This is a genomic window from Microbacterium sp. P2_F9 (genome assembly GCF_056403635.1).
The window spans coordinates 1-44,144 of the sequence record NZ_JBFUFC010000006.1; the positions used below are offsets into that span (position 1 = coordinate 1).

The following is a 44,144-nucleotide window of genomic DNA, read 5'->3' on the forward strand; positions in this document are numbered from 1 at the left end:
TGATCGCGCGTACGCACACACCTGCGACGGTCCGGCCGGTAACGTCAGCACCTCGGAGAAACCATGATTCGGTCCCGCCGCGGGATATTGCGAACCCACATCCGGCCGAGGCTTGTCCGCGGTGAACACCGCACCCACACTTCCGACGTACAGGTGCACCTTGATCGGCGAYGACGTGTCGGGGTCGATCGCCCACCCCGAAGCCGTCGCGGTCGCCCCGYTGACCGTCAGCGCCTCGAAGCTGCCGAAAGGCGGTCGCCCCAGATCCGGCTGAACCGACGCAACAGTCACCGTCTTGCAGCCGAGCTGCGTGTGGCCGCCGGCACCGTTGTTGATCGCGTACGCACACACCTGCGACGGTCCGGCCGGYAACGTCAGCACCTCGGAGAAACCATGATTCGGTCCCGCCGCGGGATATTGCGAACCCACATCCGGCCGAGGCTTGTCCGCGGTGAACACCGCACCCACATTTCCGACGTACAGGTGCACCTTGATCGGCGACGACGTGTCGGGGTCGATCGCCCACCCCGAAGCCGTCGCGGTCGCCCCGCTGACCGTCAGCGCCTCGAAGCTGCCGAAAGGCGGTCGCCCCAGATCCGACTGGCCTGGGACGACGACGGTCGCGCATCCCAACAGCACATTGCCGCCCGGACCGGCATTAATGGCATATGCGCACACATCATGCGATCCGGGTGAAGCCGAGACCTTTGCATTGAAGCCATGCTTCGCGCCGTACGCCGGGTGCGCTGCGAGCGCTTCGGAGGAGTCGGCACCTGCACTGACGGCAGTCCCTGCATCGTCGACGTAGACATGCACCGGGATGGGGCTCGTCGTATCGGGATCGATCGCCCACCCCGAAACTGCTATGCCTGCGTCGACGGCGGTGGCCGAACCCATTACACCGAGCGGCGGTCCGCTCATCGCCGCACGGTCGTTGCAGGCCAGGAGGACATTGCCCCCCATCCCTGAATTGATCGCGTAGACGCACACGCGCGTCGGTCCGCCACCGCTAGCCGCTACTTCGACGTCGAACCCGTGAGCGCTCCCGAGTTGGGGATACAGACCACCGACGTCAGGACGCTCGACATTCGCGGTGAACGCGGTGCCCGCTGCGCCGACGTAGACATGAACCGAAATCGGCAGACTGGTCTCAGGGTCAGCCGCCCACCCGGCCACCCGGAATTTTCCCGGCAGCGCTTCGACGAGTTCGACATTGCCGAAGGGGTTGACCGCCACCGTCGATCCGAACCAGTCCGTGAAGCGCTGGTAGAAGTTCCGGTTGCCATACGCCGAGCAGCCGTCCCCTTCGCCGTAGCCGGCGCGCAGCGCGGCGGCGTTCGGCTGGTACGGCGTGTAGTAGTAGAGGTTGGCCGTCGCCTGGTTCTGGATGAGGACCGGGGACGATCCACATGCGGCATCCGGGTTGTAGCGCACATTCCAGGTCTTGCCCGGTGCATACCAGGTGAAGTACTGGCTCGTGCCCGGCGGATTGCCGTACCGCTTCAGCTGCCATGCCGCGCCGTAGACCTGGTTGAAGAAGCCGTAGTACTTCGTGTCGCATCCCGCGGTGTCCGGGCAGCCTTGGCCCATCGCGATCGTGTAGCGCCAGTCGCTCGGCCAAGTGTGGGTGACGAGGCCCTGTTCCTTCTCGAGCATCACGACCAGCACGCGCGGGTTGATACCGCAGGCCTGGGCGACCTTGTAGATGATCGTCGACGCGCGTTCGCGGACGCCACCTGAATACGCCCCGCACATCGCATCCGCAGACGTCGTGCGCGAGGTGTCGTACCAGTCCTTGAGGCAGGTGTACCCCGACTGACAGGTCGACACCTTGGACTGGAGGAACGCCTGGATCTGATCGGCCGTCATGGTGGACTTGTCGAAGAACACCGCGTCGCTGATGATGTTGCCCGCTTGGAACTGCGAGAGGTCCGCGGTTTTGACGACCGAGTCAGCCGCCTGGCCCGACTGCACGGACTCGACGTGATCCGCCGAGCCGTCCCGAACCGCTGCCTGTGCCGTGCCGCCCGCCAGCAGCCCGAGCGCGACGATGACCGTTGTCAGCCAGGCCAAGGGCGCCGCGACGCGAGCGTGCGGACGCCGGGCTCGCATCGTCGCCATGGGACCAGTGTGGTCGAAGGGGCGGATGATCTCGATGTGATCTCGGGCGACACGCCGCGCCGCGCCCTCAAAGGTCGGCGTGCAGTCCCCACACGCGGTCGGCGGCCGCCCGCCACGAGAATGCCCGCCCCCGATCCCCCGCGAGCACCGCGAGGCGGTCCGCAGCGGCCGTCGAGCCGAGCGCCTGCACCAGCGCATCACCGAGGGCCGCGGCATCTTCTTCGATGAGCAGACCGCCCTCGAAGATGACCTCCGCGTGCACCGCGGACTGAGCGGCGATCACGGGGACGCCGGCGGAGAGCGCCTCGACCACCCGCCAGGGAAAGGCCGAACGCACCGACGGCGCGAGCAGCGCCACGGCCGCGCCGAGCACCGCCCCGCGGTCGGGCCAGTCCAGGGCACCGCGTACGTGCAGACTGCGCTGCGGGATGCCGGCGGCAGAGGCGAGGTCGGCGATCGCGGGCTCCTCGCCCTCCTGCGCGTCGATCACGACGACCGGGACCTCGAGCCCTGACCGCGCGATCGCGGCGAAGCCGAGTGCCAGACCGTCGGATGGAGCGGTCCCGCCGGAGAGCAGCACGAATCCTTCCGGGACGTCGAGCACCCGCCGGCGTCCCACCTCATCGGACGGCACGGCGAACCCGGTCGGCGCCGCGCCCGCGATGACCCGCACCCRGTCACCCAGCTTGGCGAACTCAGCGAGCCGTTCAGCCATCGAATGAGTCGGAGCCACGACGGCGTCGGCGAACTTCGCGGCGCGCTTGAGCATGGCGCGGTGCCAGCCGACGACCGACCGCGGCAGCTCTGCGGGCGCCTCCCAGGGGCGCAGGTCCCAGACGGTGACGACGGTCTGGTCGTGGTCGTGGACGCGGTCGTGCTTGATCAACGGCGCGAACAGCGACGGGGAGTGGATCATGCCGCCGCCGATTCCGGTGGCGACCCCGAGCTGCAGGGCCGCCGACAGCTCGCGTCTTTGCAGAGCGACCTTGTGCAGGCGTGCGATTCCGGAGAGCTCCGCCGCCACCTCGTCGACCCGACCCGATGAGACGCCCGGGATCACGCCCTCGACCTCGCAGCCTTGCGGCGCACTGAGGATGAGGGCGCGGGTGAGCTCGCGCGAAACCATCTCGAGATCGGGCTCGACAGGCGCGGCCAGCTGGTCGAGCACGACGCGCAGTGTCGCGACCACGTCAGCCCTCCGGCGTGGGGGTGGGTGGGTGCAGCGCCTGCTGCACGAGCTGCTGGACGTACGCGAAGTCCGGGTCCTGGTCGTCGACGCCGCCTTCGGGTGTCAGCTCGATGGTGGTGACCGGCTGCTCTTTCGCCTTCAGCGCGAGCTCCGCGAAGTACGGGAGCATCGACTGCGGCAGGTCTGTCCTGACCAGGTCGGCGCCCGCCGCTGCGACCTGGTTGAAGTGGGTGAGGACGTTCGTCGGGGTGAACTGCTTCAGGATCGCCTCCTGAAGCTGTCGCTGCCGCTTCATACGGTCCCAGTCGCTCGTGGTGTATCGCGACCGCGCGAACCACTGGGCGGTGTCGCCGTCCATGTGCTGCGCCCCGGCCTCGATCCAGCCGCTCGCCCAGTCCTCGACCGGCTGGCCCTCGTACGCGGGGCCGCCGCCTTCGGGGAGCCGCTGCTCGACCGTGACATCGACGCCGCCGAGCGCATCGACGAGGTCGGCGAAGCCCTTCATGTCGAGGAACACGTAATACGGGATCTGGATGCCGAGCACGCCCTCTGCGGCATCCTTGGTCGCCTCGACACCGGGTGTCGAGCCGGTGGCCTCGGCATCCGGGTAGAACTCGGATCCGTCGCGGCAGACCTCCAGCTCGGTGTTGAGCTGGTTGATCGCGCTCGTCCACCCGCAGGTCGCGCTGGACGTGCCGGTGTGACCGTCGGGATAAAGAGAGAGCATGGGGCTGTCCGCGGAGAACGGCACGTGCGGCATGTCGCGGGGGATGCCGGTGATCGTGACGGAGCCGGTCTCGGCGTTGACCGAGACCACCGAGATGCTGTCGAACCGCATCGAATCGCGGCCGGCGCCGCTGTCGGCCCCCAGCAGCAGGATGTTGTAGTAGCCGTCGGAAGGCTCGACCGCCGGACCGCTCGCGCCGAAGATCGAGCCCAGCGTGTCGCGCGTGGTGCCGGCCAGCTGCGCCGCGTAGGCGGCGCCCCCGCTCGCCACCACGAGCAGCGCCACGGCGAGCCCGGCGATGCCGACTCGAGCCCCCGGTCCGGTGCGCACGAGCCGGACGAGTCGGAGCGTGTCGACGGTGAGGACGATCCACAGCACGGCATAGGCGATCAGGACACCTTGGGCCACCAGCAGGAAGAACCAGTTGGTCGCGAGCGTCACGAGCGCCGGTCGCCACAGCACCGCGGTCAGGATGCCGAGGACGATCATGAGCCACATCGCGAGCGTGGCGCCGAGGCCGAACCGTCCGAGCCGGCGATTGCCCGCGAGCACCTGCGCGGAGCCCGGGAGCAGGAAGTTGAGGCCGACCAGCCACCATCCGCGTGCGGTCATCACGGCTCGCGAGGACTTGTCGGGATAGCGCAGCGGCTGCTCCTCGACGAGGCCGCGCGGTGCGGGTGCCGGCGTCGCCCGTGGCGGGCTCAGGACGCTCACAGCGATTCCTTCAGCCGTTGGTTCTTCGCCTCCACCTGCTGCTCGAGCTCTCGAGCGTAGGCCTCGACGAGATCGCCGATCGCGGCATCCGTCGTCCCGAGAATCCGCGCGGCAAGCAGGCCCGCGTTCTTCGCGCCGTTGATCGAGACGGTCGCCACCGGGATGCCTGCGGGCATCTGCACGATGCTCAGCAGCGAATCGAGGCCGTCGAGCGTCGCAAGCTGCACCGGAACCCCGATGATCGGCAACGCGGTGACCGAGGCGAGCATGCCGGGCAGGTGCGCCGCGCCGCCGGCTCCGGCGATGATGACCTGCAGGCCACGACCCCGCGCTTCGCGTCCGTAGCGGATCAGCTTGTCAGGCGTGCGGTGGGCCGAGACGACCTCGACCTCATGCGCGATCCCGAAGTCGGTGAGGACCTGCGAGGCGTCGCTCATGACGCGCCAATCCGAGTCGGAGCCCATGACGACGCCGACCAGGGGCGCGTCTGAAGAATGCAGCGGCCGGGTCACCCGTCAAGGCTAGAGGTCGTGCCTGGAAGAACCCCGCAACGGCGCGGATCAGTCCAGGAAGAAGGATGCCGCGGCCCGGGCCTGGTAGGTCACGTCGTCGAGGTCGCTGCCGACGCTGTTGACGTGCCCGACCTTGCGACCGGGGCGGGGCGCCTTGCCGTACGTGTGCACCTTGGCGGACGGGTGCGCGGCCATCGCCGCGGTGAAGCGCTGGTCGAGCGATCCCTCGGCCGGTCCACCGAGGATGTTGACCATGACCGACCACGGCGCGAGCGGTGCGGGGTCGCCGAGGGGCAGATCGAGCACGGCCCGGACGTGCTGCTCGAACTGGCTGGTGACGGCGCCGTCCTGGCTCCAGTGCCCGCTGTTGTGCGGGCGCATCGCGAGTTCGTTGACGAGTAGCCGCTCGTCGGTGGTCTCGAAGAGCTCGACAGCCAGCATCCCGGTCACGCCCAGACCCTCCGCGATCGCCGTGCCGATTTCGGCGGCGACCCGCACCAGCCGCTCACTCGAGTGCGGCGCGGGCGCGATGACCTCGGCGCAGACGCCGTCGCGCTGGACCGTCTCGACGACCGGGTAGACCCGCATCTCACCGGAGGGGCGACGGGCGACCTGCTGGGCGAGTTCGCGGGAGAAGTCCACGAGCTCCTCGACGAGGAGGGCTCCCCCGCGGGCGTCTTCCGCCAGGGCGGCGAACCAGTCGTCGGCCTCGGTCGCGGCCGAGACCACGCGCACACCCTTGCCGTCATAGCCACCACGCGGCGTCTTCACGACAGCGCGCCCGCCGTGGGCATCGAGGAAGCGCTGCAGCTCATCCGGCGCGGACACGGCCGCCCAGTCGGGCTGCGGCATCCCGAGCTCCTGCAGGCGCGCGCGCATGACGAGCTTGTCCTGCGCGAAGCGCAGCGCGTCCGGTCCGGGGTGCACCGCGATTCCCGCGTCGACGAGGGCTGTGAGCACCGCCTGCGGCACGTGCTCGTGGTCGAAGGTGACGACGTCCACCTCGCGGGCGAACGCCAGCACCGTGGCGAGGTCGCGGTAGTCGCCGACGGCCGATGCGGCGAGGGATGCCGACATCCCCGGCTCCTCGGCGAGCACCTGCACCTCGACGCCGAGCTCCACCGCCGGAGCGATCATCATCCGGGCCAGCTGTCCTCCGCCGACCACTCCGACACGCAGCGCCATGGCGCTCCTTCCCTCGACTCCATCATCCCATCGCGCTGACGCGCCCCACCCCGGCCACCGCGGACGCGACGGGTCAGGGCTCGGTGGAAGGAGGGGGAAGAAGGGGCTGGGCGTCTCGGTGGGCGAGGATCTGGTTCACCTCGACCTGGTCGACGAGGCACTCGTGGACGAGATCCACGCTCGGGATGTTCGCGAGCCGCATGGGCTCGTCGACCCCGTTGGAGAGGGTCAGGGTCCCGGTACGCCACATCCGCTGCACCGGGCCGCGCTTGACATCGATCGAGTAGCCGCGCACATGGGTGAGCTCGCGCCGCCGCGCGGAGAGGATCCCGGAGCGCTCGATGACACGGCGGGTCGTGATCGTGTACGTGCGCGACCACCAGGAGAGGAATGGCAGCAGCACCAGCAGGAAGACCACGAGCGCCGCCGCGGCGAACAGCATCCAGTTCTCCAGCGGCTCCGGCAGGTTCCCGTAGAAGTACCCGGCGGCACCGGCGATCACCACGAGGACCGCGGCCGACCAGCCGAGACGTCGAGCGTGGCTGCGGAAGCGGGCGACGCTCAGCTCGGGCGTGGGCGCGCCGGGGGCCGGAGTCAGGGGGCGTCCCCCGAACGTCGTCGGCTGGGTCACATCACCATTGTGGTGCGCTGACGAACCTGGCGGGCTCGCCACGCGCGAGGTCAGCGCACGTGGACGACATCTCCGGCCGAGACGAAGGTCACCACGTCGGCGGATCGCACCACCAGGCGTCCATCCGTATCGATCCGCTCGGCGCGCCCGGCGAGCCGCGTTCCGTCTGGGAGCGACACCGTCACATCGCTTCCGATGGTCGTGCAGAGGGCCTCGACAGTCTTCAGCAGACCTGCGGCTGCGGCATCCCCGTCCGCCTCGGCGAGCGCCGCCAGCAGCTCGACGAGCGCGGTGAGGTAGTCGGCCAGCAGCCGGTCCTCGTCGCATTCGAGTCCGACGGCCGGGAACGAGACCGCCGTCTCGACCGGCAGGTCCGCGGCCGTCATCCGCGTGTTCACACCGGCGCCGATGACGACGGTGTCGGGTCGCCCGGGCACGACCTCGGCGAGGATCCCGCACACCTTGCCTGCGTCCAGCAGCACGTCGTTCGGCCACTTCAGCCCGGCTGAGTGTCCGGTGGCCCTTACCTGCTCCCCCACCGCCCTCGTCATGGCGGCGCCCGCCAGCAGGGGGATCCATCCGCGTGCCGCAGCCGGAATCCCTCCGACCTCGACCAGCACCGACACCGCGAGCGCGGTCCCTGGGGGCGCCGTCCAGGTGCGGTCCAGCCGCCCCCGGCCCGCACGCTGGTCGTGGGTCAGCAGCGCGGACATGTGCGGCCAGGCCGCGGCATCCGTCGTCACCGCGGCAACGAGGTCGGCGTTCGTGGAGCCGGTCGTCTCCACGATCTGCAAGCGCGGGGCGACCGCGGCGGCGAGCGGATAGCCCTCGTCCGGAGTGGCGGGAGTAGACATGGCCACACGCTACCGCCGCCCCGGCCGTGACACATCAGCACCCAGAAGCGACAGCGGATCCCGCGAGCCCTTGTGCGAACCCTCTAAGCGCCACCGAACCCCCGCCGATAAGGTTGAACGCGTGACCGATCAGCCCGACCTCTTCACGACCGCCGGCAAGATCGCCGACCTGCGTGCGCGCTACCAGGAAGCCGTCGTCGACGCCGAGGCCGCGGCCCGGCAGAAGCAGGGCGCGAAAGGCAAGCTCACCGCCCGCCAGCGCATCGACCTGCTGGTCGACACCGGGTCGTTCACCGAGATCGACGAGTACGTCCGCCACCGCACGACGGCGTTCGGCATGGACAAATCCCGCCCGTACGGCGACTCCGTCGTCACCGGCGTCGGCACGATCCACGGCCGCACGGTGGCCGTRTACGCGCAGGACTTCTCGACCTTCGGCGGATCGCTCGGCGAAGTGGCCGGCGAGAAGATCATCAAGATCATGGAGCATGCACTCCGCAACGGCATGCCGTGCGTGGGCATGCTCGACTCCGGCGGCGCGCGCATCCAGGAGGGCGTGGTAGCCCTCGGCAAGTACGGCGAGATCTTCCGCCTGAACACCGCGGCATCCGGAGTCATCCCGCAGATCTCGATCATCATGGGCCCTGCCGCCGGCGGTGCGGTCTACTCCCCGGCGCTCACCGACTTCGTGGTGATGGTCGACAAGACCAGCCAGATGTTCGTCACCGGCCCCGACGTGATCAAGACCGTGACCGGCGAAGACGTCGGCATGGAGGAGCTCGGCGGCGCCTACACGCACAACACCCGCTCCGGCGTCGCGCATTACCTGGCCGACGACGAGGACGATGCGATCGACTACGTCCGCACGATGCTCGGCTTCCTCCCCGACAACAACATGGCAGAGCTTCCGGTCTACGAGACCGAGTTCGAGTGGGAGACGACGGATGCCGATCGCACGCTGAACACGATCATCCCGGATTCCGCGAATCAGCCGTACGACATCCATACCGTGATCGGGCACATCGTCGATTCCGGCGAGTTCCTCGAGGTGCAGCCGCTGTTCGCGCCCAACATCGTGATCGGATTCGGCCGCGTCGAGGGCCGCACGGTGGGGATCATCGCCAACCAGCCGTCGCAGATGGCGGGCACGCTGAACATCGAGGCCGGCGAGAAGGCCAGCCGCTTCGTCCGCTTCTGCGATGCGTTCTCCATCCCGATCGTGACTCTCGTGGACGTGCCCGGCTACCTCCCCGGCACCGACCAGGAGTGGACCGGGGTCATCCGCCGCGGCGCGAAGCTCCTCTACGCGTACGCGGAGGCGACCGTCCCGCTCGTGACCGTCATCCTGCGGAAGGCCTACGGCGGCGCCTACATCGTCATGGGCTCCAAGCAGCTCGGCGCCGACATCAACCTCGCGTGGCCGACTGCCGAGATCGCCGTGATGGGCGGGCAGGGCGCGGTGAACATCCTCTACCGCGGCGAGCTCAAGCGTGCCGAGGAGGCCGGCGAAGACGTCGCGGCCGTGCGCACCCGGCTCGCGAACGAATACACCTACAACGTCGCCTCGCCCTTCCTCGCGGCCGAGCGCGGCGAGCTGGACGGGATCATCGAACCGGCGCAGACCCGGGTGGCGATCGCGAAGGCCCTGCGTGCGCTGCGCGGCAAGCGCGCCAGCATGCCGCCGAAGAAGCACGGGAACATCCCGCTGTGAGCACGCCGGCGGACCCCATCGACGGTGCGACCGAGGCGGAGCACGTCCGGATCGATGTGCTCCGCGGCGCCCCCACCGAGCACGAGCTCGCGGCGCTCATCGCCGTGATGACCGAGGCGTACGACACCGAAGCCGCATCCGCCGTCGCCGAGGATGCGCCGGGCCGATCCGCGTGGGCCGTGTCGCAGCGCGGGATGCGCAGCCCGTTCGACCGCGAAGTCGGCTGGAGCCGCTTCGGCGCCTGACCGTTTGCACCGGCGCCGAGATAAGTTCGCCCCGGGGCCGAAATCGGCCCTCTTGTCCCCCGAAATACCTACAGACGCGCTCGCGCCTTGCTTGGATACTGGGACTGCTGGAACGCTTTGCGTTCGGCTGACTCGTCCGCTTCATGCGGAGCCGGGTTCGGCCATGCGGACGGTTTTCGGGTAACTGTCCGCTCAGGCGGGGGGCCAGCGATATCGCGGCTCCCCGCCTCTTCTGTTTCCGCTCCCCGCCCCGGTTCCCCTCCCCCACCGGGACGGGGGGCGAGATGCTCGTGGCGCGTCGAGGTCAGCCGCTGCCTTCCGCGAGAGACTCCGCAGCGCGGGGGATCTCGCGCCAGAGCTCCACGGCATCCTCATCCGACAGGCCGGGCCCTTCGGCGGATCGCCCGACCACCGTCACCGCCACGCGGTCATGGGGCGAGGTCCTGATGTAGAGCCGATCGGAGCGCGCCTCGCGCAGGGTCGTGGCGAGCTGGGCGCGGATGTGGTCGAGGGATGCCTCGTCCACGTCTTCCAGACCCCCCTCGTCGAGCACCGTGACGGTCGCGCCGCGTCCGCGGGCGGCCGCCAGCTCGGCGCGCACAGCGTCATCGAGCAGCCGAGGTCCGCGCATCTCGTCGCGCAGGCCGCCTTCCGCGACGCGCGCTTCGAGCCTTCCGGCCGGGTCGAGATCTGCGCCCGTCACGACGGCGCGGGTGAGGATCGGGCCAGCGATCACCAGCGCACGCTGGATCTGAACCCGGCGCTCCCGCTGCCGGACCGCCTGCGACGCCTGCCATGCCGACGCCGCCCGCTGCAGCTGCGCCAGCCGGCCCGTGTCCCGGGCGGCGCGATCCATCGAGAGCACGAGCAGCTGTGCCACCGCGACCCACATGATCGACCCCACCAGCCCGAGCGCCATCGCCGCGGGCGCTCCCATCCAGACGAACGAGGCAACAGTGAGGATCGCGATGCCCGACCAGGCCACCCAGATGCGGCGCCGCGCCATGACGATCGCCATCAGCGCGCCGATCCCCCCGAGATACCAGGTCGCATACGGCGCCGTGCGGGCATCATCGCCGACACCGAGCGCCACGCTGGTCGGCACGAGAACCGCGGCGGCCAGCGCCAGCACGCACGCCCAGACCGGGAGCACCGTCGGGCCGTGCACTCCGGTCGGCGGCGGATCGGCGCGTGACCCGGATGCCCCGAGTCCCGGCTCCCAGAAGATGCAGAGCCAGGTGGTCAGGAGGTACAGCACCAGCGCGGTGATGAGCACGAGCGGATAGGGCACCGGTTCGGTCCACCAAAGGCCCCGCGCGGCGAGATAGGCGGTGAACGCGACCGCGAGGCCGACCAGCACACCACGAACGCTGATCATGCGACCGGCTCCCGCCACTCCAGGCGGACCAGGGTGCCCCGCTCGCCGGACGCGATCCTGGTGGTGCCGCCGACGGCGGCGACGCGCGCCACGATCGAGGCACGGATGCCGAGCCGGTCGTCGGGCATGCCTTCGAGGTTGAAGCCGCTGCCGGTGTCGCGCACTTCGATCCGCACCCGGGTGGGTCTGACGTCCGCGCGCAGCACGACGGCGAGACCGCGCCCATCGGCGTGCTGGACGGCGTTCGCGATCGCCTGCAGGGAAGCGAGCGTGAGCGCCCGCACGACACGGCCGGGGACGAGCGGCGTCGAGCGGTCGATCGTGCGCTCCACCTGGATCTCCACCCCGAGCTCCCGCGCGCCGGCCTCGATCGCGTCGGGGATCGACCCCGCCTCGCGTGGCTCGTCGGAGCCTTCCGCGGCCTCCATCTCGGTGTTCGCGAGCCGCGTGAGCGCCTCTCGCGCCATTCCGACGGCGAGCGTGCGTTCCCGGGGCGTGTGCGATCGCTCCGCTGCGATGAGGGCGGCGAGCACGCTGTCGTGCATGAGCGCGGCGACGGCGATCCGCTCCTGCTCGGCCGCATCCGCAGCCGCCGCCGCGGCGTAGGAGTCGACCGCCCGGGCCCGCGTCTCATCCACGTTCGCCGCGATCCCCCGGAACAGCCACGCGAGGGTCAGCAGCAGGCCGCCGAGGATCAGCGCGAACGACACATCCAGCGAGACGGGGATCCAGAACTCCGGGGCGAAGCCGCCCTGCACCAGCCGGACCACGCCGAACAGGAGCGGGATGAGCACCGTCCACGCGACCTGGAGCGCGAGCGGGAACGCCAGCACGGCGGCGACCGTCGCGACGTTCACGAGGTACCAGATCCACGGCTCGGTGGTGGGGTCGGGCGTCGAGCCGGCCGTTGCGATCGGCCAAAGGATCAGGGTGATCGGGTAGATCATTGCGAACAGCCCCGCGAACACGTGCACACCGCGGCCGATGGCGCACGCGAGCAGCATCAGCGTGAGCGGCACGAAGGTCGCGATCATCAGGGCGAGGTGCCAGCCCGGGGTCGCCTCGGTGGAACCCAGCGACGCCACGAAGGCCTGAACGCCGAGGACGAGCGATCCGAGGCCGGCCGCCAGTCCGATCGTCCGCTCGATGCGGCGGCGGGTGAACGACCCGAGACCCAGCGTCCTCTCGCGCGCKGGAGCGATGTGTCCCCACGCCGCATCGAGCACCGCGGCGTCGGCGTCAGAGGTCACCGGGGCTCCCGCTCGTCGGCGTCTGCGACAGGAGGCCGTCCTCCATCGCGCGGCGGAGCAGGTCGACCTTGGTCGGGGCGGGTCGTCCGACGTCGATGTATTTGACGCGGACGCGCGTGATGTTCTCCTTGGCCGTGGAGTAGGCGATGCCGAGCCGTTCGGCGACGACCTTGAGCGGGAGTCCCGCGGCGTACAGCCGCAGCACATCGCGCTCCCGCGCGGACAGCGCCGCGTTCGCGAAGGCGCGGTCGCCCTCCACCGCACTCGCCCACTCGACGTTGTTGAGCGGCTCGCCCCTTGCCACGGTGTGGATCGCCGCGATGACGTCGCCAATCGGCGACGCCTTGCTGATCACCCCCGCCGCCCCGGCCGCGAGGGCCTCCCGGACGGCCGCCGGCCGGTCGGCGACGCTGTAGATGATGACGCTCGAGCCGTCGGCGGTGAGCCGGTGAACGTTCTCGGTGACGGTCGTGCCGTCACCGAGGGTCAGGTCGAGCACCACGACATCCGCAGGAGACGTCGACCGGAACGCCCGCCAGTCCAGGTATGCGGGTACGGAGGCACCCGAGAACACGACCACGAGGGAGCCGTCGCGCTGGCACGCCGCCTGCAGCCCGAGCCTCACCGACTCATGGTCGTCGATGAATGCGACGCGCGTCATGGTGCTCAGGTTAGCGGTGCGGCACCGTTCGGGTGAGGGTTGCGATCGCCTCGATGTGATGCGAGTTGGGGAAGAGGTCGACCGCGTCGATCCGCGTCGTGTCGTACCCGAACGCCTGGAACACGGCCAGGTCGCGCGCGAGGGCCACCGGGTCGCACGCGACGTACACGACAGTCTGCGGCCCGAGCCCCGCGACCGACTCGACGACCTCGCGGCCGGCGCCCGATCGCGGCGGGTCCAGCACGATGGCACCGCGCGAGAGTCGCTCTCGGTCCACGGCGGATATTTCGGTGGAAAGTGCCGCGAGCCAGCGATCCACGCGCGCGGTCACCGCACGCGCGCCGACCCATTCGGCGAGGTTCTCCCCCGCGTGCTCGGTCGCGCGCGGATCCGACTCGACACTCGTGACGCGGGTCGCAGAGCCGCCGAGATCTCCGAGGGCCGCCGCGAACAGGCCGACCCCCCCATAGAGGTCGAGATGCCAGGCATCCGGATCGATTCCGCCCTCGCCGCCTGGTGCATGGGTGAGCGCCGTCGTGACGAGCGAGCTGAGGGACTGCGCGGCCAGCCGGTGCACCTGCCAGAAGCCGCCCGCGTCGACGCGGAAGGAGCGGTCGCCGACACGCTCGAGGATGACTTCACGGGCGGGCCCGGTTTCGGCAGGGCCGGGCCGCTGGTGCCGATCGCCGCGGCGGGGCCGATGGCGGGCATCCGGGCGCGGGATCGCGCGCACGCGTCCGTCGGATGGCTCRACGAGGTCGACGCGGCCCGGCCGTCCGCCGGCCAACTGCAGGGCAGCCCGTTCGACGGCGGGCGTCGCGAGGGGGTGCTCGGTGACCKGGATGACGCGGTGGCTGCGCGCGGCGTAGGGCCCGATCCGGCCCTCGTCGTCGACGTGCAGGCTGAGCCGGGTGCGCCAGGCGGTGCCGTCCGTCGTCTCGGCGGCGTAGTCGGCGGCGAACCCGAGCGGGCGGGCCGGCTGGACCTCGACCGGCAGATCGATGCCGCCCATGCGCTGCAGGGCGTCGGCGACGACCTTCTCCTTGAGTGCGCGCTGATGCGCGAGCTCGATGTGCCCGAAGTCGGCGCCACCCGGTCGGAGCCCCGGGGGCGTTCCGATGTCGGCTTCACGCCAGACGTGCGGGCGACGGTGCGGTGAGGCATCCAGGATCTCGAGCGCCTCGCCGCGCAGGAAGCGGCGCGTATCGGCGGCCGCCCCGCTCGCGGGCTCGGTCAGGCGCACGCGCACCGTCTCGCCCGGAATGGCGTCGGGCACGAAGACGACCCGCCCCTCGTGCCGGCCCACAAACACGCCGCCATGGGCGACATCGGTGATCTCGAGATCGATCAGTGCTCCGGCATCCACTCCCCGACTCTGCCACACCCCGCCGCCCGCTACCGTGGTGGTCATGCGCGTGATGCTCGCCTCGACCTCGCCCGCCCGGCTCATGCTGCTGCGACAGGCCGGCATCGAGCCCGAGACGAGCGCCCCCGACGTCGACGAGGACGCCGTCATCGCGGCGGTCGAAGCGGCCGAGGGCCGCACCCTCGAGCCCACGGAGCACGTGCTGCTCCTCGCCCGCCGCAAGGCTGCGGACGTCGCCGCGCGGATCGCCGCAGAACAGCCGGACTTCGACGGGCTCGTCATCGGCGGCGACTCGATGTTCGAGCTCGATGGCCAGATCCTCGGCAAGCCGCACACCCCCGAGGTCGCGATCGCCCGCTGGCGGGCGATGCGCGGGCGCACCGGGGTGCTCCATTCCGGGCATGCGCTGTACCGGCTCGGTCCGACAGCCGACCCGCAGGAGGCGCATGCGGTGGCCGAGGCATCCGTCTCCTTCGCCGCGGACGTGACGGATGCCGAGATCGACGCGTACGTCGCGTCCGGCGAGCCGCTGCACGTCGCGGGGGCGTTCACGATCGACAGCCTCGGCGGGCCCTTCATCGATCGCGTCGAGGGAGACCCGTCCACAGTGGTCGGGATGTCGCTCTCGACCGTGCGCCGGCTCGCCGCGGAGCTCGGTGTGGACTGGCCCACCTTGTGGACGCGCTCGTAGACTCCCCCACACGTTTGCGTACGTTTCTTGTGTCAGTCGCCCAAATTGGGGCCCCAAGCGCTGGGTAGGCTGGCACTCATGCCACAGATCGCCAAGGTGCTCGTAGCCAACCGAGGCGAGATCGCCGTCCGGGTCATCCGCGCCGCCCGCGACAGCGGAAGGGCCTCGGTCGCCGTCTACGCCGACCAGGACCGCGACGCCCTGCACGCCCGGCTCGCCGACGAGGCGTACGCCCTCGAGGGCAGCACGAGCGCGGAAACCTACCTGTCGATCGAGAAGATCCTCTCGATCGCCCGGCGCTCCGGCGCGGACGCCGTGCACCCCGGCTATGGATTCCTCGCCGAGAACGCCGCCTTCGCGCGCGCGGTGATCGGTGCGGGACTCGTCTGGATCGGCCCGACCCCCGAAGCCATCGAGGCCCTCGGCGACAAGGTCACCGCCCGTCACGTCGCCGAGAAGGTCGGCGCGCCGCTCGCGCCGGGCACGCCAGGTCCGGTGTCAGGAGCCGAGGACGTGCTCGCCTTCGTCGCCGAGCACGGGCTGCCGATCGCGATCAAGGCCGCCTACGGCGGCGGCGGGCGTGGCCTCAAGGTCGCCAGGACCGCCGAGGAGATCCCCGAGCTGTTCGAGTCCGCCACTCGCGAGGCGGTCACCGCATTCGGCCGCGGCGAGTGCTTCGTCGAGAAGTACCTCGACAAGCCGCGACACGTCGAGACGCAGTGCCTCGCGGATGCCGCGGGCAACGTCGTCGTCATCTCGACGCGCGACTGCTCGCTGCAGCGCCGCCACCAGAAGCTCGTCGAGGAGGCGCCGGCGCCGTTCCTCACGGAGGCGCAGAACGACATCCTCTATTCGGCCTCCAAGGCGATCCTGCGCGAAGTGGGCTACGTCGGAGCGGGCACCTGCGAGTTCCTGATCGGAGCCGACGGGACGATCTCGTTCCTCGAGGTGAACACCCGCCTGCAGGTCGAGCACCCCGTGTCCGAAGAGGTCACCGGAATCGACCTCGTGCGCGAGCAGTTCCGCCTCGCCGAAGGCGAGGAGATCGGCTACGGCGATCCCGAACCGGTCGGCCACTCCATCGAGTTCCGCATCAACGGCGAGGACCCTGGGCGTGGCTTCCTGCCCCAGCCCGGTCCGATCAAGGTCTTCAAGACCTTCGGCGGACCAGGCATCCGCCTCGACTCCGGCGTCACCGCCGGCGACAGCGTCAGCGGCGCCTTCGACTCGCTGCTGGGCAAGATCATCGTCACCGGCCGCGACCGCGCCGAGGCACTCGAGCGTGCGCGGCGCGCCCTCGACGAGTTCGAGGTCGGCGGCCTTCCGACCGTGCTCCCGTTCCACCGCAAGGTGGTGCGCGACCCGGCCTTCACCGCCGAGAACGGCACCTTCGGAATCTTCACCCGGTGGATCGAGACCGAGTTCGTCAACGACATCCCGCCGTGGGACGGCGAGCTCGACGGTCCCAAGCACCCTGAGGCGCGGCACACCGTCGTCGTCGAGGTCGGTGGCAAGCGCCTCGAGGTGAGCCTCCCCGACCGGGTGGTCGTCGGCTCCGCCACGGCCGGGCGTCCCGCCGCGGTGCCGCCGTCACGCCGCTCGCACTCGCCGAGCGTCGTCGCCGGGGCATCCGGAGACGCGGTCAAGTCGCCGATGCAGGCGACGATCGTGAAGGTCGCCGTCGAGGACGGCCAGCAGGTCGTCAAGGGCGACCTCGTGGTGGTGCTCGAGGCGATGAAGATGGAGCAGCCCATCCAGGCGCACAAGGACGGCGTGATCGGGTCGATCAACGCGAGCCCCGGCACCACGGTGCCGTCAGGTCACCAGCTGCTGACGATCTCCTGACGCTGCGGGGCGGATGCCGCGGCATCCGCTCGCCGCCTTCGCGGTATGCGACTCGAGCCTCAGGCTCCGGGGTCGGCGGTGCGATCGACCACGTGCATCGCCTTGGCCGCGTCTGAGATGCTGCCGGAGACCGACGGGTAGACCGTGAACACCCGGGAGAACTGGTCGACGGTCAGCCGGCGCTCGACGGCGATCGCGATGGGGTAGATGAGCTCCGAGGCGCGGGGCGCGACGATGACGCCGCCGATCACCGTGCCATCGCCCTCGCGGGCGAGCAGCTTCACGAAGCCGTCCTTTACCCCCATCATCTTCGCGCGCGGGTTCGCGGCGAGCGGGAGCTTGTGGACCACTCCGTTGATGAGCCCGGCGGCGATGTCGGTCTCCTGCCAGCCGACCGTCGCGATCTCGGGGGCCGTGAAGATGTTCGCGGTGATGCGCCGGTGGTCGATCGGGATCACGACATCGCCGAGAGCGTGGAAGATCGCCGTGCGGCCCTGCATCGAGGCGACCGACGCGAGCGGCACGAACGTCGTGCAGTCCCCCGCCGCATAGATGTTCGGCACCGACGTGCGCGCGACGCGATTGACCTGAATATGGCCGGATTCGGTCATCTGCACGTCCGCCTCCGCGAGGCCGATGCCCGCGGTGTTGGGAACCGAGCCGACGGCCATCAGGCAGTGGCTGCCCTCGACGGTGCGCCCATCGGCGAGGGTGACGAGCACCCCGTCGCCGATGCGCTCCACCTTGTCGGCGCGCGACTTGGAGAGCACCGTCATCCCGCCGCGCTTGAAGACCTTCTCGAGCACGGCCGCGGCATCCGCGTCCTCGCCGGGGAGCACGCGCTCGCGGCTCGAGACCAGCGTCACCTTCGCGCCGAGGTTCATATAGGCAGAGGCGAACTCGGCTCCGGTGACTCCCGAGCCCACGACGATCAGGTGCTCRGGCAGCGCGGGCATGTCGTAGAGCTGGGTCCAGGTGAGGATCCGCTTGCCGTCGGGCTTGGCGCTCGGCAGCTCGCGCGGCGAAGCGCCCACCGACACGACGAGCGTGTCGGCCTCGATGCGATCGAAGTCGGTGCCGCCGGGACCGGTGGAGACGACGACCGCGCCCGGTCCCTCGAGCCGGCCGTGCCCGGAGATGATCCGCACGCCGGCCTCGACCAGCGACGCGCGCATGTCGTCGGACTGCTGGCGGGCCAGCGACAGCAGCCGCTTGTTGACCGCCGCGAGGTTGATCGCGATCTCGGGGGTGAGCGGCTTGCCGTCGTGGCTGTGCGCGAACAGCTGAACGCCGAGCTCGCTCGCTCCGGCGATCGCGACAGCGGCGTCCGCGGTCGCGATCAGCGACTTGGACGGCACGACATCGGTGATCACGGCGGACCCGCCGACGCCGGCGCGCTCCACGAGAGTGACTTCGGCACCCAGCTGAGCGGCGGCCAGGGCCGCTTCATATCCGCCGGGCCCGCCGCCGATGATCGCGACACTCTGCGTGCGTTCGAAGCTCAGGGACATGCGTCCCATTCTCACAGTCGCAGACGCCGGCCGCGGCATCCGGCACCCGCCCGGCTAGCCCCGCACGCTCGGGATTCCTAGAGTGGGGTCATGTCAGCGAGCAACGACCACCCTCTCGACGACCCGACCGCAGACCCGTTCGCCGTCGCCGCGGATGCCGCCGCCGACATCGCGCGGATCACCGGCGTCGACCGTCACGACATCGCACTCACGCTCGGCAGCGGATGGGCTCAGTCCGCTGAGCTCATCGGCGAGACGACCGCGACGATCGACGCGAGCGAGGTGACGGGCTTCAGCCGTCCCGCCCTGGAGGGACACGGCGGGACGCTGCGCAGTGTGCTGACCCCCCGTGGCAAGCGGGTCCTCATCATCGGCGCGCGCACTCACTACTACGAGGGCCACGGGGTGCGCCGGGTCGTGCACAGCGTGCGCACCGCGGCGGCGACCGGCGTCCGCACGATGGTGCTCACCAACGGAGCGGGCGGCATCCGCCATACCTGGCGTCCCGGTCAGCCGGTGCTCATCAGCGACCACATCAACTTCACCGGCGCCTCGCCGCTCGAGGGCGCGACCTTCATCGACCTGACCGACCTGTATTCGCTGCGGCTGCGCGATCTCGCCCGCTCGATCGACCCGACGCTCGACGAGGGGGTGTACTGCCAGTTCAGCGGGCCGCAGTACGAGACCCCGGCCGAAGTGCAGATGGCCAAGGTCGTCGGCGGCCACATCTGCGGCATGTCGACGGCGCTGGAGGCGATCGCGGCCAGGCAGGCCGGCATGGAGATCCTCGGCTTCTCGCTCATCACGAACATGGCCGCGGGCATCCAGAAGACCCCGCTCAGCCACCAGGAGGTCATCGAGGCCGGCCGCGAGGCCGAGCCGGTCATCTCCTCCCTCCTGGCGAAAGTGATCGGAGCACTGTGAGCGAGCTCATCGAACGAGCCCAGGCCTGGCTCGCCCAGGACCCCGACGGTGAGACGCGGGCGGAGCTCGGAGAGCTCATCGAGCGCGCGCAGGAGGAGGATGCCGAGGCCACCGCAGACCTCGAAGACCGCTTCGCCGGTCGCCTCGCCTTCGGCACCGCCGGGCTCCGCGGACGATTGGGCGCCGGCAGCAACCGGATGAACCGCGTGCTGGTCGCGCAGGCTGCCGCCGGGCTCGCCGCGTACCTGCTCGAGCGGCACCGGGGCGGGGAGGCCGACGAGGACGAGGTCCTGGGCGGCGGCCCGAGCGTGGTCATCGGCTACGACGGCCGCCGCAACTCCCGCGTCTTCGCGCAGGACTCCGCCGAACTCTTCGCAGGCGCGGGAGTGCGCGCCATCCTGCTTCCGCGCCTGCTGCCGACACCCGTGCTCGCCTTCGCGGTGCGCCACCTCGGCGCCGATGCGGGAGTGATGGTCACCGCCAGCCACAACCCGCCCGACGACAACGGCTACAAGGTCTATCTCGGCGGCCACGACGACGGCGCCCAGATCGTGCCGCCCGCCGACGGCGAGATCGCCGCGCACATCCAGCGCATCGCGGACGACGGCGATGTCTCGCGGCTGCCGCGATCGCTCGGATTCGTGACCGCGCCGGAGTCCGTCGTCGATGCGTACGTCGACGCGACCGCAGCGGTGGCGCCCGCGCCGCCGGGCGCCGAAGGCCTGCACTGGATCTATACGGCGATGCACGGCGTCGGCTGGGAGACGCTGGCGCGGATCGTCGAGGTGGCGGGCTACCCCGCCCCGGTGGTCGTCGACGAGCAGATCGAGCCCGACGGCGGGTTCCCGACGGTCGCGTTCCCGAACCCGGAAGAGCCCGGCGCGATGGACCTGGCGTTCGAGGCGGCGCGCTCCGCGGGTGCCGAACTGGTCATCGCCAACGACCCCGATGCTGACCGGCTCGCCGTTGCGCTCCCCGACGACCAGGTCGAAGGGGGCTGGCGCCGGCTCACCGGCAACGAGATCGGCCTCCTGCTCGGCTGGCGCGCCGCACGCCTGGCACACGCCCTTGGACAGGCTCAGGAACCGGATTCCGAAGGCCCCGGCGCGTCGCTGGCCTGCTCGCTCGTCTCGTCCCCGGGCCTGCAGACCGTCGCGGAGCACTATGGCCTGGACTTCCACGCGACGCTCACGGGGTTCAAGTGGATCTCCCGCGCCCCTGGCTTGGTCTTCGGATTCGAGGAGGCCCTGGGCTACCTCGTGAATCCGGAGACGGTCCGCGACAAGGACGGGCTGTCCGCGACGGTCGCGATGCTCGGCATGGTCGCCGAGGCCCGCGGCCGCGGGGCCACCCTCCGCGACCTGCTGCGCGAGTTCGACGAGACGTTCGGCTCATTCGCGAGCGACCAGATCTCGATCCGGGTCGATGATCTCGCCGTCATCGGGCAGATGATGTCCGCTCTGCGCGCCCACCGCCCGGCCGAGGTCGGAGGGGTCGAGGTCACCCAGATCGACGATCTGCTCGAAGGCGACTCGGAGTTCCCGCCGAGCGATGTGCTGCGCCTCTGGCTGGCCGACGGGTCGAGGCTCATCGTGCGCCCGAGCGGCACCGAACCGAAGCTGAAGCTGTACCTCGACGTCCGCGGCGATTCCGCCGAGCACGCACGGGCCAAGATCGAATCGCTCGGCGCCGGCGCGAGGGCAATGCTCGACGCCGCCTCCTGAGCAGATCCAACTCGAGATATATCGCGAAACACGCGGCTCCGGTGCTAAAGTCCGAATTCACGATATATCGCGAGTTTGGACGAGGGTGTGCACAGAATGATCGACGAAACAGGGAATGCCGCGGCTGAGGCATCCGATCGCCCGCGCTGGCTGCGGGACACTGTGCTGTTCCTGGGCGGGCAGACCGTCAGCCTGCTCGGGTCGATGCTCGTGCAGTACGCGGTCTTCTGGTACCTCACGATCGAATACAAGTCCGGCAGCATCATGGCGCTGGCCGCGATCTTCGGGTTCCTCCCCCAGGCGCTGGTCTCGGTCTTCGGCGGAGTCTGGGCCGACCGGCACAACCGCAAACTGCTGATCATCGGCGCGGATGCCGCGATCGCCGTCTCGACCCTCGCCCTCGCGCTCGCGATGATGTCGGGCTACGACGCCGTGTGGCTCATCTTCCTCACGATGGCGGTGCGCTCGGCGGGGGCGGGGATCCAGATGCCCGCGGTCTCGGCGATCATCCCCCAGATCGTGCCCACCCGGCATCTCATCCGGGTGAACGGCCTCAACGGATCCATCCAGTCGACGATGGCCCTCGTCGCCCCCGCAGCAGCCGGAGCGATCTACGCCTGGGCATCGGCGACCCTCAGCAGCGCTGTCGGCGCCCTCATCCCCATCTTCTTCATCGATGTCGTGACCGCGGCGATCGGGATCGGGCTCATCGCGCTCATTCCGGTCACCGCCGTGCGGCGCACCGGCGACGTCCAGCCCGGCTACTTCGCCGATCTCGCCGACGGGGTGCGCTATGTCGCGCACCACGCCTTCGTGCGCTGGCTGCTTCTGCTGTTCGCGATCGTCTTCCTGCTCACGGTTGCGCCATCGAACCTCACGCCGCTCATGGCGGTGCGCTCGTTCGACGCCGGCGCGCAGCAGAACGTCGTCAACCTCGCCGTGCTGGAGATCATGTTCAGCGTCGGGATGATCCTGGGCGGCGTGCTCGTCGCGACCGTCTTCGCGAAGCGCAGCCGGATCGGGCTGATCATCACGTCCTCCCTCCTGTTCGGCGCCCTCTCGATCGGGCTCGGGCTGTCCCCGAACATCTGGGTGTTCTTCGGCTTCATGTTCCTCGTCGGCATCATGGTGCCGTTCTTCTCGACCTCGTCGATGACGCTCCTCCAGGAGACGGTCGAGCCTGAGCGCCAAGGCCGGGTCTTCGGCTTCGTCGGCATCGTCATGGCCGTGGCGATGCCGCTCGGGATGGCGATCCTGGGCCCACTCGCCGACCAGGTGCCCATCGAGTGGCTCCTCGTCGGAGCCGGCGTGCTCACCTTCGTCGTGGTCGGCGCCGCGGTGGGCCTCCCCGCCGGGCGAAGGGCGGTCGCGGCGGCGCAGGCGGCCTCCCAGATCACCGGCCAAGACGCCGCCGCCGCGGCAGCGGTCGTCGAAGCCACCATGCATCGCCCGGATTCGCCCTAGGCTCGGATCGTGCTGCTGACCGTCCCGCTCACCCTCGAGAACGCCTGGGTGCGGCTCGAGCCCCTCGACGCCGAGCATGCTCCCGAACTCGCCGAAGCAGCGCAGGGACTCGAGCACGCCTGGTATACCTCCGTCCCGACCCCCGAGGGCGTGCCCGACGAGATCGAACGCCGGCTGACGTGGCAGTCCGAGGGCCACATGAACGCCTGGGTCATCCGGCGGCTCGACACCGGTCGCCTGGCCGGCATGACGACGTTCTGCAACATCGACCAGGCCAACCGCCATGTCGAGATCGGCCACACCTGGATCTCGCCGACCGCGCAGCGCACCGCCGTGAACTCCGCAGCCAAGCTCCTGCTGCTCACCCATGCATTCGAGACGTGCGACGCGATCGCCGTCGAGCTGCGCACGCACTGGCACAACCGGCAGTCCCGCGCCGCCATCGCGCGTCTCGGCGCCAAGCAGGACGGCGTGCTGCGCAATCACCGGCTCGGTCCGGACGGGACGATCCGCGACACCGTGGTGTTCTCGATCCTCCCCGGCGAGTGGCCCGCTGCCAAGCTCGGACTCGAAGAGCGGCTCGCCCAGGGCTGACGCCCTCGTGACTCCACTCCGCGCCGCGCCTCCGCCAACAGTTCCGCGGCGCGCGGGACAGTGGTCCTTGTCCGCCTCCAGGCTTTTCACAAGAATGAGCACAAGGGCGCGGCCGACGCGACGCGTCGATGACGCCAGACAGCGGATGCCGCGCAGCGACGCACGTTCCCGAGAGGAATCGAACAATGGCCCCACTCACCCGCACGGTGCGGATCGGCTCGGCTCATGGTCTGCATGCCCGCCCAGCGAAGCTGTTCGCGCAGGCTGCGAAAGATGCCGGCATCCCGATCACCGTCGCCAAGGCTTCGGGCACCCCGGTCAACGCGGCGAGCATCCTGGGGGTCATCTCGCTCGGCGCGGAGAAGGGCGACTACGTGGTCCTCTCCGCCGACGGCGAAGGCGCCGAGGCGGCGCTCGACACCCTGGCAGACCTCCTTTCCACCGACCACGACGCGGAGTAGAACATGGCTGAATTGCGAGGAGTCGGGATCGGTCTCGGCGTCGCCCAGGGGCCGGTGGCCCGGATGTCCGAACCCCTGCCGGCACCCGACGACGCGGCGAGCGCGCTGAGCATCGCTGACGAGACCGCACGCGTACGCGAGGCTGTCGGCGCCGTGGCGCGCGAACTCGAGCAGCGCGGCGCGCAGGCCGGCGGGGCGGCGCAGGACGTGCTCGAAGCGCAGGCGATGATGGCCGAGGACCCCTCACTCGAGTCCGAGATCGACAGCAGGATCGCGCAGGGAAGCACTGCCGAGTACGCCGTGTTCGACGCCTTCGCCTCCTTCCGCGACCAGCTCGTCGCCATGGGCGGCTACCTCGGCGAGCGCGCTGCCGACCTGGACGACGTCGCCCAGCGCGTGATCGCCCGACTGCGCGGCGTGCCGGCTCCTGGCGTGCCCGATCCGGGGTATCCCTTCGTCCTCGTCGCCAAGGATCTGGCTCCCGCCGACACGGCGCTGCTCGACCTCGACAAGGTGCTCGCGCTCATCACGACCGACGGCGGTCCCACCTCGCACACCGCGATCCTCGCCAGGGAGAAGTCGATCGTCGCGATCGTCGGGGCGGTGGACGCGAAGGGCCTGATCGACGGCGAGACCGTGATCGTGGATGCCGCGGCCGGCGTCGTCACGACGCAGCCCACCGGCGAGGAGCTCGAGCGGGCGCAGACCCGCGCCGAGGAGCGCGCGCACGCCGCGGCAGCCCCCATCACCGACGGCGCACTCGCCGACGGCACCCCGATCCCGCTGCTGGCCAACCTCGGAAAGCCGGAAGGCGCCGCCGACGCGGTGTCGCTCGGGGCTGAGGGCGTTGGTCTGTTCCGGACCGAGTTCCTCTTCCTGAGCTCCACACAGGCGCCGACCGTCGAGCAGCAGCGCGAGTCGTACCGGCAGCTGCTCTCGGCGTTCCCCGGCAAGAAAGTCGTCGTGCGCGTGCTCGACGCCGGCGCCGACAAGCCGCTCGCGTTCCTCAACGACGCGCACGAGGAGAATCCGGCCCTCGGGCTCCGCGGCATCCGTGCCCTGCAGGCGAGCGAGGACATCCTCCGCGAGCAGCTGACCGCGCTTGCCGAGGCGGATGCCCTGACTCGGAAGAGCCCGGAAGGCGGGGCGGACCTCTGGGTGATGGCGCCGATGGTCGCGACGGTCGAGGAGACCGAGTACTTCGTCGCCATCGCCAAGGACTATGGCATCAAAACCGCCGGCGTCATGGTGGAGGTGCCGTCGTCCGCGCTGCTGGCCGATCGGATTCTCGGCATCGCCGACTTCGCTTCGATCGGCACGAACGACCTCACCCAGTACACGCTCGCCGCCGACCGGCTGCTCGGGTCGGTGGCGGCCTTCCAGGATCCGTGGCATCCCGCCGTGCTCCGGCTCATCGGGGAGGTCGGCGCCGCCGGCGAGGCGAATGGCAAGCCGGTGGGGATCTGCGGTGAAGCCGCAGCCGATCCGCTCCTGGCCGTCGTCCTGGTGGGCCTCGGCGCGAAGAGCCTGTCGATGGCGCCGACCGCGCTGGCCGACGTGCGTGCGTCGCTTCTGCAGTACTCCCTCGACGATGCGCGAGTCATCGCCGAGGCTGCCCTCGCCGCGAACAGCGCGGCAACCGCCCGAAGTGCGGCTCAATCGGCCGCGGCCCGATTGTAAGGAGACCCAGTCATGACAACGGCGTCGACACCCACCACAGGAGCCAAGCAGGCGCAGGTTCACGTTCAGCGCTTCGGCACGTTCCTCTCCGGCATGATCATGCCGAACATCCCCGCGCTCATCGCGTGGGGCATCTTCACGGCGTTCTTCATCGACGTCGGGTGGACCCCGAACGAGGCCCTGGCGACGATCGTCGGGCCGTTCATCCACTACCTGCTCCCGCTGATCATCGCCTACACGGGCGGCAGCATGGTCTACAACATCCGCGGTGGCGTCGTGGGGTCGATCGCGACCATGGGCGCGATCGCGGGGTCGGACTACATCGTCAAGCAGTTCAACGACGGGCTCGCGGAAGGCGCCGCCCAGCTGCCGCAGGTGCATATGTTCATCGGCGCCATGATCCTCGGCCCCCTCGCCGCCTACACGATGAAGTGGCTCGACTCGCTCTGGGAGGGCAAGATCAAGGCGGGCTTCGAGATGCTCGTCAACATGTTCTCCGCCGGCATCTGGGGCTTCGTGATGGCGATCGTCGGGTTCTACCCGGTGGCGCTGATCGTCAACTGGATCATGGCGGCGCTCGGTCGCGGGGTCGAGTGGCTGGTCGACATGAACCTGCTGCCGCTGACCAGCATCCTGATCGAGCCGGCGAAGGTGTTCTTCCTCAACAACGCCATCAACCACGGTGTGCTGACACCGCTCGGTCTCGCGCAGGCCGCGGAAGAAGGCTCCTCGATCCTGTTCCTCCTCGAGGCCAACCCCGGCCCCGGCGTGGGGCTGCTCTTGGCGTTCACCTTCTTCGGAATCGGTGCGGCGCGCGCCTCCGCCCCCGGTGCGGCGATCATCCAGTTCTTCGGCGGCATCCACGAGGTGTACTTCCCGTACGCGCTGATGAAGCCGATCCTGATCCTCGCCCTCATCGCGGGCGGTGCGACCGGAGTCACGACGAACATGCTGCTGGGCGGCGCGCTGCGTGCACCGGCTGCGCCGGGAAGCATCTTCGCGATCCTCCTGCAGACGGCGAACGGGTCGTACTTCGCGGTGATTCTGTCGGTGATCCTGTCGGCGACGGTCACCTTCCTCATCGCCGGACTCATCCTCCGCGCCTCGCGGAAGCGCGACCTCGAGTCGATGGCGATCACGGATGACGCCTTCGGCGCGGCCATCACGCAGACCGAGGCGGCCAAGGGCAAGAGCTCGGACGCCCTGTCGAACCTGCGCGGCGGAGCCGCGACCCAGGCCGACGGTGCCGGTGGGCCGGCGACCGCGACGGAGCGCGAGATCAAGAGCATCGTGTTCGCCTGCGACGCCGGCATGGGGTCGTCCGCGATGGGTGCGAGCGTGCTGCGCAACAAGATCAAGAAGGCGGGCGTCGAGGGCGTCACCGTGGTCAACAAGGCCATCGCGAACCTCGATGGCACGGCCGACCTGGTCATCACGCAGAACCAGCTCACCGAGCGGGCTCGGCAGCAGTCGCCGAACTCGGTCCACGTGTCCGTCGACAACTTCATGAACTCGCCTCGGTACGACGAAGTCGTAGAACTCGTCGTCGACCAGCACAAGGACGGTGCGTAGGCGTTGAAACGGCTGCGGGGCCGGGACGGCGCGACGCCCCCGGTCCCGTGGCTTCTGCTGAAGTTCCACTGGATCCCTGTTCCACTGACGTCCGCGGCACCCCGTGGACGCGAAAGGCGGCAAGCATGACACGCGAGGTTCTGACGATCGGTCAGATTCGAATCCACCCCGGTGGCTCGACGAAGCTCGACGCGATGAAGGAGGCCGCCGACATCCTCGAGGCGGCCGGCGCAGTCACGAACGAATACTTCGACGCGATGCAGCAGCGCGAACTGACCGTGTCGACCTATATGGGCGCCGAACTCGCGATCCCGCACGGGACGAATGAGATGAAGGCGACGATCCTGGATTCTGCGCTCTCGTTCGTCCGCTACGACGGCGGAGTGGACTGGGACGGTGAGCCGGTGACGTTCGTCGTCGGGATCGCGGGGAAGGGTGACGAGCATCTCGAGATCCTGTCGCAGATCGCCATCCTCTTCTCGGATGAAGACGACGTGGCCCGGCTCAAGGCCGCTTCGACCGCCGAGGAGCTCTTCGGCATCCTGAGCGCCGTCAACGAGTCATGAAGGCCGTCCACTTCGGCGCGGGCAACATCGGGCGGGGGTTCGTCGGCCTCCTCCTGCATGAGGGCGGCTACGACCTCGTGTTCTCGGATGTCGCGGCCCCGCTCGTCGATGCGATCAACGCGGTCGACTCGTACACCGTGCACGAGGTGGGCGCCGGCGGCACCGACAAGGTGGTCACGGGCTTCCGCGCCGTCAACAGCGCCACCCACCCAGAGGTCGTCGTCGACGAGATCGCGACCGCGAACATCGTCACGACCGCCGTGGGCCCCACGATCCTGAAGTTCGTCGCCCCGCACATCGTGGCGGGTCTGGCCCTCCGCGACCCGGCGTCCCCACCGCTGCAGATCATGGCCTGCGAGAACGCAATCAACGCCACCGACCTGCTCCGCGACGAGGTCGTCGCCCTCGCCGGCGATGCGTGGATCGCCCTGGAGTCGCGTGCGGTCTTCGCCAACACCGCGGTGGATCGGATCGTGCCCGGTCAGCCCGAAGGCGGCGGCGTGGACGTGACGGTGGAGCCGTTCTTCGAGTGGGCGATCGAGCGTCCGCCGTTCGGCGACGACCCGCCGGCCATCCCCGGTGCGCATTTCGTGGACGACCTCGCCCCCTACATCGAGCGCAAGCTCTTCACCGTCAACACCGGTCACGCCACGACCGCGTACTTCGGCGCGCAGGCCGGCGTCGAGCGCATCTCGGATGCCCTCGCCGACCCGGCAATCGCCGCGCGCGTCGCCGCGGCGCTGGAGGAGACCTCCGCCCTGCTCGCGGTCAAGCACGGCCTCGACCCTGACGATCTCGCGACCTACCGCGCGACCATCGTGAACCGGTTCCGCAATCCCGCCCTCCCCGACACGGTGTGGCGGGTCGGTCGACAGCCGCTGCGCAAGCTCTCCCGTCACGAGCGGTTCGTCGGCCCCGCTGCTGAAGCGGCCGAGCGGGGTCTCGGGACGACCGGCCTCGTCGCCGCGATGGGCGCGGCGCTCGCCTTCGACGACGCCGAGGACGAGCAGTCGGTGCAGCTGCAATCACTGCTGCGGCAACAGGATGCCGCCGCCTTCACCGCCTCGGTCACCGGCCTCGAGCCGGGGCATCCGCTCTTCGCGCAGATCCAGGAGGTCGTCGCGGCTCGCCAGGCCGCGCTGTAACGCCCTGCGGCGGTTGCTCAGGGTGGGTCGACCTAGACTGATCGACGATGAACACGCCTGCCGAAACCAAGCGCCCTCGCCGCCGTCTCCGCCGCATCCTGGCCTGGATCTTCGGGGTCATCGGCGGGCTCATCCTGATCGCCATCGTCGGCATCGTGATCTGGAGCCAGGTCGGTGTGTCTCAGGCGGAGCCCGAGCCGCTGGCCGCGGTCAAGGCCGACGACCGCATCGTCATCACCGATGACTCGGCCGGCATCGTGCTCGCTCCCGCCGAAGGTGCCGGCGACGTCGGACTGGTGTTCGTCCCGGGCGGCAAGGTCGACTCATGGGCCTACGCCGCGAAGCTGTCCGACCTCGTGGCCGAGGACGGCATCACCGTCGTCATCACCAAACCCTGGCTGAACCTCGCGTTCTTCGACCTGCGGCCCCTCGACGCCTTCACCAGCCTCGCCCCCGACATCGACACGTGGATGATCGGCGGCCACTCCCTCGGCGGCGTCCGCTCGTGCATGCTCGCCTCGGATGCCGACGCCCTGGTGCTGTTCGGCTCGTACTGCTCGACTGATCTGACCGCCTCAGGGCTGCCGGTGCTGAGCATCGGCGGCAGCGAGGACGGCCTCTCCACCCCGGACAAGATCGCCGATGCCAGTGACCTCCTCCCCCAAGACGCCGAGCTCGACCAGATCGAGGGCGCCAGCCACTCCTCCTTCGGCGACTACGGTCCGCAGGCCGGCGACGGCACCCCGACGATCTCCGACGCGGACATGACGGCGCAGCTGACCGAGTTGGTCGGCTCCCTCGCGGCATCCCTCCCGTGAGTCGGCACCGCTACGCGATCATCGGTGCGGGTCCCTCCGGCCTCGCCGCGGCGCGGGCGCTGCAGCAGGCCGGTATCGCCTTCGACGGCTTCGAAGCCGCGCAGGGTGTCGGCGGGCTCTGGGACATCGACAATCCCCGCTCCACCATGTACGAATCGGCGCACCTCATCTCGTCGCGCACGACGACCGAGTTCACCGAGTTCCCGATGGTCTCCACGGTCGACTACCCGGGCCACCGCACCCTCCTGCAGTACTTCCATGACTTCGCCGAGCGCTTCGGGCTGACCGACGCCTACCGCTTCGAGACCCGGGTCACGGGCGTGGAGAAGACCGACGACGGCGGATGGATGCTGCGCGCCGACGCGCCCGATGGTCCGATCGAGGCGCGCTACGACGGCGTGATCCTCGCCAACGGCACACTCGCCGAGCCGAACATCCCCACGTTCCAGGGCGACTTCACCGGCGAACTGCTGCACACGAGCGCGTACAAGCGCCCGTCGCAGCTCACCGGCAAGCGGGTGCTCATCATCGGGGCGGGCAACTCGGGCTGCGACATCGCCGTGGATGCCGTGCACCACGCGGCATCCGTCGACATGAGCGTGCGACGCGGGTACTACTTCGTTCCCAGGTATCTGTTCGGACGCCCCTCTGACACCCTCAACCAGGGCAAGCCCCTGCCCGCACGGATCAAGCAGTTCATCGACACCCGGGTGCTGCGGGCATTCACCGGCGACCCCGTGCGGTTCGGGTTCCCGAAGCCCGACTACAAGATCTACGAGTCCCACCCGATCGTGAACACGCTGATCCTGAACCATCTCGGCCAGGGCGACCTCCAGGTGCGGCCAGACGTCGACCGGTTCGACGGCACGACCGTGCACTTCCGCGACGGGTCTGCGAGCGAGTACGACCTGGTGCTGCTGGCCACCGGCTACACGCTGGACTACCCGTTCGTCGAGCGCGGCGAGCTCAACTGGTCGGGGATGGCACCCGAGCTCTTCCTCAACATCTTTCCCCCGTCGTTCAACGGGCTCTATGTGATGGGCATGCTCGAAGCGTCCGGAATCGGCTGGCAGGGCCGGTACGAGCAGGCCGATCTGCTCGCGGCCTATCTCGCGCGGCTCGAGCGTGACCCGCAGGGCGCCGCCGCCTTCCGTGCTCGGGTGACCGGTGAGCCCTGGCCCGACCTCACCGGGGGCTACAAGTACCTCGGACTCGAACGCATGGCGTACTACGTCAACAAGGACGCCTACCGCGGCGCCGTTCGCGCGGAGGCCAAGGCGCTGCGGAGCCCAGCCGTCGCGAGCCCGGTGGCTGCGCAGGGCTGAGCCGCGGCATCCGCTCCTACCGCTCGAAGCCCTCGCTGATGAGGTCGATGAGCTCCTCGCGCTCCTCGACCGGGAGGAACGAGCCGGCGGCGGCGTTGAGCTGGAAGGTCTCGAGATCATCGAGGTCGTACTCGAAGGTCTCGGCCAGCAGGGCGAGCTCGCGGGTGAGCGAGGTGCGGCTCATGGTGCGGTTGTCGACATTCACCGTCACGCAGAAGCCGAGCTGGTAGAGCAGATCGAACGGGTGGTCTTCGAGCGTGGTCCCCCAGCGGTCGATCGCTCCGGTCTGCAGGTTCGACGACGGTGAGAGCTCGAGCGGGATCTCGCGGTCGCGCACCCAGCGGGCCAGATCGCCGAACTTCACGAGCACCTCTTCGCCGGAACGCTGGACGACCTCGAGGTCTTCGGCGATGCGCACCCCGTGGCCGAGACGCAGCGCGTGGCCGTCCAGCAGCGCGGAGCGGATCGACTCCAGCCCGGCTGCCTCGCCGGCGTGCACCGTGACCGGGAAGAACTCCGAGGCGAGATAGTCGAACGCGGCACGATGGTTCGACGGCGGGAACCCGTCTTCCGGACCCGCGATGTCGAACCCGACGGCGCCGCGATTGCGGTACTCGACCGCGAGGCGGGCGATCTCGAGGGATCGGTCGGTGTGTCGCATCGCTGTGATGAGCTGGCCGACACGGATGTCGCGACCCGCGCGGTCCGCGGCATCCTCGCCCTCGTCGATGCCGGCCTGCACCGCCTCGACGGCTTCCTCGAGGGACAGGCCGCGAGTCAGGTGCTGCTCGGGGGCCCAGCGCACCTCGCCATAGACCACGCCATCGGTCGCGAGGTCCTCAACGAACTCCCGCGCGACCCGGCGGAGACCATCGGCGGTCTGCATGACCGCGGTCGTCAGATCGAAGGTCTTGAGGTATTCCACGAGCGACCCGGAGTCGCTCTTCTCCGCGAACCAGCCCGCGAGGCCCTCAGGGTCGGTGTCGGGCACATCGAGGCCGATCTCGCCGCCGAGCTCGATGATGGTCGCCGGGCGCACACCCCCGTCGAGGTGGTCGTGCAGTGACACCTTCGGCAGGCTCCGGATCGAGACTCCCTCGATAACGGCATCGCCGTGCTGGTCGATGGGCATGTCGGACTCCTCAGTGGCGGGGGTGGTGATCAGGCGGAGATGCGCTCGAGCACAAGCGGGGCGGATGCCGGAGCTTCGGCACCGATCGCCCAGGCATCCGTCAGGGCGTCCAGGGCGCGTTCGAACCTGGTTCCATCATGCCCGAGCAAAGTGAACAGCGGCTGACCCGCGGTGACGGCGTCCCCCGGCTTCACGTGCAGATCGATGCCCGCTTCGTGGATCACCGGATCCTGCGCCCGTGCCCGGCCGGCGCCGAGCCGCCAGGCGGCGACGCCGAACGGCAGCGCGTCCATCCTGGTCACGACACCCGCGACGTCGGCCGTGACGGTGTGGGTCTCGCGCGGCGTCAGGAGCGCGGCATCCGGATCCCCGTCCTGCGCGCKGATCATCGCCCGCCAGACGTCCATCGCACGGCCGTCGCGCAGCGCCGCCTCGACGTCCGCGTCGGGCTGCCCGGCAAGCGTGAGCATCTCGCGCGCGAGGGCCACCGTGAGTTCGACGATGTCGGCCGGCCCGCCACCCGCCAGCACCTCGACGGACTCGCGCACCTCGTTGGCATTGCCGATCGCGAGCCCCAGCGGGGTGTTCATGTCGGTGAGCAGAGCCGTCGTCGCGACGCCCGAATCGGTGCCGAGCGCGACCATCGTGCGGGCGAGCTCGCGGGCTCGATCCACGTCGCGCATGAACGCGCCGGAGCCGAACTTGACGTCCAGCACGAGCGAGTCGGTGCCCTCGGCGATCTTCTTCGACATGATGCTGGATGCGATGAGGGGAATCGCCTCGACGGTTCCGGTGACGTCGCGCAGGGCGTAGAGCTTCTTGTCGGCAGGGGCGAGGCCCGAGCCGGCCGCACACACGACCGCGCCGACATCGCGCAGCTGCGCGAACATCTCGTCGTTGGAGATGGCTGCGCGCCAGCCCGGGATGGACTCCAGCTTGTCGAGCGTTCCGCCGGTGTGCCCGAGACCGCGGCCGGAGAGCTGCGGCACGGCGACCCCGAAGGCCGCCACGAGCGGCGCCAGCGGGAGGGTGATCTTGTCGCCGACCCCGCCGGTGGAGTGCTTGTCGACGGTCGGCTTGCCGAGGCCGGCGAAGCTCATCCGCTCGCCCGAGGCGATCATGGCGTCGGTCATCACGCGGATCTCATCGCGCCCCATGCCGTTCAGGAGCACCGCCATGGCGAAGGCGGCCATCTGCGCATCGGCGACGTAGCCCCGGGTGTAGGCATCCACCATCCAGCGCAGCTCCGCCTCGGGAACCGCTCCCCCGTCGCGCTTGGCCCGGATCACATCGACGGCGTCGAAGGCCTCCACAGCATCCGGTCCCTGAGCCTGTCGAAGGGTCATCGGGAGCCCTCTTCGAGATCGCGCGGTCCGAAGGCGTCCGGCAGCACCTCATCGATGGTGCGGATGCCGGACACGGTCTCCAGGAGCATTCCAGGCAGCGCGTGCTCGTACAGGAGCTGCCTGCAGCGTCCGCACGGCATGATCGTCTCGCCGTCGTTGTTCACGCAGACGAAGGCGACCAAGCGCCCCCCGCCGGATATGTGCAGGTCGGAGACGAGCCCGCACTCGGCGCAGAGGGTGACGCCGTACGAGGCGTTCTCCACATTGCAGCCACGGACGATCCGTCCGTCCGACACCAGCGCCGCCGCACCCACCCGGTAGCGCGAGTACGGCGCGTACGCCCGCTGCATCGCTTCGGTGGCGACCGCTCTCAGTTCGTCCCAGTCGATGTCGGTCACGAAGTCATCCCTTGATATACGGCTTGCCATCTGCGGCCGGAGCCCGCGACTTTCCGACCACCCCCGCCACGACGAAGATCGTCACGAGGTACGGGAGCATCAGCATGAACTCGCTGGGCACCGGCGAGCCGATGACGCTCAGGGTGTTCTGCAGGTTCGAGGCGAAGCCGAACAGCAGCGCAGCGAGCGTCGCCTTGATCGGATCCCACTGCCCGAAGATCACCGCGGCGAGGGCGATGAAGCCCGCTCCGGCCGTCATCTCCTTGTTGAACGCGATGCCGTTGCCGATCGTGAACACGGTGCCGCCGAGGCCGGCGATCGCGCCCGCGAGCAGGACGTTCCAGAACCGGGTGGCGTTCACGTTGATGCCGACCGTGTCCGCCGCCTGCGGGTGCTCGCCGACGGAGCGAAGCCGCAGGCCCCACCGGGTGTGGAACATGCCGATGTACACCGCCGCGACGGCGATGTACATGATGTAGACGATGATCGTCTGCCGGAACAGGACCGGCCCGACGATAGGAATCTCACTCAGGATCGGGATGGGGACCCGCTCGAAGCGCGGGGGTGTGTTCAGCGTCGCGGCATTGGGGGCGAGAACCTGCGAGTACAGGAAGCTCGTGAGCCCCGTGACGAGGACGTTGAGGACCACTCCGACGATCACCTGGTCGACGAGGTACTTGAGCGCGAACGCCGACAGCACGGCAGCGACGAGCATGCCGGCGACCATCGCCGCGAGCAGCCCGAGGAACGGCTGGCCGGTGATCGTGGCGACGACCGCAGCGGTGAATGCGCCCGCGAGCAGCTGGCCTTCGATCGCAATGTTCACCACGCCGGCGCGCTCACCGATCACGCCGCACAGTGCGCCGTAGATGAGCGGCACCGCCAGCGCGAGCGATCCGGCGAGCAGGCTCGGCACCGGAATCGTTGCCCCTGCGGCTGCCCACGTCAGGAAGCCGACCACGAACACCACGAGATAGACGATGACGATCCACAGCGGCGACTTCCCGCCCGCACGCACGAAGTACGCCGACGCGAGCGCCAGGAGGATCAGGATGCCGCAGCACACCCACGCCGTCGGCATGACGGGCACGACCAGATCGGGAAGCTGGATCGCATCGGAGTCGGTCGAGAGCCGGAAGGTCGTGCTGCCGGTGCGCGGCGCCGCGAGGAGCAGGATCACGTAGAGCACGGCGAAGATCGCCATGGCGACCGGCGCCTTCCAGCTGCGGACGATCGTCGTCTCGGGCAGGTCGTCTGCGGTGGAGACCGCCACGGAGGTCACTTGGCCACCCCCTCGAGGTCTGCTTGTGCTGCGACTTCGGCCTTGAGTGACTTCTCGCGTGCCTTCTCGGCCCGGCGGCGATCGCGCTCCGGCGATGGCAGGAAGAAGATCGTGCGGATCAGCGGCGGCGCAGCGATGAACAGGACGATGAGCGACTGCACGACCGCGATGATCTCGATCGGGATCTGCTCCGCCGCCTGCATCGCGAAGCCGCCGGCTTTGAAGCCGCCGAAGAGGATGCCGGCCGCGAAGGTTCCCCAGGCGGTCGAGCGCCCGAGCAGCGCCACGGTGATCCCGTCGAAGCCGATGCCCGCATCGATGTCGGCGCTGAACCCTGTGGTCACCGTCCCGAGGATCTGGTTGACGCCGGCCAAGCCGAGCAGAGCGCCGGAGATCAGCATCCCGTAGATGTACATGTTCTTGACGTTGATGCCGGCCACCCGGGCTGCGTTCGGATTCTCGCCGACGGCGCGGAACTTGAAGCCGAGGCTCGAGCGATTCAGGATCCAGGCGACCAGGAACGTGGCGGCGATGACGAGGATGAATCCGAAGTGCAGGTTGAACTGCGGCCCGAGCAGCTCGGGGAAGACTGCCGTCTCCTTCATCGGGGGGGTCTTGGGGTTGTTCGACCCCGGGGCCTGCAGCAGACCGGGGGTGCGCAGCATCCACGAGATCAGGTAGAAGGCGACGTAGTTGAGCATGATCGTCACGATGACCTCGTGCGCCCCGGTGCGCGCCTTGAGGAACCCGGCGATGCCGCCCCAGAGCGCGCCGCCGAGGAGGCCGGCCAGCACCGCGAGGATCATGTGCAGCGGGAAGGGGAGATCGAACGCGAACCCGACGTAGCCCGCGGCGGCGCAGGCGATGAGCATCTGCCCCCGGCCGCCGATGTTGAACATGCCGATGCGGAAAGCCAGCGCGACGCCGAGACCGGCGGCGATCAGCGGCGTCGCGAACGTGAGGGTCTCGGTGAGCGGCTTGATCGCCCGGGCGAAGGTCGGGGCGCCGAAGTTGTAGATCGCACCCTGGAAGAGCGCGCTGTACGCGCCGAAGACGGCGTCCCAGGCCGCGGCGATGGTGTCCATCGGCCGCGCGAAGAAGTACTTCGCAGCCGCCTGCACCTCCTCATCGGTGACGGCGATGAGGATGCCGCCGATCGCGAGCGCGAGCACCACCGCCAGCACGGAGATGAGGGCGTTCCCCTGGGTGATCTTGACGAAGGTGGCGTGCCATTTCGACGGCGGTGCCGGTGCGGCGGCCTCCTGGGTGGCGCTCATGCCGCGACTCCCTCTCCGGCGGGTGACTCGCCTGCCATCATCAGTCCGAGCACATCGCGCGGCGTATCGCCTGGCACGATGCCCACGATGCGGCCGCGATACATCACCATGATCCGATCGGCGAGCGCCGCGACCTCGTCGAGCTCCGTGGAGACGACGATCACGGGAACACCGGCGTCCCGGGTCTCGACGATCCGCTTGTGGATGAACTCGATAGAGCCGACATCCACGCCGCGCGTCGGCTGAGCGGCGACGAGGAGGGAGAGGTTCCGGCTGAGTTCTCGTGCGAGCACGACCTTCTGCTGGTTGCCGCCGGAGAGTGTGCCGACGGGGGCCTGGATACCAGGGCCGCGCACGTCGTACTCGGCGAACTTCTCCTTCGCAAACGCCTCAAGGGTGCGTCGCTGCACGTTCCACGCCTTCACGAAGGGTTCGCCGCTCGAGCGATCGAGCATGAGGTTCTCGGCGATCGTGAACGCGCCCACGAGGCCATCCTCGGTGCGGTCCTCGGGCACGAAGCCGACGCCCTGTTCGAGGATGTGACGAACGCTCCGCCCGACGAGCTCCTGGTCATTGAGCAGGGCGGATCCGCGCACCTGKGGCTGGAGGCCGAGCAGAGCTTCGGTGAGCTCGGTCTGGCCGTTGCCCTGCACTCCTGCGACGGCGAGGATCTCCCCTCCCCGCACCTCGAAGCTCACGTCGTTCACAACGAGCTGGCCGATCGGGTCGATGACGCTGAGGTTCTCGACGACGAGGGCGCGGTCATTGCGGCGTGGCGGGTCCTTGTGGACGGTCAGTTCGACCGCGCGACCGACCATCATCGAGGCGAGCTCGGCGTTCGAGGCCTGCGGGGAAGCTTCGCCCACGACCTTGCCGAGCCGGATGACGGTGATCTTGTCGGCGACCTCCCGCACTTCGCGGAGCTTGTGGGTGATGAAGACGATGGAGGCGCCATCGGCCTTGAGCTGCCGCATGATCTCCATGAGCTCGTCGGTCTCCTGCGGCGTGAGCACCGCGGTGGGCTCATCGAAGACGAGCACCTTCGCGTCGCGCGACAGCGCCTTGATGATCTCGACCCGCTGCTGCACGCCGACCGGCAGATCTTCGACCAGCGCATCGGGGTCGACGTGGAAGCCGAACCGTGCGGAGATCTCACGGACGCGTTCGCGGGCGACCTTCAGATCGAGCAGTCCCCCGGCCTTCGTCGATTCGTGGCCGAGCATGACGTTCTCCGCGACGGTGAACACGGGGATCAGCATGAAGTGCTGATGGACCATGCCGATGCCCGCGCGCATCGCGTCGCCGGGGCCGCGGAAGTTCTGGACGTGGTCGTCGAGGAGGATCACGCCCTCGTCCGCGGTGTAGAGCCCGTAGACCACGTTCATCAGGGTGGACTTGCCCGCCCCATTCTCACCGAGCAGGCAGTGGATCTCCCCCGGTTCGACGACGAGATCGATGTTCTCATTGGCGGTGAGGCTGCCGAACCTTTTGGTGATTCCGCGCAGTTCGAGCTTCATGTTGCCGATCCTAGTGAGCCGGGTGTGTGTCGCACGAGAACCCGCGCCCGCTCGTGCGGCGTACGCGGAGACGGAAGTGGGGAGGCCGGCAAGCCGACCTCCCCACTGGTGAGCGGACTCAGCCCGCGAGGTACGACTCGACGGGGATCGACCCGTCGATGATGCCTGCCGTGATGGTGTCGAGCTCGCCCTGGAGGTCAGCCGAGACCTTGCTCTCGAAGTCGTGGAACGGGGCGAGGCCCACGGCCTCGTTCTCGAGCGTGCCGAGGAACGGGGTGGGGTCGAACTCACCGACGCCTGCCTTCAGGACGGCGTCGCTGACGCCGACGTCGATCAGCTTGCGGATCGACGTGAGGAGCAGTTCGGCGACGCTCGGGTCGGTCTCGTACACGTCCGCGTCGACGCCGATGAGGGCGATCTCACGGCCGGAGCTGCGGATGACCGAAGCGGCGCTCTGGTAGATCGGACCGCCGACGGGCAGCAGCACGTCCACGCCCTGGTCGACGAGGCCCTGCGCCGCGTTGATGGCGTCCTGGTTGGCGTCGAAGCCGCCCGTGAACACGCCGTCCTTCGCCGCACGATCCCAGCCGAGGACGGCGACGGTGTCGCCCTTCTCGGAGTTCCAGTAGTCGACGCCCTGGGCGAAGCCGTCCATGAAGATCGAGACGGTCGGGAAGTTCATCCCGCCGAAGGTGCCGACCTTCTTGGCCGTCGAGTACGACGCCGATGCATAGCCGGCGAGGAAGGCCGCCTGGGCGGTGTCGAAGAGGATCGGCTTGATGTTCGGCGCGTCCGGCGTGCCATCGAAGTCGTTGTCGATCGGGTCATCGATCGAGACGAAGTCGATGTCGGGGTTGGCGGTCGCCGCCTCGAGAGCGGCGGACGCGAGCGCGAAGCCGACAGTCACGATGAGCGTGCAGTTCTGGTCGATCAGGCTCGTGATGTTCGGAGCGAAGTCGGTCTCGGAGCTCGACTCGACGGCGAGGAATTCGACGCCGAGTTCTTTGGCGGCGCTCTCCAGGCCTTCGTAGCCCAGCTGGTTGAACGACTTGTCGTCGAAGCCGCCGGCGTCGGAGACCATGCATGGCTTGAAGCCCTCGACGACGTTGGACGTCGCTTCCTCGGTGGGCTCAGTCGCTTCGGGTGCGGACGCACAGCCTGCGAGCGCGATGAACATGCTTGCGGCCACAAGGCCGCCCAGCACGCGCTTAGGGGTGGAAATGGTCAACTCAACCTCCACGGAAGTAGACCCGCGTACCTCGCGAGTGCAGTTCGAAGTTACCTACTGTGACGAGGATGTTGCATTCCGATAGGCCACGATGCGGCCAATGGTTACAAAGACGCAACAGAACAGTCGCAATAGCTCGCCATCTGCGCAGAGGACGCTCGCCCGGGATGGGTCACCAGCGCCTCCATCCGCCTCAGAGCACGTCGCCGCGACCGGTCAGCTTGAGCGCGTCGACCACGCCCTTGACCCGCTGCGCGTGCTCGCTCGTGGTGACCAGGAGCGCGTCATCCGTGTCGACGATCACGATGTCCTTCACGCCGATGACACTGATGATGCGCTGCGTCTGGCTGACCACGATGCCGCTGGACGCGTCGGCGAGGATCCGCGCGTTCTCGCCGAGGATCGCCAGATTCTCTTTGCGGCCGTGCGAATTGAGCTTCGCGAGACTCGCGAAGTCTCCGACGTCGTCCCAGTCGAAGTGGCCGGGGATGACGGCCAGGCGCCCCTTCTCCGCGGCGGGTTCGGCGACGGCGTAGTCGATCGCGATCTTCGTGATCGAGGGCCACACCCGGTCCACGACCGGCCCGCGCCTGTCGCGGTCGTCCCAGGCCTCGGCCAGATCCATGAGCCCGGCATAGAGGTGGGGCTGGTTCTCGGCGATCTCGCCGAGAAGGACGTCGGCGCGGGTGATGAACATGCCGGCGTTCCACAGGTAGGAGCGATCGGCGAAGTACCCCTTGGCCGTCTCGAGGTCGGGCTTCTCCACGAATCGGTCCACCAGCGCGGCCTCGGGGGCTCCGGCGACGACCAGTTCGCCGCCCTTCTGGATGTAGCCGAAGCCGACGGACGGCTCGGTAGGGGGGATGCCGATCGTGCAGATATAGCCTTCGCGCGCGACGGCGATCGCCTGGTTGACGGCCCAGTCGAAGACCTGGGTTCCACGGATGACGTGGTCGGCTGCGAAGGACCCGATGATCACATCAGGCTCACGCCGCACCAGAACCGCCGCAGCGAGACCGATCGCCGCAGCCGAGTCACGGGGCTCGGACTCGAGGAACACGTTCTTGTCCGGGATGCCCGGCAGCTCCCGCTCGACGGCCGCGCGGTGCGCGCGGCCGGTCACCACCGCGACCCGGTCCGGGCCGGCCAGCGGTGCGAGCCGGTCCCAGGTGTCACGCAGCAGAGTCTGTCCGGACCCCGTGAGGTCGTGGAGGAACTTGGGCGCGTCGGCACGCGACAGCGGCCACAGCCTGCTGCCGATGCCTCCAGCGGGGATGACGGCATAGAAGTCTGAAATCGGCTCGGCCATGCGCTCACAGTAGTCCGCGACGATTACCGGGGTGAATCGCCAGGATGTCGAGCGGGTATCGCTGGAATATCTCGACGTCGAGATAGTTCGGTGCCGCTCGCGTCGACGCCCGGCTCCCGACGGGGAATAGGATGAACTCGCGCCATGTGACGCACGGGGACGCATTCCCCTCGGGGCAGAGCCCGCCCCCGCACCGTGTTCGAGCCAGGGAGGACGGCCCGTGTCTGCACCAGCCCGCGTCACACCGTCGATAGCCGAGACCACTTCGCGGACCCCGCGAGGAACCCTCTACCGAGGTCGAGAAGGCATGTGGTCGTGGGTGCTTCACCGCATCACCGGCGTCGCGATCTTCTTCTTCCTCCTCGTGCACGTGCTCGACACGGCACTGATCAGGGTGTCGCCCGAGGCGTACAACGCCGTCATCGGCACCTACAAGAACCCGATCATGGGCCTGGGCGAGGTAGCCCTCGTCGGCGCGATCGCGTACCACGCGTTCAACGGCCTGCGGATCATCCTCGTCGACTTCTGGTCGAAGGGCGCCCGCTTCCAGCGGCAGCTCTGGTGGGGCGTCCTCGCCGTCTGGGTGGTGACGATGGCCGGCTTCACGCCGCGCCACCTGATCAACGTCTTCTCGCAGATGACGGGAGGTCACTGATGACCACCGCCACCGCCACCCCGATCGCCGACCCGCGCAGCCCACTGCCCGCGAAGCGCCGCTCCGGCCCGAACCTCGAGAAGTGGGGCTGGATCTACATGCGCGTCTCGGGGGTCATCCTCGTCGTGCTGATCTTCGGCCACCTGTTCGTCAACCTCATGCTCGGTCAGGGCATCCACGGCATCGACTTCGCGTTCGTCGCCGGCAAGTTCGCCACCCCGTTCTGGCAGTGGTGGGACGTCCTGATGCTGTGGCTCGCGCTGATCCACGGCGCGAACGGCATGCGCACGATCGTCAACGACTACATCGGCCACGCCGGCACCCGCCGCGTGCTGGTCTGGGCGCTGTGGCTCGCCGCGGCATTCCTGATCCTGCTCGGCACCCTGGTCGTCTTCACCTTCGACCCGTGCCTGGGCCTGACCGGCGACAGCGTCGACTTCCTCCAGGAAATGTGTGCCTGAGGCCACACGACCGTAGGCAACGAGAGACAAGAGCATCCTTCACGTGAGCACGAACACCACCCAGAACGCCGAGAGCTACGTCAAGGACGGCGTCCACTACCACCAGTTCGATGTCGTCATCGTCGGCGCCGGCGGCGCCGGGATGCGGGCAGCCATCGAGGCCGGGCCCGGCGCCCGGACCGCGGTGATCACCAAGCTCTACCCGACCCGCTCGCACACCGGCGCGGCGCAGGGTGGCATGGCGGCGGCGCTCGCGAACGTCGAAGAGGACTCCTGGGAGTGGCACACCTTCGACACCGTCAAGGGCGGCGACTACCTCGTCGATCAGGATGCCGCGGAGATCCTCGCCAAGGAGGCGATCGACGCCGTCATCGACCTCGAGAACATGGGGCTGCCGTTCAACCGCACGCCCGAGGGGAAGATCGATCAGCGGCGCTTCGGCGGGCACACCGCCGACCACGGCAAGACGCCCGTCCGTCGCGCCTGCTACGCCGCTGACCGCACCGGGCACATGATCCTGCAGACGCTGTTCCAGAACTGCGTCAAGCTCGGCATCAACTTCTTCAACGAGTTCTACGTGCTCGACCTCATCACGGTGAAGGCCGAAGACGGCTCGACCCAGGTGGCGGGCGTCGTGGCGTACGAACTGGCGACCGGCGATCTGCACGTCTTCCAGTCGAAGGCGATCATCTTCGCGACCGGCGGCTTCGGCAAGATCTTCAAGACCACCTCCAACGCACACACCCTCACCGGCGACGGCGTCGGCGTCATCTGGCGCAAGGGTCTGCCGCTCGAGGACATGGAGTTCTTCCAGTTCCACCCGACGGGTCTCGCCGGACTCGGCATCCTGCTCACCGAAGGCGCGCGCGGTGAAGGCGCGATCCTGCGCAACGTGAGCGGCGAGCGCTTCATGGAGCGCTACGCACCCACCATCAAGGACCTCGCCCCCCGCGACATCGTGAGCCGGTGCATGGTGCAGGAGGTCGCGGAGGGCCGCGGCGCCGGCCCCCACCGCGACTACGTGCTGCTGGACTGCACGCACCTCGGAGCCGAGGTCCTCGAGACCAAGCTCCCCGACATCACCGAGTTCGCGCGCACCTACCTCGGTGTCGACCCGGTCGTCGAGCCGGTGCCGGTCATGCCGACGGCGCACTACGCGATGGGCGGCATCCCGACCAACAACGACGCCCAGGTGCTCTCGAGCAACAAGACGATCGTGCCGGGCCTCTACGCCGCCGGCGAATGCGCCTGCGTCTCGGTGCACGGCTCGAACCGCCTCGGCACCAACTCGCTCCTCGACATCAACGTCTTCGGCAAGCGCGCCGGCCGCAACGCGGTCGAGTACGTCAAGACCGCGGACTTCGTCGCACTGCCCGAGGATCCCGCCCGCGAGGTGCGCGAGCTGATCGAGGGGCTGCGCAACAACAACGGCACCGAGCGGATCGCCGTGCTGCGCAAGACGCTGCAGGACGAGATGGACCGCAAGGCGCAGGTGTTCCGCACCGAGGAGTCCCTCACCGAGGTGCTCGCCGTGATCGAAGACCTGCGCTCGCGCTACCTCAACGTGCACGTCGACGACAAGGGCAAGCGGTACAACACCGACCTGCTCGAGGCCGTCGAGCTCGGGTTCCTGCTCGACCTCGCCGAGGTGGTCGTTTACACCGCGCGCAACCGCAAGGAGAGCCGCGGCGGCCACATGCGCGACGACTACCCGAAGCGCGACGACGAGAACTACATGAAGCACACGATGGCCTACCTCAGCGGCGACGCGCACTCGTCGACCGCCGATGACCACATCCGGCTCGACTGGAAACCGGTCGTCATCACCCGGTACCAGCCGATGGAGAGGAAGTACTGATGTCGACTGTCGTCACGACGGATGCCGCGACCCCCGTCAACCGGGAGGCCCCGGAGACCGCCGTGGACACCGGCATCCAATCCTTCCTGGTGACGTTCATCATCCGCCTGTTCGATCCCGAGGTGGACGAAGAGCCGCGCTGGGTGGACTACGACGTCGAGCTGTACTCGACGGACCGGGTGCTCGATGCGCTGCACAAGATCAAGTGGGAGGTCGACGGCTCGCTGTCGTTCCGCCGCTCCTGCGCACACGGGATCTGCGGCTCCGACGCGATGCGCATCAACGGCCGCAACCGCCTCGCCTGCAAGACGCTGATCAAGGATCTCGACATCTCGCAGCCGATCTACGTCGAGGCGATCAAGGGCCTGCCGCTCGAGAAGGACCTCATCGTCGACATGGAGCCGTTCTTCGCGTCGTACCGCGAAGTGCAGCCGTTCCTGATCTCGAACGCGACGCCGACGCCCGGCAAGGAGCGCATCCAGACGATCGCGGACCGCGCGATCTTCGACGACACCACCAAGTGCATCCTGTGCGCGGCGTGCACCTCGTCGTGCCCGGTGTTCTGGACCGACGGGCAGTACTTCGGTCCAGCGGCGATCGTCAACGCGCACCGCTTCATCTTCGACTCGCGCGATGACGCCGGCGGCGTGCGCCTCGACATCCTCAACGACAAAGAGGGCGTCTGGCGCTGCCGCACGACCTTCAACTGCACCGAGGCCTGCCCCCGAGGCATCGAGGTGACCAAGGCCATCGCCGAGGTCAAGCAGGCCGTGCTGCGCGGTCGCGCCTGAGCAGTCGCCGCGGGACCGAGTTTCGG

Annotated in this window: 39 protein-coding genes; 19 read left to right on the forward strand and 20 right to left on the reverse strand. The window is 69.1% G+C overall.

The features are described 5' to 3' along the window. From AC1DVT_RS01265 to AC1DVT_RS01295, 7 genes are all read right to left on the reverse strand, one after another. Positions 1-2,121: hypothetical protein (locus tag AC1DVT_RS01265; RefSeq protein ID WP_477385840.1), on the reverse strand; the 2,121-nt coding region annotated here is incomplete at its 3' end. 67 nt (positions 2,122-2,188) lie between these two features. Next, complete coding sequence (locus AC1DVT_RS01270) at positions 2,189-3,310, reverse strand: glycosyltransferase (protein ID WP_477385842.1); 1,122 nt, start codon at positions 3,308-3,310, stop codon at positions 2,189-2,191. Position 3,311: 1 nt separating this feature from the next. Further along, the gene (locus AC1DVT_RS01275; RefSeq protein ID WP_477385844.1) at positions 3,312-4,751 is read right to left on the reverse strand and encodes an LCP family protein; all 1,440 of its coding nucleotides are present in this window, start codon (positions 4,749-4,751) and stop codon (positions 3,312-3,314) included. Further along, positions 4,748-5,215 carry a 5-(carboxyamino)imidazole ribonucleotide mutase gene (gene purE / locus AC1DVT_RS01280; RefSeq protein WP_477385898.1) on the reverse strand — a complete coding sequence of 156 codons (468 nt, stop codon included), beginning with the start codon at positions 5,213-5,215 and terminating at the stop codon, positions 4,748-4,750. Before purE ends, AC1DVT_RS01275 begins: the two co-directional genes overlap by 4 nt. 96 nt (positions 5,216-5,311) lie before the next feature. Continuing rightward, positions 5,312-6,448 (reverse strand): 5-(carboxyamino)imidazole ribonucleotide synthase, encoded by a 1,137-nt coding sequence (locus AC1DVT_RS01285; RefSeq protein ID WP_477385846.1) that lies wholly within the window; start codon positions 6,446-6,448, stop codon positions 5,312-5,314. 73 nt (positions 6,449-6,521) lie between these two features. Further along, complete coding sequence (locus AC1DVT_RS01290) at positions 6,522-7,079, reverse strand: PH domain-containing protein (RefSeq protein ID WP_477385848.1); 558 nt, start codon at positions 7,077-7,079, stop codon at positions 6,522-6,524. A 50-nt stretch (positions 7,080-7,129) separates the two neighbouring features. After that, a complete protein-coding gene (locus AC1DVT_RS01295) occupies positions 7,130-7,933 on the reverse strand; it encodes a biotin--[acetyl-CoA-carboxylase] ligase (protein ID WP_477385850.1) in 804 nt (267 codons plus the stop codon). Positions 7,934-8,054: 121 nt separating this feature from the next. Here AC1DVT_RS01295 and AC1DVT_RS01300 point away from each other — a divergent pair, with 121 nt between their 5' ends. Beyond that, entirely contained in the window at positions 8,055-9,644 is a 1,590-nt protein-coding gene (locus AC1DVT_RS01300; RefSeq protein WP_477385852.1) for an acyl-CoA carboxylase subunit beta, read from the forward strand. Next, complete coding sequence (locus AC1DVT_RS01305; protein ID WP_477385854.1) at positions 9,641-9,889, forward strand: acyl-CoA carboxylase subunit epsilon; 249 nt, start codon at positions 9,641-9,643, stop codon at positions 9,887-9,889. The genes AC1DVT_RS01300 and AC1DVT_RS01305 overlap by 4 nt, the downstream gene beginning before the upstream one ends. Before the next feature lie 304 nt (positions 9,890-10,193). Here the strand turns inward: AC1DVT_RS01305 and AC1DVT_RS01310 are convergent, their stop codons facing one another. From AC1DVT_RS01310 to AC1DVT_RS01325, 4 genes are read right to left on the reverse strand one after another with little or no spacing between them, the layout of a single operon-like run. Then, positions 10,194-11,267: a hypothetical protein gene (locus AC1DVT_RS01310; RefSeq protein ID WP_477385856.1), complete on the reverse strand. Its 1,074-nt coding sequence runs from the start codon at positions 11,265-11,267 to the stop codon at positions 10,194-10,196. Beyond that, entirely contained in the window at positions 11,264-12,517 is a 1,254-nt protein-coding gene (locus tag AC1DVT_RS01315; protein ID WP_477385858.1) for a sensor histidine kinase, read from the reverse strand. The genes AC1DVT_RS01310 and AC1DVT_RS01315 overlap by 4 nt, the downstream gene beginning before the upstream one ends. Then, complete coding sequence (locus AC1DVT_RS01320; RefSeq protein WP_477385860.1) at positions 12,507-13,178, reverse strand: response regulator transcription factor; 672 nt, start codon at positions 13,176-13,178, stop codon at positions 12,507-12,509. Before AC1DVT_RS01320 ends, AC1DVT_RS01315 begins: the two co-directional genes overlap by 11 nt. A gap of 10 nt (positions 13,179-13,188) precedes the next feature. After that, positions 13,189-14,589 carry a class I SAM-dependent RNA methyltransferase gene (locus AC1DVT_RS01325; RefSeq protein WP_477385862.1) on the reverse strand — a complete coding sequence of 467 codons (1,401 nt, stop codon included), beginning with the start codon at positions 14,587-14,589 and terminating at the stop codon, positions 13,189-13,191. Here AC1DVT_RS01325 and AC1DVT_RS01330 point away from each other — a divergent pair. Continuing rightward, positions 14,588-15,235, forward strand: a complete 648-nt coding sequence (locus tag AC1DVT_RS01330; protein WP_477385864.1) for a Maf family protein — start codon at positions 14,588-14,590, stop codon at positions 15,233-15,235. The genes AC1DVT_RS01325 and AC1DVT_RS01330 overlap by 2 nt on opposite strands. Positions 15,236-15,313: 78 nt before the next feature. Next, positions 15,314-17,080, forward strand: a complete 1,767-nt coding sequence (locus AC1DVT_RS01335; protein ID WP_457100985.1) for an acetyl/propionyl/methylcrotonyl-CoA carboxylase subunit alpha — start codon at positions 15,314-15,316, stop codon at positions 17,078-17,080. Positions 17,081-17,139: 59 nt separating this feature from the next. On the opposite strand, the gene AC1DVT_RS01340 is transcribed toward AC1DVT_RS01335, so the two are convergent. Further along, positions 17,140-18,600: an NAD(P)H-quinone dehydrogenase gene (locus tag AC1DVT_RS01340; RefSeq protein ID WP_477385866.1), complete on the reverse strand. Its 1,461-nt coding sequence runs from the start codon at positions 18,598-18,600 to the stop codon at positions 17,140-17,142. An 81-nt stretch (positions 18,601-18,681) separates the two neighbouring features. Here AC1DVT_RS01340 and AC1DVT_RS01345 point away from each other — a divergent pair, with 81 nt between their 5' ends. The 11 genes from AC1DVT_RS01345 (at position 18,682) to AC1DVT_RS01395 (ending at position 30,864) form a co-directional block, all read left to right on the forward strand. Further along, complete coding sequence (locus AC1DVT_RS01345) at positions 18,682-19,515, forward strand: purine-nucleoside phosphorylase (RefSeq protein ID WP_457100983.1); 834 nt, start codon at positions 18,682-18,684, stop codon at positions 19,513-19,515. Further along, on the forward strand, positions 19,512-21,239 hold the full coding sequence (locus AC1DVT_RS01350; protein ID WP_477385868.1) for a phospho-sugar mutase: 1,728 nt from the start codon (positions 19,512-19,514) through the stop codon (positions 21,237-21,239). The genes AC1DVT_RS01345 and AC1DVT_RS01350 overlap by 4 nt, the downstream gene beginning before the upstream one ends. Positions 21,240-21,335: 96 nt before the next feature. Continuing rightward, positions 21,336-22,703, forward strand: coding sequence for an MFS transporter (locus tag AC1DVT_RS01355; protein WP_477385870.1), 1,368 nt, complete (start codon positions 21,336-21,338; stop codon positions 22,701-22,703). Between the two features lie 9 nt (positions 22,704-22,712). Beyond that, positions 22,713-23,297, forward strand: a complete 585-nt coding sequence (locus AC1DVT_RS01360; protein WP_457100980.1) for a GNAT family N-acetyltransferase — start codon at positions 22,713-22,715, stop codon at positions 23,295-23,297. A 185-nt stretch (positions 23,298-23,482) separates the two neighbouring features. Beyond that, positions 23,483-23,758, forward strand: a complete 276-nt coding sequence (locus AC1DVT_RS01365) for an HPr family phosphocarrier protein (RefSeq protein ID WP_457100979.1) — start codon at positions 23,483-23,485, stop codon at positions 23,756-23,758. A 3-nt stretch (positions 23,759-23,761) separates the two neighbouring features. Continuing rightward, positions 23,762-25,438: a phosphoenolpyruvate--protein phosphotransferase gene (gene ptsP, locus AC1DVT_RS01370; protein ID WP_477385872.1), complete on the forward strand. Its 1,677-nt coding sequence runs from the start codon at positions 23,762-23,764 to the stop codon at positions 25,436-25,438. 12 nt (positions 25,439-25,450) lie between these two features. After that, positions 25,451-27,010 (forward strand): PTS mannitol transporter subunit IIBC, encoded by a 1,560-nt coding sequence (locus AC1DVT_RS01375; RefSeq protein ID WP_477385874.1) that lies wholly within the window; start codon positions 25,451-25,453, stop codon positions 27,008-27,010. A gap of 125 nt (positions 27,011-27,135) precedes the next feature. After that, positions 27,136-27,576, forward strand: a complete 441-nt coding sequence (locus AC1DVT_RS01380; RefSeq protein WP_457100976.1) for a PTS mannitol transporter subunit IIA — start codon at positions 27,136-27,138, stop codon at positions 27,574-27,576. Further along, positions 27,573-28,721: a mannitol-1-phosphate 5-dehydrogenase gene (locus AC1DVT_RS01385; protein ID WP_477385876.1), complete on the forward strand. Its 1,149-nt coding sequence runs from the start codon at positions 27,573-27,575 to the stop codon at positions 28,719-28,721. Before AC1DVT_RS01380 ends, AC1DVT_RS01385 begins: the two co-directional genes overlap by 4 nt. A 47-nt stretch (positions 28,722-28,768) precedes the next feature. After that, positions 28,769-29,539 (forward strand): alpha/beta hydrolase, encoded by a 771-nt coding sequence (locus AC1DVT_RS01390; protein ID WP_457100974.1) that lies wholly within the window; start codon positions 28,769-28,771, stop codon positions 29,537-29,539. Continuing rightward, on the forward strand, positions 29,536-30,864 hold the full coding sequence (locus AC1DVT_RS01395; protein WP_477385878.1) for a flavin-containing monooxygenase: 1,329 nt from the start codon (positions 29,536-29,538) through the stop codon (positions 30,862-30,864). The genes AC1DVT_RS01390 and AC1DVT_RS01395 overlap by 4 nt, the downstream gene beginning before the upstream one ends. A gap of 16 nt (positions 30,865-30,880) precedes the next feature. On the opposite strand, the gene AC1DVT_RS01400 is transcribed toward AC1DVT_RS01395, so the two are convergent. The 8 genes from AC1DVT_RS01400 to AC1DVT_RS01435 all read right to left on the reverse strand — a co-directional run bounded on the left by AC1DVT_RS01400 (position 30,881) and on the right by AC1DVT_RS01435 (position 40,353). Beyond that, positions 30,881-31,996 carry an adenosine deaminase gene (locus tag AC1DVT_RS01400; RefSeq protein WP_477385880.1) on the reverse strand — a complete coding sequence of 372 codons (1,116 nt, stop codon included), beginning with the start codon at positions 31,994-31,996 and terminating at the stop codon, positions 30,881-30,883. A gap of 29 nt (positions 31,997-32,025) precedes the next feature. Continuing rightward, a complete protein-coding gene (locus AC1DVT_RS01405; protein ID WP_477385882.1) occupies positions 32,026-33,342 on the reverse strand; it encodes a thymidine phosphorylase in 1,317 nt (438 codons plus the stop codon). Then, positions 33,339-33,740, reverse strand: a complete 402-nt coding sequence (locus AC1DVT_RS01410) for a cytidine deaminase (protein ID WP_477385884.1) — start codon at positions 33,738-33,740, stop codon at positions 33,339-33,341. Before AC1DVT_RS01410 ends, AC1DVT_RS01405 begins: the two co-directional genes overlap by 4 nt. Before the next feature lie 4 nt (positions 33,741-33,744). Further along, entirely contained in the window at positions 33,745-35,022 is a 1,278-nt protein-coding gene (locus tag AC1DVT_RS01415) for an ABC transporter permease (protein ID WP_477385886.1), read from the reverse strand. Next, positions 35,019-36,299, reverse strand: coding sequence for an ABC transporter permease (locus tag AC1DVT_RS01420; protein WP_477385888.1), 1,281 nt, complete (start codon positions 36,297-36,299; stop codon positions 35,019-35,021). The genes AC1DVT_RS01415 and AC1DVT_RS01420 overlap by 4 nt, the downstream gene beginning before the upstream one ends. After that, positions 36,296-37,816, reverse strand: coding sequence for an ABC transporter ATP-binding protein (locus AC1DVT_RS01425; protein ID WP_477385890.1), 1,521 nt, complete (start codon positions 37,814-37,816; stop codon positions 36,296-36,298). The genes AC1DVT_RS01420 and AC1DVT_RS01425 overlap by 4 nt, the downstream gene beginning before the upstream one ends. 118 nt (positions 37,817-37,934) lie before the next feature. Then, positions 37,935-39,044, reverse strand: coding sequence for a BMP family lipoprotein (locus AC1DVT_RS01430; RefSeq protein ID WP_477385892.1), 1,110 nt, complete (start codon positions 39,042-39,044; stop codon positions 37,935-37,937). Between the two features lie 193 nt (positions 39,045-39,237). Next, positions 39,238-40,353, reverse strand: a complete 1,116-nt coding sequence (locus tag AC1DVT_RS01435; protein ID WP_457100965.1) for a mannose-1-phosphate guanylyltransferase — start codon at positions 40,351-40,353, stop codon at positions 39,238-39,240. Positions 40,354-40,573: 220 nt separating this feature from the next. On the opposite strand from AC1DVT_RS01435, the gene sdhC reads away from it, so the two are divergent. The 4 genes from sdhC to AC1DVT_RS01455 are packed head-to-tail and all read left to right on the forward strand — an operon-like array spanning position 40,574 to position 44,118. After that, positions 40,574-41,008: a succinate dehydrogenase, cytochrome b556 subunit gene (gene sdhC, locus AC1DVT_RS01440; RefSeq protein WP_457100964.1), complete on the forward strand. Its 435-nt coding sequence runs from the start codon at positions 40,574-40,576 to the stop codon at positions 41,006-41,008. After that, the gene (locus tag AC1DVT_RS01445; RefSeq protein WP_477385894.1) at positions 41,008-41,469 is read left to right on the forward strand and encodes a succinate dehydrogenase hydrophobic membrane anchor subunit; all 462 of its coding nucleotides are present in this window, start codon (positions 41,008-41,010) and stop codon (positions 41,467-41,469) included. Before sdhC ends, AC1DVT_RS01445 begins: the two co-directional genes overlap by 1 nt. 43 nt (positions 41,470-41,512) lie before the next feature. After that, positions 41,513-43,327 carry a succinate dehydrogenase flavoprotein subunit gene (sdhA, locus tag AC1DVT_RS01450; RefSeq protein WP_457100962.1) on the forward strand — a complete coding sequence of 605 codons (1,815 nt, stop codon included), beginning with the start codon at positions 41,513-41,515 and terminating at the stop codon, positions 43,325-43,327. Further along, positions 43,327-44,118, forward strand: coding sequence for a succinate dehydrogenase iron-sulfur subunit (locus tag AC1DVT_RS01455; protein ID WP_477385896.1), 792 nt, complete (start codon positions 43,327-43,329; stop codon positions 44,116-44,118). The genes sdhA and AC1DVT_RS01455 overlap by 1 nt, the downstream gene beginning before the upstream one ends. Positions 44,119-44,144: the final 26 nt, after the last annotated feature.

Coding starts and splice junctions, on each gene's coding strand:
- purE (WP_477385898.1), bottom strand. CDS start 5,215: ATGGGCTCCGACTCGGATTGGCGCGTCATGAGCGACGCCTCGCAGGTC.
- AC1DVT_RS01285 (WP_477385846.1), bottom strand. CDS start 6,448: ATGGCGCTGCGTGTCGGAGTGGTCGGCGGAGGACAGCTGGCCCGGATG.
- AC1DVT_RS01295 (WP_477385850.1), bottom strand. CDS start 7,933: ATGTCTACTCCCGCCACTCCGGACGAGGGCTATCCGCTCGCCGCCGCG.
- AC1DVT_RS01310 (WP_477385856.1), bottom strand. CDS start 11,267: ATGATCAGCGTTCGTGGTGTGCTGGTCGGCCTCGCGGTCGCGTTCACC.
- AC1DVT_RS01320 (WP_477385860.1), bottom strand. CDS start 13,178: ATGACGCGCGTCGCATTCATCGACGACCATGAGTCGGTGAGGCTCGGG.
- AC1DVT_RS01330 (WP_477385864.1), top strand. CDS start 14,588: ATGCGCGTGATGCTCGCCTCGACCTCGCCCGCCCGGCTCATGCTGCTG.
- AC1DVT_RS01335 (WP_457100985.1), top strand. CDS start 15,314: ATGCCACAGATCGCCAAGGTGCTCGTAGCCAACCGAGGCGAGATCGCC.
- AC1DVT_RS01345 (WP_457100983.1), top strand. CDS start 18,682: ATGTCAGCGAGCAACGACCACCCTCTCGACGACCCGACCGCAGACCCG.
- AC1DVT_RS01355 (WP_477385870.1), top strand. CDS start 21,336: ATGATCGACGAAACAGGGAATGCCGCGGCTGAGGCATCCGATCGCCCG.
- AC1DVT_RS01365 (WP_457100979.1), top strand. CDS start 23,483: ATGGCCCCACTCACCCGCACGGTGCGGATCGGCTCGGCTCATGGTCTG.
- ptsP (WP_477385872.1), top strand. CDS start 23,762: ATGGCTGAATTGCGAGGAGTCGGGATCGGTCTCGGCGTCGCCCAGGGG.
- AC1DVT_RS01375 (WP_477385874.1), top strand. CDS start 25,451: ATGACAACGGCGTCGACACCCACCACAGGAGCCAAGCAGGCGCAGGTT.
- AC1DVT_RS01380 (WP_457100976.1), top strand. CDS start 27,136: ATGACACGCGAGGTTCTGACGATCGGTCAGATTCGAATCCACCCCGGT.
- AC1DVT_RS01385 (WP_477385876.1), top strand. CDS start 27,573: ATGAAGGCCGTCCACTTCGGCGCGGGCAACATCGGGCGGGGGTTCGTC.
- AC1DVT_RS01390 (WP_457100974.1), top strand. CDS start 28,769: ATGAACACGCCTGCCGAAACCAAGCGCCCTCGCCGCCGTCTCCGCCGC.
- AC1DVT_RS01400 (WP_477385880.1), bottom strand. CDS start 31,996: ATGCCCATCGACCAGCACGGCGATGCCGTTATCGAGGGAGTCTCGATC.
- AC1DVT_RS01420 (WP_477385888.1), bottom strand. CDS start 36,299: ATGAGCGCCACCCAGGAGGCCGCCGCACCGGCACCGCCGTCGAAATGG.
- AC1DVT_RS01435 (WP_457100965.1), bottom strand. CDS start 40,353: ATGGCCGAGCCGATTTCAGACTTCTATGCCGTCATCCCCGCTGGAGGC.
- AC1DVT_RS01445 (WP_477385894.1), top strand. CDS start 41,008: ATGACCACCGCCACCGCCACCCCGATCGCCGACCCGCGCAGCCCACTG.
- AC1DVT_RS01455 (WP_477385896.1), top strand. CDS start 43,327: ATGTCGACTGTCGTCACGACGGATGCCGCGACCCCCGTCAACCGGGAG.